Source organism: Paeniglutamicibacter psychrophenolicus (assembly GCF_030812255.1).
GTDB classification, from domain to species: Bacteria; Actinomycetota; Actinomycetes; order Actinomycetales; family Micrococcaceae; genus Paeniglutamicibacter; species Paeniglutamicibacter psychrophenolicus_A.
Genome location: NZ_JAUSSH010000005.1, coordinates 1 through 57,671, shown reverse-complemented (window position 1 = coordinate 57,671; position 57,671 = coordinate 1). Strand labels below are relative to the sequence as shown.

Sequence of the window (57,671 nt, the reverse complement as noted above, 5' to 3'; positions counted from 1 at the left end):
CTCCAATGCCACCATCCTGCCCGGGGTGGGCATCGGGGACGACGCCGTGGTGGCTGCCGCCTCCGTCGTCACCAGGGACGTGCCGGCCGGAGCCGTCGTGGTGGGTTCCCCCGCACGGGTGGTGCGCACCGTCACCGGGTAGCGGGCACCGGAGTCACCGGGGGCGTTGCTGTTCCCCGCGTGCTGCCGCGGCTTCGGTGTCCGGCGCCCCGGGGCCGGGCTCGGCCGCGTGCCCGCGCCGCAGCATGGCCAGCGCACAGGCGGCAACCACCACGCCGGCCACGAGCATCAGCCAGCGGTAGTCCACCACCGAGACCAGCAGTGCGCCCGCCGCGTTCGAGGAACCGAGATGTCCTTGGCCCGGATGAACAGGGCCAGGAACAAGGCGCTGTCGGCGAGGTTTAAGGCGGTCCAGAGGCCGGTGAACCTGCGGAAGACCGGGATGGACAGCAGCGCTTTCACGACTTCTCGCCCCTGCGGATGAGATCGTGGGCCAGGGCGGTGGCCATGAAGACGCGCACGGGGGCGGAAGTCGCGGGGCGCCGGGTCGGGTCGGTGATGCGATCCAGTAACGGGGCAATGAGTTCGTTGTACCGTTCGTTGAGGGTGTCGGCTTCCTTGGGGGTCGGGAACAGCGTGGCAACGGCCTCGAACAGGGGCCCCTTTCAGGTTTCGGGAACCGGAAGGTGCCGTCCGGCACGCATGCGTTCGAATTCCCAGTTCTGGAGCATGTCGCCAAGGGCCAGGGCCGCCGACAGGGAATCGGGGCCACCTTGTTCCGGTCCAGGTTCTGGGTGACGTCGGTGATCTGCCAGGGCCGGTTGCGACCGGTGGCTCCGGGTGCGCGCACGATGCAGCCGTGCTCGGCCAGGGTGCGCAGGTGGAACGAGCAGTTGTCCGGGCTTCGCCGACATACTCGCTGCAGCGGGCCGCGGTGATCGGGCCCTGGGTGCCGACAATCCCCAGGAGCCGGATGCGCAGGGGTGGGCCAGCGCCCGCATGGCCTTGGGATCGGTGATGTCCATGCGCGACACGTAACTATCGAAAGAACTCTTTCGCAAGAGTTCTTTCGATGTGGAATCTGCCTGAGGTGTGGTTCGCGGCGCGACGGCCAGGCCGTGCTCCGTGCACGGTCTCCCATCGGAGGTCGTCGCCCCCGGGCCCGGGGGCATATGCAAGGCGAATGCCCACAGCGGTGCGCGTTACTTGGGCATGTGACGTGGTTGGGGAGGATGGGAATATTTGTGAACTTCACTTGTCTCATTGGCCGGCTCGGGCCGGTGTCAGGAGTTGTTAAGCCCCGAATGACGGAAGGTTTACGCCAAATTCCAATCCCGCTTGTCAAGCGCGCCATTGCCCCCTGCTGTGTGAATATGATAACTTTTGTGAAACATTGTAAACAGCGGTGATGGCGCCGCGGCAGACGGGGAGTGAACATGGGTGTTCAGCTTGGTGTAATCGCCGATGACTTTACTGGTGGGACCGACATCGCGAGTTTTCTCGTGGCCAACGGGGTGAAGACCATCCAGCTATCGGGCATCCAACCGCTCGACTCCATTGCCGATGACGTGCAGGCAATCGTGGTTAGCCTCAAGAGCCGTTCGAATCCGGTGGATGAAGCCATTGAACAGTCGCTGCAGGCTCTCGAGCTGCTCAAGGCCGCCGGTGCCCGGCAGATCTTCTTCAAATATTGCTCGACGTTCGATAGCACTTCCCGGGGGAACATCGGTCCTGTCACCGATGCGCTCCTGGACGCCTTGGAGGAAAATTTCACCGTCGTCTGCCCGGCACTGCCGGTCAACGGGCGCACTACGTACCAGGGCTACCTCTTCGTCAACGGCGTGCCACTGGACGAATCGGGAATGCGCAACCACCCGGTCACCCCGATGACCGACTCAAGCCTTGTCCGCCTCATGGATGGCCAGTCCACGGGAACCAGCGGGCTGGTCCCCGTGGACACCATTGAACGTGGTCGCGAAGCAGTCGGTGAGGCACTGGCCGAACTGAAGGCCGAGGGAAACCGCTATGCGGTGCTCGATGCCCTCAGCGACCGGCATCTGGATGTTCTGGGCCAGGCCGTTGTCCAGATGCGCCTGGTCACTGGCGGCTCGGGACTTGGCGGAGCCATCGCCCGGGCGCTCCCGGAGGCAGCCAGGGGTGGACGCTCGTCCTTCACGTCAAAGACCGGGTCGGCCGTGATCTTGTCGGGTTCCTGCTCGGTCATGACCAACGACCAGGTCGCCGACTACAAGACCAAGGGCCCCTGTCTCGCCGTGGATGTCGACCGACTGCTGACCTCGCCAACTGGCTACGACGCGGAAGTGCTGGCGTGGTTCAGTGAACAGCCTTCCACCGGCCCTGCTCCGCTGATCTTCGCCACTGCCGGTCCTGAAGAAGTGCAGCGTCTGCAGCGGACCTACGGTTCGGCCGAAACCAGCCAGGCCATCGAGGGATTCTTCGCGCGCATCGCCATTCGGCTGGTGCAGGACGGAATCCAGCGCATGGTGGTGGCCGGCGGCGAAACCTCCGGTTCGGTCACCACGGCGTTGGGAATCACGGGATTCGAGGTGGGGGAACCGATCGCCCCGGGCGTTCCCTGGGTCCGGACACTTGATGGAAGGGTCGATCTGGCCCTGAAATCCGGAAACTTCGGGACCGTCGACTTCTTCAGCCAAGCCCAATAAGACCAGGAAAGCCGATCATGCCGAAATTTGCCGCGAACCTGTCCATGATGTTTACCGAATTGCCGTTCCTCGAGCGTTTCGAGGCAGCGGCGACCGCGGGCTTCAACGCCGTCGAGTACCTCTTCCCCTACGACTTCGAGAAATCCCTGATCGCTGAGAAGCTAGAGGCCCACTCTCTCGAACAAGCCCTTTTCAATGCCCACGCGGGGGACTGGGACGGCGGCGAGCGCGGGCTGGCCACGCTGGAAGGACGCCAACAGGACTTTCGGGATTCGATCACCCAGGCCCTGGACTATGCCCGGGCCCTCGAATGTCCCAAGATCCACATCATGGCAGGCATCAGCGATGTCACCGCGAAGACCGAGGCCCTGTATGTCGAGAACGTGCGGCGTGCGGCCGACCTGGCGGCCGCCTTTGACATCGAGGTGCTGGTCGAGCCGATCAACGCCCGCGACATGCCCGGATATTTCCTGGGCAGCGTAGCCCAGGCAATCGACCTGCTTAAGCGGATCGACCGGCCAAACGCCCGCTTGCAGTTCGACTACTACCACGCCCAAATCACCGAGGGCGATGTCACCATGCTGATGCGCGATTCCATCGATTCCATCGGCCACATCCAGATCGCCTCGGTGCCCGAGCGCAACGAGCCGGACACCGGGGAGCTGAGCTACCCATACGTGCTGGCCGAATTGGATGCTGCGGGATATCGCGGATGGGTGGGGTGTGAATACCGGCCGGCCGGGGAAACCACCGCGGGCCTGGGATGGCTCGCCGCCTACCGAAACGAAGCCAAGTGATTCCCCTCGAGCGCCAGCGCGCCATCCTCCAGATGCTTCAAGAACAAGGAAGTGTCAGCATCACCAGCCTTGTCGAGGCCCTGGGCGTATCCCACATGACGGTGCGCCGCGACATCCACCGGCTCGAGGAACTCGGCCGCGTCGTCTCTGTCCCCGGGGGTGTGAGCCGGCCCGAGCGACTGGCCCTGGACCAGTCGCACACGGTCAAGGAAGGACTGCAGCAAGCGCAGAAACTGGCCATTGCACAGGCTGCCGCCGAGCAGGTCCAGCCCGGAAACGTGGTGTTCCTCGACGCCGGCACCACCACGCTGGCCATCGCCCACTGCTTGGCTCCGATGCCGAACATGGTCTTCGTGACCAACGACCTGTCGATTGCCCTGGGCCTGTCCGAACGCTCGAGAAACGAACTCTACTTCGCCGGCGGTGCCCTGGACCGTGCCAACCTCGCGTCGGACGGTTCGCTGACCGCCCGGATGATTTCCCAGTTCAACGTCGATGTGGCGTTCATGTCCACCTCATCCTTCGATCTGCGTGGAACCTCCGTGCCCGCCGACGCCAAGCTGGCGGTCAAACGGGCCATCAAGGAGACCGCCGCACGCACCATCTTGGTGAGCGACAGCAGCAAGTACGGCCGGGTGGCCAGCCTGCAGGCAGTCAAGCTCACCGACATCGACGGAATCATCACCGATTCCGGACTTGCCGATTCGGCGGTCGAGAAGATCAGGGAACTGGGCATTCCCCTCACCCTGGTCGACCCCCAGCTCGAATTCCCCAACTAAAGAAAGTTTCAAAGATGAAAATCATAGTTACCGGCGGAGGCGGATTCCTCGGGAGCCGTGTCATCCAGCTGCTCCTTGAGCGCAAGGACGCGGGCACCGGCGCCGTGGAATTCGACCAGATCGTCTCCCTGGACCTGGCGGAATGCCCCGTCGATGATTCGCGCGTCACCTCGGTCAAGGGAAGCATCGGCGACATCGAATTGCTCCACGGTTTGGTCACGGAGGACACCGTGGGCATCTTCCACCTCGCCGCCGTGCTCAGCGGTGGCTCCGAGGAAGACTTCGACCTGGCAATGAATGTCAACGTCGACGGAACCCGGGCACTGCTTGAGGCGGCCCGGAACACCAAGGCCGCCCCGCGCTTCGTGTTCACCAGTTCCCTGGCCGTCTTCGGCGGGGAAATGCCGCAGATTGTGCCGGAGAACCTGGCCACACAGCCGGAATCGACCTATGGCATGGTCAAGTCCATCGGCGAACTGCTGGTCAACGAGTACACCCGCAAGGGCTACATCGACGGGCGCATCTGCCGCCTGCCGACCATTTCCGTGCGCCCCGGCAAGCCGAACTCCGCGGCATCGTCCTTTGCCAGCTCGATCATCCGCGAACCGATGAACGGCACCGGATCGGTGTGCCCGGTGCCGGTTGAAACGAAGATGTGGCTCTCCTCGCCCAACGCCGCGGTGGCCAACCTGGTCCACGCCTTTGAACTTGGCGCAGAGACGCTTGGCGGCTGGCGGGTGCTCAACGTCCCGGGACTGAGCGTCACCGCCGGTGAAATGCTCGAGAGCCTGGCCCGCGTCGGTGGCCAGCAGGCGCGTGACCTGGTGGAGATCGCATACGACGCGAAGATCGATGCGATAGTCGGCTCCTGGCCCGGTGCCTTCGACGTCGAACGCACCCGCAGCCTCGGTTTCGTCTCCGACACCGACTTCGACCAGGTCGTCCAGCAATACCGCGACGATTTCATCGCGAACTAACTTTCCCCGGATCCTAGGAACACCACCATGAATTTTGCGGTTGAAACAATCGCAACTGCCAGCCCGGCGGCCATCGTCGGGCTTGTGGTTGCCATCGCAGTGCTTATCTTCCTTGTGCTCAAGACCAAGGTGCATGCACTGCTGGCCTTGATCATCGCGGCTTCCATTGCCGCGCTGGCCGCCGGCATGACACCCGAGGCGGCGGTCGCCTCGATCACCGCCGGATTCGGCTCCACCCTTGCCACCATTGGCCTGGTCGTCGGCTTCGGCGTGATGATGGGCCGCATCCTGGAAGTTTCCGGGGCGGCCGAGAAATTGGCCATCTCCATGATCCGCTGGCTTGGCAGCAAGCGCGAAGACTGGGCGCTGTCGGTCGCGGGCTACATCATCTCCATCCCGATCTTCGTTGACAGCGCATTCGTGATCCTCACCCCGCTGGTCAAGGCGCTGTCCAGCAGCACCGGCCGCTCGAAGCTGACGCTGGGCATCGCCATGGCCGGCGGCATGGTGCTGACCCACCACGCGGTCCCGCCGACCCCGGGCCCGCTGGGTGCCGCAGGCATCTACGGGGTGTCGATCGGTGACATGATCCTCTACGGGTTGCTGCTGACCCTGCCCGCCCTGGTGACCGTCACGCTTTACGCCCGATTCGTTGGCCCCAAGATCGACGCCATGGCACCGGTTTCGGTGTCCGTGGCGGCCGGAGGCGGAGACAGCATCCTGCCCGTCGCCGATGAGAAGACCACCGCCAAGGAAGCCTTCAAGGAATTCAACGAGCTTGCCGATGAACGCCTGAAGGAACTCCCGTCCCTGTTCCTTTCCCTGCTTCCGGTTCTCGGGCCCATCGTCCTGATCTTCCTGAACACCGGCATCTCGGCCGCGGCCAAGGCCACCGATGGAGCCATCCCGGACATGGTTGTCCAGATCGCTTCATTCATCGGCAACCCGGTGATCGCCGTGGGTATCGGCGTGTTGCTGGCCATCTACGGGCTGGCCCGCCAGATGGACCGCAACTCAGTTCTTGCCGAGATGGAAAAGGGCGTTGAGTCGGCCGGCATCATCCTGCTGGTCACCGGTGGCGGTGGAGCCCTGGGCGCGGTGCTGCGCGACAGCGGTGTCGGCGATGCCATCGGCCAGTGGGTCTCGACCCTCCCGTTGCCGAGCATCCTGATCCCGTTCCTGATCGCCACCATGGTCCGCCTGGTGCAGGGCAGCGGAACCGTTGCCATCATCACCTCGGCATCCCTCTCTGCACCGATCCTGGCCCAGATCCCCGACGTCAACATGGTCTTGGCCGCACAGGCTGCCTGCTTGGGCGCCATGGTGTTCAGCTACTTCAACGACAGCCTGTTCTGGGTCGTCAACCGCATGCTTGGAGTCACCGACGTGAAACGGCAGATCCTGACCTGGTCCATTCCGACCACGGTTGCCTGGGCTACGGCCCTGGTCACGATCCTGGTCGCCGACATCTTCCTCTGATGGGTACCCACCCATCCACCAACATTCCAAGACAAAGGGCAGTAAGTGAAGTTTCTCGAGACTAGAGCAGAAATGGTGGAGTTGGCGGCAAGCCTTTTCCAGCGTGGATACTCGGTGGGCAGCGCCGGCAACATCAGTGTCCGCGTGGCCGATGGCTACCTGATGACACCCACGAACTCCTCGCTGGGGCGGTTGGACGCCGGGAGCTTGTCGCTCTTGGACCACGGGTGGAACCACATTTCGGGCGACGCCCCCTCCAAGGAAGTCGTTATGCACCGCGCCATGTACGAGGCGCGGCCGGATACCGGGGCCATCGTCCACCTGCACTCCACGCATGTGACAGCGCTCAGTTGCCTGGCACCGGGCACCGGTTCCTTGATCGAGCCGCACACCCCGTACCTGGTGATGCGCCTGGGCGAAGACATTCCGCTGGTTCCCTACTACAAGCCGGGGGACCCCGGCATGGAGCGCGACATCTTTGAAGCCGCCCGGGAGGCCAAAGCCATTATCCTGGGCAACCACGGCAGCATTGTCGCCGGGAAGAGCCTGGTTAATGCGGTGGATTCCGCCGAGGAACTGGAGGTCTCCGCGCAGCTGGCGCTCTTGCTTCGCGGGCGGGACACCCGTCCGCTGACAGGGTCGGAGATTGATGCCTTGATGAACAGGTAACACCGGTCATCTGTGACCGTCCTGTCTGGACGATGAAGGGCCCGTGTCTGGTGACTGTTATGCAGTCGCCGGCCACGGGTTTTTTCGTTGCCGGCGGTCCGAGGGGCTGCCGCGTCGAGTGGGGGTGCGCGCTGATAACCTCGATTCCATGAAGCAATCCGAGCTTGAAACGCTCACCGCCCTGCGCAGGGCCAAGGACATGATCGACCGCGAATACGCGAAACCCCTGGATGTGCCCACCATGGCGACCAAGGCCCTCATGTCCCCGGCGCATTTCTCCCGGCAGTTCAAGGCCGCCTACGGGCAGAGCCCCTACGCGTACCTGATGACCCGGCGCATCGAGCGTTCCATGGCGCTGCTGCGCGCCGGGGTCAGCGTCACCGACGCCTGCATGGAGGTGGGCTGTACCTCGCTGGGCTCCTTCAGCACCAGCTTCACCCAAATCACCGGGGAAAGCCCCAGCGGCTACCGCAACCGGGAACATGCAGCGGTGGAAGCCATGCCCGCCTGCATCGCCAAGTCCGTGACCCGCCCCAAAAGCACCAAGACGCCCCGGTATTAGGCCCCCAGGATCTTGCCCAGCGCATCGGCCGTCAGTTCCCCCGCGGGGGTGTGGTGCCCAGGGCGCGGTGGATGGAAAACCCCCTCGATGAGCGCATCAACCTGTTGCGTCGTTGCGGGCTCCATGTGGCGTTCCAATGCCCGGGCGCTGATCTCGAGCCAGCCTTGGGTGATCTTCCTGAATCGCGCATCGCGCGCCGCTAGGGTGTACAACTCCATGGTGAGAACCAGACAGCGGCGGAAATCCAGCACGTCGCCGTGGATCAGCTCCACCTGCGCCGCAACCAGCTTCGCGCCGGAAAGCTCACCGGCAAGCCGCGCGGCGAGGCGGTCGCCGACCCCGTGGGCAAAGCGCGTGAAGGCCGCCTCGAGCAGTTCGTCCGTGCCGGGGAAGGTAGGTCATCGAGCCCAGCGGCACGTCGGCGAGCGCCGCGACCTTGCGGTGCGAGGTTCCGGCCACGCCCTGGGACGCAACCAGCTCCAGTGCGCAGTCGATGACGCACTCGCGGCGGTCCGGATCGAGCCTTCGTCTGGACGCTGACTGGGGTCCTAAAGGGTCTTGATGACGCGGGCCGGATGGCCCACCGCCACCACGTTGGCCGGAACATCCCCGGTGACCACAGCACCGGCGCCGATCACGTTGTTGTCCCCGATGCTGATCGGGGCGGCGTCCAGGGTCGTGAGATTGTAGTTGATGAAGGTGCGCTCGCCGATCGACAGCTGGGTCCCGTAGTCCACGAACAGCGGGGGCTTGATCTCCACGTCCTCGCCCAGATGCCCCACGGGATCGACCAGGGCGTGCCGGGTGGCATGTTGGCATCGAGCAGGATTCAAGAAGCGTCCCCGGGGCACCCGGCCCTATGGTTGAGCCATGGATATTTCACTGCAGTACTCTCACATCACCGTCAACGACGTCGACGCGGCCATTCCCTTCTACCGCGACGGGCTGGGCCTGAAGGTGGAGAACGACGTGGCCTCCGGCGAGCACCGCTGGGTCACCCTGGGCTCCGACACCCAGCCGGGGCTGGGCATCGTGCTCTCGGACCCGCACGCGGGGCGCTCGGAGGCCGACGGCAACGCCATCCAGGAACTGCTCACCAAGGGGGTGCTGCCGATGACGGTCTTTTCCACCTCCGACCTTGACGGACTCTTCGAGCAGGTGCGGGCCACCGGGGCCGAGGTCCTCCAGGAGCCCATCGAACAGCCGTGGGGCCCGCGGGACTGCGCGTTCAGGGACCCCTCGGGCAACTTGATCCGGCTCTCGCAGCGCCAGTAGCCGAACCCTTCGGCGGACCAAGCGCAGCGGGCCCGCATCGTCGTCGTGGCGATGCGGGCCCGCTGTCGGTGGCCCCGGGCCTACCTGATCGGTGGCACCGGTCCGATCGGGTCCGGTTCAGCGGGCGGATACGGGTGTTGCGGATCGGGCCGGGGCGGCAATGGCCCCGGGTCCGGCGGCGGATCGTAGGGCGGTACGGGAGGCCCGGGCGGAATCGGTGGAGTCGGCGGAACACGGCCGGGCTCGGCCGGCCGGTCCGGGGGCTCGGGAGGCTGTGGGATGGTCATGGCCGCTCACTTCTGTCGATGGTGGTTGCAGGCCCAGTGTATGACGTGCCGACGTGCCGCGATACCCCCGCGCGCCGCACCTGCACTCACGCTTCCGGGCCTCTTTTTCCCGGAACCGGACGTAAAATTGGAGGGCCAGATTTCCACCCAAGGATGGTTCCCCATGTCACTTTCAACCAGCCCATTGACCACCATCATTCCCGTCACCGATGCCGAGCGGTCGCGGAAGTTCTACGAGGATGCCCTGGGCCTTCCCTTCCGGGGCAAGGCAGCGGACGGCAACCTCGTTTTCACCCTCGCCGGTGCCGGTTCCCTGGCCCTGCTCAGCGATCCGCAGGCAAGGCCCTCCACCCACACCGCAGCCAGCTTCGAGGTCAACGACATTGCCGACGCGATCGGCGACCTCGATGACCGCGGCGTGGTCTTCGAGGACTACGACCTGCCGGACCTGAAGACCGTCGACCACGTCTGTGTCCTTGGATCGGAGAAGGCCGCGTGGTTCAAGGACCCCGACGGCAACATCCTGTGCCTCCACGAGGACCACGCCCAGGCATAGACGCCCCGCCCGGCCCCTGCCCTGCAGGCAGGGACCGGGTGCCCCGTGCCCGGCGCAGGGGCGTTCGCGCCCCCGGACCATGCGATGCTTGAAGCATGGATCTGGAGATTTCACCGGTGCTTTCGATTCCGGCATCCGAGCTCGACTGGCGGTTCTCGCGTTCCTCGGGGCCGGGCGGGCAGCACGTGAACACCTCGGACAGCCGCGTCGAGCTTTCCTGGAACATCGACGGCTCCCGGGCGCTGACCGACGCGCAGCGCGAGCGCCTGGTCTCGCGCCTGGATTCGAAGCTCGTTTCCGGCGTGCTGACCGTCTCGGCCTCCGAACAGCGGTCCCAGCTGCGCAACCGCGAGATGGCGCTGCAGAAGCTCGCCGGGATGCTGGTCTCGGCGCTGGCACCGGATGGGCCGCGCAGGCGTGCCACCAAGCCAACCAAGGGCTCACAGCGCCGCCGGCTCGCCGCGAAGTCACAGCGCTCGGCCACGAAGCAGCAGCGGCAGCGGCCCTCGGCCGAGTAGCGGTCCTGCCGCGGTGCGTTGTGCCGGGCTCATGGCCAGCAGTGGAGGCGTGGATTGTGCCCGTCCGGTCGAGCCGCAGGCCCGGCCCGGGTCCTCTGCGCGGATGCTGCGTGGCCAGCCCGACGGAGTGGTTCTCGTTGCCGACTTCCATCAGCTGCCGAAAACCGGGCCTGCCGGCCCGCCAGGTGCGGCTGCGTTCCAGGCCCGTGACCGGAAGGTTCAGGTTGTTGACTCCGCCGAGTTCGGGGATGGGGGGGAAACGTATTGCGTCCGGCCCGAACAGTGGCAGGATGTCGTTATCGACACGCAGCTCCCCGAGTGGGCGCAGCCAAGGGGGACCCGCATGAAGAAGGAACTGAACGACGTTGCCAACGCCGCCGAGGATGCCTCGAATTCCCGGGCATTCGTGATTGCCGCCAGGGCCGGCTTTGCCGTCAGCGGCCTGTTGCACGTCCTGGTCGGGATCATTGCGGTCAGGCTGGCCTTCGGGGATTCCAAGGATGCCGAGCAGAGCGGCGCGATGGCACAGCTGGCGGCCCAACCTGCCGGGTATGCTCTGGTGTGGATCGGCAGCACCGCTTGCCTGGCCCTGGGGCTGTGGCAGATAAGCGAAGTCCTTTTTGGATACCGCCGCGCACCGGCAAGGACGAAGCTGGGCAAAAAGCTGTCCGCCGCCGGCCAGGGCATCGTGTTTCTCGCGCTCGCCGTGGGGTTCGGCTCCTTTGCCTTGGGCAACCGCAAGGACAGCGGCGAGTCCACCAGTGACGCCACGGCCGGCATCATGTCCATGCCCTTCGGCCCCGCGCTCTTGCTGCTCATCGGCGCGGGCGTCGCCGTGGCCGGAATCGTCTTTGTGGCCAGGGGCATCTTGAAGTCGTTTGCCAAGCAGCTGTCCCTGCCCGTCTCCAAGGCGCTGCAGCAAGGAACCCTGGTGCTGGGCGTCTTGGGCTACGTTGCCAAGGGCGTGGCACTGTTCCTGGTCGGGCTGCTGGTCATCGTTGCCACGGTGCAGGCGGACCCCGAGGAATCCACGGGGCTCGATGGTGCGCTCAAGGCGCTGCGCAGCCAACCCTTCGGCGTTTACGCGTTGGTCTTCATCGGCGTTGGCCTGGGGTGCTACGGGCTTTTCCAGATCGCCAAGTCCCGCTTGGCAAAGATGGACTGAATGCCTGCGCGGCTTCGTGCGGCGCGCGGAGGCCGACGGATGGCTGGCCTGCACTCCACGAAACAGCTAGCGTGGGCCTCATGAGTGATGAGAACCGGAACATGGCCGAAAACGAAGAGCCCGGAAACAATCTGACACCCAACACCGACGAACGCGAAGTCAGCGAGAAGCAGCTGTCCAAGTGGAAGAGCGAGGGCGGTGCCCTGCCCGAGGACTTCGACCCGGATGCGGCGCCATCCGGCTCCGGGCAGTAACCGCCGGGGGCTTGCCGGGTGTGCAGGGCCAGGTGCCCTGCACGCCTTTTTTATAGGTGGCGCAGGTAGCGTTCGGGCAGGTTCATGAAGGAGCGCCAGTTGGTCACCAGGTCCAACTCGTCCCAGGCGCTGTGCCGCAGCCCCCACGGGCCGACCTCGTAGATGTCGGCCCCGGGCAGGGAAGCGAGCAGCGGCGAGTGCGTGGACATGATGACCTGCGAATCGCCCTGCGCCATGAGGTCCTTCAGGATGCCCACCAGGGCCAGGCAACCGGAGAACGAGAGCGCGGACTCGGGCTCGTCAAGGACCCAAAGTCCGCCCTCGCGGAACCTGTCAAGGATGAGTTCGAGGAACGATTCGCCATGGCTCATGGTATGGAATTCCGGATCCTTGCGCCGCATGGAGGGATTGTCTTCGAGATAGGTGTACAGGCCGTGCATGGTTTCGGCGCGCAGGAAGTATCCGCGTCGGCTGGCACCGATGTTCCGCACCAGCTGCAGGTGATTCTCCAAACCGGACTCGGTGGCCCGGGTGCTGTGTTGCGCACCGGTGGAGCCGCCCTCCGGGGACAACCCGTAGCCCAGCGCGATGGCCTCGATAAGCGTGGATTTCCCCGAGCCGTTTTCGCCCACGAAGACCGTGGCTGCACCGAAGTCAAGGCCCTGGTCCAGCAGCTGGCACACCGGGGGGAGCGTCTGGGGCCACTGGTTGCGCGGTGCGGGGGAAAGCTCGTGTTCGGCGATCCGGCGGATCGGCAAGCTGGAGAGCCTCATCGGTGGAGGGAGTTCTCAGACACCGGTGACGGTTCCGTCGTCGTCGATGGCGAAGGACGGGTTGTGCACGAAGTCCCAGCGGAAGCCGTCCGGGTCTGCCACGCACGCGCTGGTGCCGCCCCATTCCCGGGTGGTTGGCGCGCCGATCGGGGTTGCGCCGGCGGCCAGGGCCCGGGCGTAGAGGTCGTTGACCTCGGCGACGCTGGTGGTGTTGTGGCCCAGTGAGACCGGAGGGGCCAGCGGGCCGTGCCCGACTTCCCCGTATTCGCCGGGCATCGATTCGACGTTCCACAGCGCGAGCAAGAGCCCGTGGCCGGCCTGGACGAACAGGATCTCGCCGGGGATGAAATTGATTTCGCGGAAACCCAGGCCCGTAACGTAGAAGTCGCGTGACCGCTGGACATCGCGCACCCCAAGGGTGAGCGCGGTGATTGCCGGGGGCGTGTCTGTGCTCATGCACCCAAGCATAGGCCCATGTGAAAGTGCTTCAAGGGAACCCTTCAACAACAAACCGTAGTACGCATGTTCTACTCTCATCTTGTCTAGAACAAAGTTTCTAATAAACTGGTGAATGCACGGGCGCAACCCGCAACCGCCTTTCATGCCCCTGGGGCAAGGAGGGCGTCGGGCCCGCCCGTGCAACGGGAAGGGTGGCGAGCGAATGGGAATCTTTACCCAGTCGATCGAGGTTGACTGCACACCGGCGGGGGTGCCGATCCGCATGCGCTGGCAGGGTCGCGAGTACCGGCTCGCGGCCGAGCCGGTGCGCTGGTTCGAGCGACGGAACTGGTGGACCGAGGAGCTGCGTGCCGAACGCGGCCGCGGCCCGGGGCTCGTGGACTACGAGGTCTGGCAATTGCAGGTCAAGCTCGCCGGCGTGGGCCCATTGCGCACCTTCGAGGTTTCCCGCCAGGCCGATACCGGCCGCTGGCGGATCATCCGCATGCCCGAGGCCTACCGGGAAAGCGCCTAGCGCAGGCCCGGCCGGGCCCGGGAACCCCGCCCGGCTGGGCCTGGAAACAGGTCGAACGCTGGTCGTGGGCCGCGCCAGGTGCAAGGCTGGGGGCAGGTGCCTGGACGGCGGCCGCGAGGAACACGAACACGGGAGCACTCCAATGGAAGAAGTATTCGATGCCGCGATCATCGGCATGGGACCCGGCGGCGAGGTCGCCGCCGACCGGCTGCTCACCGCCGGCAAGAAGGTCGTGGTCTTCGAATCCGAGCTCATTGGCGGGGAGTGCGCCTACTGGGCCTGCGTCCCCTCCAAGACCGTCCTGCGCGGGCCCGAGGTGAACATCGAGGCGGCAGGTGCGGCCGGAGCCGCCGAAAGCGCCCTGGACTGGGAAAAGGCCCGGGAGTACCGCGACTACATGGCCCGGCACCTCGACGACAGTGCCCAGGAGCAGGGGTATGCCAAGCGCGGGGCGACCGTGGTGCGCGGCAAGGCGACAATCACCGGACCGGGACACCTCAGCGCCAACGGGAACCAATACCTGGCTCACCACATCGTCATCGCCTCGGGAACCGTCCCCGTGATCCCCGAGTTCCCGGGGGTCGGGGAGATCACCGCCTGGACCAACCGCGAGCTCTACACCCTCAAGGTGCTGCCGAAATCCGTGGCCATCGTGGGCGGATCCGCGGTGGCGCTGGAGGCCGCCTTCTTCCTGGCCGGATTCGGGGTCCAGGTCACCGTGCTCAACCGCAGCGCCCGGCTGCTGCGGCGCGAGGAACCCGAGGTCTCCGCACTCGCCGAGGAACACCTGCGCCGGCTCGGGGTCAAGGTGCTGGCCGGCAGCACCGTGGCCAGCGGGCGGCGCGGGGAGGACGGGACCAGCATCCTGGAACTGCAGGCGGGCGGGGAGGTCGTGGTCGATGCGGTCTTCTTCGCCACCGGAAGGGCCCCCCGCGCCGAGGACCTGGATGTGGCACGCGCCGGTGCGACCCTTGACGGGAAGGGCGGCGTGCGGGTTGACGAGCACTGCTGGGCGGCCGAGGGGCTCTGGGCCATCGGAGACGTCACCGGGATCATGCCCTTTACCCATGTGGCCAAGTACCAGGGCCGCATCGTGGCCGACTGCATCCTGGGCAGGGAACGAAGTGCAAGCTACGACGGGATCCCGCGTGTGGTGTTCGCCAGCCCGGAGATCGCCGCCGCGGGCCTGACCCGGGAGACGGCCGAGGAGCGCGGAATCGACGCGGCGTCCATCCAGGTCAATCTGCCCGAGACCCTCGCCCGGCCCTGGACCTACGAGCAGGACCCGCGAGGGGACCTGGGCCTGCTGGTGGATCGGCACCGGAGGGTCGTCATCGGAGCCTGGGCCATCGCTCCGCAAGCCAGCGAATGGATCCACCTGGCATCCCTGGCGATCAGGGCGGAGATCCCGCTGGAGGTCCTGCGCGACATGGCCCCGCAATTCCCCAGCTACACCGAGGCCTACCTCGTGGCCCTGGACCGGCTGCGAAGCGACGAGGGAATCTAGGCCGCGCCAGTGGGCCTTCTCACCGCACAGCTTCCCGCCGCAGGTCAGCGTCGGGAAGGGTGCCCCGATGACCGGGAGTCCTCCGCGCGGGCCGGCCACGGGACTTGATTAGAACGCATGTTCTAATAGAATGAATTCGTCCCCTCCTCGCCCAGCCACACGAACCCCGGCAACGAGGACCACCAAGGCACGTGCCCGCAGGCGCAACCCGCCGGGGGACCGGGACGCGCCGCGGGACAAGGGGAGTGGCAGGCACCATGGGCTTCACCCACCTGCACGTCGCCTCCGCCTTCAGCGCACACTACGGGGTCTCCTGGCCCAAGGACCTGGTCGCCGCGGCGCTCGCCGACGGCGCGGACGCCCTGGCCATCACCGACCGCGACGGACTCTACGGAAGCGTCAAGCACCTCAAGGCCTGCATCACCAACGGCATCGACCCCATCCTCGGGGTGGATTTGGCCATCCTCGAACCCGCACCCCGCCCCGCCCCCCACGGCAAGCCACCGCCGATGCGCACCGCCGGACGCGTCGTCGCCCTGGCCAGGGGGCACAGCAACGGAGCCGGATACGCCGCCCTCTGCCACCTGGTCACCGCGGCACACCAACCCACCACACCCGCCGGGGTCGCCAAGCCCGCCGTGGGGATCACCCGCGAGGAACTGGCCACCCACGCACTGGGCCCCGACGGGGAAGCGCTGCTCACCATCCTGCTGGGACCGGGCTCAGACATCGGCCTGGCCACCGGACACCGCCACTACACCCAGGCCCGCACCCTGTTGCGCACCTGGCGCTCCCTGCTGGGGGCAAGCGCCCTGCGGGTGGAGATCACCACGCACCTGAACAGCCCGGGGGAGAAGCTCAGCACCGCACACGCCATCCGCATGCTGCGCTGCGCCACCGACACGGGCATCGTCCCCGTACTGACCAACGCCGTGCGCTACGCGGACCCCGACGGAGCGGCAACCGCCGACGTCCTGGACTCCGCACGAGCCCTGTCCTCCCTGGCAACCCTCAACGACATCCAGCCCAACGGACAGGGCTGGCTCAAACCCGCCGAACACATGCACCACCTCGCCACCGAAATCGCCCGCGCCGCCTCCGACACCTCCGTGGCCGCCACACTGCTGCGCAACACCGCAGCGCTCGCCGACTGGGCACGCCTTGACCCGGTCCCCGACACCGGATGGTCGATCCCCGTGGTCCCCGAGGCCCACATCATCGGCATCACCGGCAACCCCGAAAACGAACTCGCCTCCCGCGCCGAGGCAGGCATCACCCGCCTCATCCCCGCCCAGGCCAACGACCCCGCGATGCGCCACCGCCTGGAGGCCGAGCTGTCCACCATCGCCGACCTCGGCTTCGCCCCCTACTTCCTCACCGTTGCCGAAGTCAGCTCCATGATCACCCGCCTGGGGATACGCTCCGCCGCCCGGGGGTCCGGAGCCTCCTCACTGGTCAACTACCTCATCGGCATCAGCCAGGTAAACCCCCTGGCCCACGACCTGCTCTTCGAACGCTTCCTCTCCCGCGACCGCGCCACCCTGCCCGACATCGACATCGACGTCGAATCCGCCAGGCGCCACGAGATCTACCACAAGATCTTCGAGCGCTTCGGAGCCGACCGCGTCAGCCTCATGAGCATGCAAAACGGCTACCGCGCCCGGGGGGCGGTGCGCGACGCCGGAGCCGCCCTGGGCATGGAGGAAGAAGACATCGATACGATCGCCAAGCAACTCTGGCGCTTCTCCGCCTCCTCCTTCCGCGAAGCCCTGGCGGAAAAACCCGAACTCGCACCCTTCGCCGACCGCCTCGGCACCGAAAAACAACTCGACCTGCTCGTGGACCTCACCGAACGCCTCGACCGGCTGCCCCGCCACATCTCCATGCACCCCTGCGGCGTCATCCTCTCCGACGCACACCTGCGCGACCGCACCCCCGTCGAACCCAGCGGCATCTCCCTGCCCATGAGCCAATTCGACAAACACGACATGGACCCCATGGGCATGCTCAAGCTCGACGTCCTGGGGGTGCGCATGCAATCGGCCATCACCTACGCACTGGAGGAAATCCAGCGCCTGCACCCCGACGCACAGGCAGTCGCCAAGGCAGGCGGACACCGGGGAGCCAAGCCCGGGGAAATCCCCGGCTACATCCAGCCCAACGGAGCCATCGACCTCGCCCTGGTCCCGCTGGACGACGAACCCACCTTCGAACTCATCCGCTCCACCCACACCCTGGGCTGCTTCCAGATCGAATCACCCGGACAACGCGAACTCATCGGCAAACTCGCCCCGCGCGAATTCAACGACCTCATCATCGACATCTCCCTCTTCCGCCCCGGACCCATGAAATCCAACATGGTCAAGCCCTACCTGGAAAACCGCCACGGCTTCGCACCCGAAAAATACCCCCACCCAGACCTGGCGCCGGCGCTCGCCGAGACCCACGGGGTCACCGTCTTCCACGAACAGGTGCTGCGGATCTTCGACAAGATGACCGGCTGCGGGCTGGCCCAGGCCGATGTCTACCGCCGGCTGCTGGGAAACCCGCACGCCGAACCCGCGGTCGAGGCGCTCTTCCGCTCCCGGGCGCTGGGCCGCGGCTACTCGCTGGAAGTCATCGACGAGGTATGGCACACGCTGGCGGCCTTCGGCTCCTTCGGGTTCTGCAAGGCCCACGGGGCCGCCTTCGCCGTGCCCACCTACCACTCGGCCTGGCTCAAGGCCCACCACCCGGAGGCCTTCCTGGCCGGGATCTGGGAACACGACCCGGGCATGTACCCCAAGCGGCTGCTGGTCGCCGAGGCCCGGCGCATGGGCATCGCGATCCTGCCGCTGGACATCAACCGCTCCGCGCCCGGCTACAAGGTGGAAAGGCTTGACGGGCTGCTGCCCCCCGCACAGCTTCCGGTGGTCCCGCGGGCCGCGGGGGCGGCGCCGCCGGGGCGGTACGGGATCAGGCTCTCGCTGCGCGGGATCCGCTCGGTCTCCGAGCGCGAGATCGCCCGGGTGGCGGCCGGGCAGCCCTACGACTCGATCGCCGATGTGCGCGCCCGCTCCGGGCTGACCCGCACCTCGCTGAACCACTTCGCGGCACTGGGCGCCTTCGATTCGCTGCAGGCGCGCACCGGGCGCGGGAACCGGGCCGACCTCATCGAGCACCTGCGGGCACCGGCGGGCAGGGCGCTGCCGCAGCGCCATCGGCCGATCCCCGGGCAGCTGTCGTTGCCGCTGGGGGACCTGGACCTTGCCAACATGGCCATCGGGGCGGCGCCAACGCCGCTGGACGAGGTGGTGCGCACCGAACTGGACCTGATGAGCCTGGATGTCACCGCCCACCTGATGGAATCCCACGCCCCGCTGTTGCGGTCCCTGGGCGTGTCGCACTCCGCGGACCTGCTGGGCATGCGCAACGGCACCGAGGTCCTGGTGGCCGGGGTGCGCGTTGCCACCCAGACCCCGCCGATGCGCGGCGGGCGGCGGGTCGTGTTCATCTCGGTTGACGACGGCACCGGCTGCGTCGATGCCACGTTCTTCCACGAGGCCCAGCAGCGTTGCGGGCCGCTGCTCTTCTCCACCCGGCTGCTGCTGATCCACGGGCTCACCCGGCGCACCGGACCGCGCGGGATCAGCCTGCAGGCGCTGGACGCCTGGGACCTGTCGGACAAATCCGCGCTGCCGGACCCCGGCCACCTGGCCGACCCCGCACGCGCCCGCAACGAGAGCTTCGGTTCCCCCGCCGCCAGGCCGGTGCGGGAGGCGGAGAAATCCCTGGCCGCGCGCATGGCCGCCGAGGACCTGGACACCCGCGGCTACCTGGGTGCCTGAACGCACCGACGGGCAACCCCTGGATTGATGCGAAAAGCCGGTCGACCGGGGCGGACGGAAAAAGGCAACCCCGAGGCGGGCAAGGAACCGGCGGGAGTGCTTCCCCTTATGATCGTGCCCGCACCCATCACCCCCGCGGCCCGGGTCGAAGGCCACCCGCGCCGCGGCCTCCCGGTGCTCTCCGGGCGCGAAGCCAACCGCTTCGCCAGCATCTTGGCCAACGAGGCCGAAACCTCTCCCCGAAACCGGCTGGCCTCTTCGGGTGAAGGCAAAGACCGTGTTCAATTGGCGATTCCGGCCGGCACCGATCCCGGGAATGGGCACGGCGGCGGGGTGGTGCCACCGACGAACGGCCAAAGCGTGGGCTTTCAGGTCCTGGAACGTGTTGGGGAGCTGCCCATTGTGGTCCTTGTTGCCAGGGGCGGCCGCCGCCGCACTCGCCCGCCCAATCCTCGACGTCAGCTTCGTGCAGGCCTATGGTGGAAACAGGGTGCCGGCCAAGGTCCGGACCCGTGTTGGAGGTTGAACAATGGCTGCCCCACAGATGACCGATACGCTGCAGCGCCCGTTGCGGGACCTGCGGATATCCGTCACGGACCGCTGCAATTTCCGCTGCGTCTACTGCATGCCCAAGGAAATCTTCGGCCGCGACTTCGTGTTCATGCCACACGACCAGCTGCTCACCTTCGAGGAGATCACCACGCTGGCACGGATCTCCATGGACCACGGCGTGCGCAAGATCCGGCTGACCGGTGGCGAGCCGCTGCTGCGCCGCGGCATCGAGGACCTGGTCGCCATGCTCGCCGCACTGCGCACGCCCGGCGGCGAACCGCCCGACCTCGCCATGACCACCAACGGCTCCGTCCTTGCGCAGAAGGCGGAGGCACTCAAGGCCGCCGGCCTGGACCGGGTCACGGTGTCGCTGGATTCCCTGGACGAGGCCGTCTTCCAGGCCATGAACGACGTCGACTACCCCGTGGCGAAAGTCCTGCACGCAATCGACGCCGCCCAAGCCGCGGGTCTGGGCCCGGTGAAGGTCAACATGGTGGTCAAGAGGGGCCTGAACGATGACAGCATCGTTGACATGGCCCGGCACTTCCGGGGCACCGGATTCATCCTGCGCTTCATTGAATACATGGACGTGGGAACCTCCAACGGCTGGAAGATGGACCAGGTCGTGCCGAGCGCGGAGGTGGTTGAACGGATCGGCAGCGTGTTTCCGCTGGAGCCGCTGGAGGCAAACTACCCGGGCGAGACCGCCCAGCGCTGGCGGTATGTGGACGGCGCCGGGGAGATCGGCGCGATCTCCAGTGTTACCCGTGCCTTCTGCGGCGGATGCACCCGGGCGCGGCTCTCCGCCGACGGCAAGCTGTTTACCTGCCTGTTCGCCACCCGGGGCACCGACCTGCGGGCGCTGCTCCGCGCCGGTGCCACGGACGAAGACCTGGCCAATGCACTCGCGGTCCTGTGGGGCGCCCGGGCGGACAGGTACTCGGAACTGCGCAGTGCCAGAACGCCCGGCGTGAGCAAGCCGGGCATGAAAAAGATCGAGATGAACTACATCGGCGGCTGAGGACGGGATTCCTTCATCCGGGCCGGCAAGGGGTGCGCGGATGCACGGTTTCCCGAGGGGGATTGCCTGGCTGTTGCGACGGGAAGCCGCCCGTGTAAGGCACGTCAGGGGATGGTCATGTTGCCTTTGCCATGCAGCGATGTTAGAACGGTCATACCTGCCAGTGAGCGCCCAGCGTCGTGCGTGTGGGGGCAACGCACACGACACCGGGCGTGGAACCGGATTGACCGGACACACCCTTCATTCCGGAGAGTCGATTCTTCAAGCAAAGGTTGTGTGCCATGAGCAGCAAGCCCCCGGTCCAGGATGACTCGGACGCCGAGATGAAGGTCGGCCGGCCCGCCCGGGCGGCAGCCGGGCTTCATGGCCTCACCGAATCCCTTCCCCAGGCGCTTTCAGCCATGGGCCCCGTGCGATCCGCGAAAACCCTGCTGGCAATGAACCAGAAGGACGGCTTCGACTGCATGAGCTGTGCCTGGCCGGATCCGCCGCACCGCAAGACGGCCGAGTTCTGCGAAAACGGAGCCAAGGCGGTGACGTGGGAAGCGGGGCTGCTGACGGTGCCGCGGGAATTCTGGGAAGCCAATTCGGTTTCCTCCATGCGGGGGCGCAGCGAGTACTGGCTGGGCCAGCAGGGACGGCTGGTCGATCCGGTCTACAAGCCGGCTGGTTCGGACCATTACCAGCCCATCAGTTGGGACAACGCGTTCCGGCTGGTGGCCGGTGAGCTGAACGCCCTCGATTCCCCGAACGAGGCGGCGTTCTATACCAGCGGCCGCACCAGCAACGAGACGGCCTTCCAGTACCAGTTGTTTGCCCGAGCCTTCGGCACCAACAACCTGCCGGACTGCTCCAACATGTGCCACGAGTCAACGGGACTCGCCATGGGGGAGACCATCGGGGTGGGCAAGAGCGCGATCTCCTATGAAGACTTTGCAAAGTCGGACCTGATCATCATCATGGGGCAGAACCCTGGCACCTGCCATCCGCGGATGCTGACGGCGCTGGAGGAAGCCAAGCTCGCCGGTGCCCAGATCGTGGCCGTCAACCCGCTGCCCGAAGCCGGCCTGATCAACTTCAGGAACCCGCAGAAGCCCCGCGGGCTGGTCGGCAAGGGCATCGATCTGGCCGACCAGTTCCTGCAGATCCGGCTGGCCGGAGACATGGCCCTGATGCAGGCCCTGGCCAAGCGGGTCTTTGCCGCCGAAGACGCGGCACCCGGCGCCGTCCTGGACCACACGTTCCTGGAGGAATGCTGCCAGGGCCTGGACGAATACCGGACCCACATCGCCGAGCTCGACGATGCCGCCGTGTTGGCCGCCACCGGACTGCGGACGGCGGAAATCGACGAGCTCGCTGCCCGCTACCTGAAGGCGGACAAGGTCATTGTCACCTGGGCCATGGGCCTGACCCAGCACAAAAAGGCCGTGCCCACCATCAAGGAGATCATCAACCTGCTTCTGCTGCGCGGCAACATCGGAAAGCCCGGTGCCGGCCCGTCGCCCATCCGTGGACACAGCAATGTCCAGGGCGACCGGACCATGGGTATCTGGGAGCAGATGCCGCCTGCCTTCCTGGACGCACTGGGCAAGGAGTTCAATTTCGATCCGCCGCGGGAAAACGGGGTCGACGCGGTTCAGAGCATCCGCGCCATGCGGGATGGCAAGCTCAAGGTGCTCTTCGCCATGGGCGGGAACCTGGTCGGCGCAATCTCCGACACCTCCGTGGCCGAGGCCGCCCTGCAAAAGATGAAGCTCACGGTCCAGGTGTCCACCAAGCTGAACCGCTCCCACGCATTTACCGGGCAGAAGGCCCTGATCCTGCCCACCATGGGCCGGACCGAAATCGACCGGCAGGCATCCGGTGAACAGTTCGTCACCGTCGAGGACACCGTGTGTGCCGTGCACGCCTCGCACGGAAAGGTGGAGCCGGTCGGACCGAACCTGCTCTCCGAGATGGCCATCGTCAGCCGACTGGCCCGGGCCGTCCTGGGCCGGGACCACCCCATCAACTGGGCCGGATTCGAGGCCGACTACGACACCATCCGCGAACACATCGGCCGCGTCTGCGAGGACTGCGAGGACTACAATGCCAAGGTCCGCCGCCCGGGCGGCTTCGTCCTGCCGCACCCGCCGCGCGACAGCCGCACGTTCCCCACGCCCTCCGGCAAGGCCGTCTTCACGGTCAGCGAGCTGGAAACCGTGAAGGTCCCCAAGGGCCGGTTGCTGCTGCAGTCAGTCCGCGCCCACGACCAGTTCAACACCACCATGTACACCCTCAACGACAGGTACCGGGGCGTGAAGAAGGGCCGGCACGTCCTGTTCGTGAACCCGGGCGACCTGGCCGAACTCGGCATCGCCGACGGCAGCTACGTGGACATCCACAGCGAGTCGCCCGACGGCATCGACCGGGTCCTGCGCCAGCAGCGCATCATCGGCTACCCCACCGCGCGCGGCTGCGTGGCCGCGTACTTCCCCGAAGCCAACGTGCTTGTCTCCTTGGACGCCACGGCGGAAGGCTCCAATACCCCGGTGTCCAAGTCCGTTGTCGTTCGTCTGGAAAAGGCCTCCGTGCCCGCCTACGCCGGAGGCTCCTGAGCAAACCCGTCCGGGGAATGAGGAAGTGCATGCCTATGACCCAGCCTGGATTGTCAACGGCTTTTCAGTTTGCCAAGGAGTATGGCAATGGATTGAATTTTCGAGTCATCGGCGTTTGCGCCGCTGGCGCCGGGGTTGCCGGCTTCCGAGATGCCGCCTGCGATGTGGCCTTCGGTTAAGGTCGCAACCCGAGGGGGACAGGATCTGCGGATGGCGGGCTGGACAGCACTGCTCCTATTTTCCCGCGCCGATCAGGAAATGATTCGCATGAGCTGGACGGCCACCGAACGGGGCCCGGGTGGAACCATTCGACCACTCGACGTTTGATCGTGCCCAGGGGATGGGACGCCATCGGCACCGTCAGGGCAAGGCCCTTCGGCAGGGACAACATCGGTTGGGGCGCCACTCGAACCGATATGGCACTGTTCATTGCAGCGCAAGCCAGAGGCGACAAATTCCTCCAAGCTGCCCCGGCCATCGGCAACAGGTATCCGCACCGCCGGATCAGCCAGCGGCACTTTGGTCCGGCGGTCCGGCACTGCCGCGAATCCGCTGAACACCCGCGGAAAAACCGAGGGGCGACGATGAAAAATCGGGACCTTGGACCTATTGCCGAGCGCTATACACGCGAGTAGTCTCCTATACATGAGTACAGCCCGTGAGGATCTGACCGGACGGGCCCGGCTGCGCGACGCCGCCATCGAGTGCTTCGCGGCGCACGGGTTCGACGAATCCCTGCGCGCCATTGCGGCCCGCGCCCAGGTCAGCGCCGGCCTGGTCCGCCACCACTTCGGGTCCAAGGAAGCGCTGCGCGCCGAATGCGACGCCACGGTGCTTGCACGCTACCGCGCACTGAAGAACGAAAGCCTCAAGGCCTCGCCCCGGCAGCTCTTCGCCCAGTTCCCGTCCTCGCGCGAGGGCGGGATCCTGCTGGTATACATCCTGCGCTCGGTCCGCGAGGGAGGGGACGCGGGAAAGGACTTCATCGAGCACATGGTCGCCGAGGCCCTGGAATTCTCCCGTGACGCCGTGGAGCGGGGAATCATTGTTCCCAGCCGCGACGAGGAGGCGCGCGTGCGCTTCCTGGTCCAGCAATCGATCGGGGCCATGGTGGTCAGCTTCGCCATGTGTCCCGGGATGCCGCTGGACGACTTCGGCGCGGTGATGGAACGCTACTACGCCGAGGCAGTGCTGCCAACCCTCGAGCTGTACACCGAGGGGCTGTTCACCAGCCGGGAGTACCTCGATGAATACCTGGCCTTCCTGGCCGGAACCAAGAACCCGCCCGCGGGCCTCGCGGGAGAACCCGTGAATCGGTAAGGAGAAAACCATGTCCACCAACACCCCGGCCATCTCGGTGAGCGACCTGCACAAGCATTTCGGGCGCACCGTGGCCCTGGCTGGACTGGATCTGCACGTCGAGGCCGGAGAGGTCGCCGGATTCCTCGGGCCCAACGGGTCCGGCAAATCGACCACCATCCGCATCCTGCTCGGGTTGCTGCGAGCCGATTCGGGCAGCGTGAAGATGCTTGGCGGGGATCCGTGGGACGATGCCGTGGCCCTGCACCGGCGCATCGCCTACGTGCCCGGCGAGGTGGCCCTGTGGCCCAACCTCACCGGCGGCCAGGCCATCGGCATCCTGGCGGCCCTGCGCGGGGGAGTGGATGCCGCCAAGCGCGACGAGCTGCTCGAACGCTTCGACCTTGACCCCACCAAGAAGGCCCGCAGCTACTCCAAGGGCAACCGGCAGAAGGTCGCCCTGGTCGCGGCCCTGGCCTCGGATGCCGAGCTGCTGCTGCTGGACGAGCCGACATCCGGCCTTGACCCGCTGATGGAACAGGTCTTCACCGCCTGCATCCGCGAGGTGAAGGCCGAGGGCCGCAGCGTGCTGCTCTCCAGCCACATCTTCGCGGAGGTCGAGAAGCTCTGCGACACCGTCACCATCATCCGCGAGGGCCAGACGGTGGAGGCCGGGCGCCTCGAGGCGCTGCGCCACCTGCACCGCACCACCGTCTCGGTGCTGCTGGCCGGAAACACCTCCGCGCTTGCCACGGTCCCGGGCATCAGCGACCTGGTCCTCGACGGGCCCAAGGCCACCTTCACCGTCGGCGAGGAAGACCTGGGCGGCGTGCTCGAGGCGCTTTCCGGGTACTCGCCCCGCTCCCTGGTCTCGACCCCGCCGTCGCTCGAGGACCTGTTCCTGCGCCACTACGGAGGGCTTCCGCTCCAGCCGGCAGCCGCCAGGCCCGGGCGCCACGCCCACGCGGCAGCGGGCGGTGCGCGATGAGCAGCACAACGGTCCTGGGCCGCGCCGCACGGGGAACCTCCGTCTCCACCGGTTACCTGGCCGGGGTGGGCACGGCCGTGAAATTCATCCTGCGCCGCAACTGGCTGCGGCTGCTGATCTGGGCGGCGGTGCTGGCGGTGATGATCCCGATCGTCTACGGCTCCCAGCAGGAGGCCTTCCCGACCCAGGCGTCCCGCGACGCCTACGCCCAGGTGGCCAACACCCCGGCCGTGGCGGCCATGACCGGCCTGCCCTACGCGGCAGGTTCGCTCGGCGGCATCCTGGTCATCAAGATCTGGATGACCCTGGCCGTGGCATTGGGCTTCGCCTCGATCTTCCTGGTCACCCGCAACGGACGGGCCGACGAGGAAACCGGGCGCACCGAGCTGCTGCGTTCGGCCGCGCTGGGGCGGCACGCCTACTCGGTGGCGAACTACCTGGTGGCCGGGGCGCTGTCCGTCCTCACCGGCTTGCTGATCTCCCTGCTGTGCCTGGGCCTGAAGCTGCCGAGCGACGGATCATGGACCATGGGTGCCTCCATCGCCGGCACCGGGCTGGCTTTCGTGGCGATCTCGGCGATCTGCGGCCAGCTCTCGACCACCAGCCGCGGGGCAAACTCCCTGGCCGTGGCGCTGCTGGCGCTCTTCTACTTCATCCGCGCGGGTGCCGACCTGCAGGCCAACGGCACCGACCCGAGCGCACTGAGCTGGTTCTCGCCCATTGGCTGGGCGCAGAACATGCGCTCCTTCGGGGAGAACAACTGGTGGCCGCTGCTGGCCCTGCTGGGCCTGGCGGTGCTCGGCTGCGCGCTGGCGCTGCGCCTGGGCACCCGGCGCGACCTGGGCTCCGGCATCCTGCCCGAGCGGCCCGGCCCGGCAACCGCCTCGGCGCTGCTGGCCAACCCGCTGGGCCTGGCGCTGCGGCTGCAACGCAGCTCGCTGGTCGGCTGGTTCCTGGGCGCGGTGGTTGCGGGGCTCTTCTTCGGGTCGGTCGCCAGGGCCATGACCTCGGTGTTGGACCCCAGCAACCCGTTCGCCAAGTCCTTCGTGGGGGCCGGGAACGACATGCTTGACGGGGTGATGGGCATCTTCGTGCTCTTCAACGGGCTGCTGGCCGGGGCGTTCGCCGTCCAGGCGCTGGCCGGGGCACGCAGCGAGGAGGAAAGCGGGCGGCTGGAGAGCCAGCTGGCCGGATCGCTCTCACGCTTCGGCTGGCTGTGGGCGCACGTCCTGGTGGCAGGGATCGGCTCCGCGGTGATGCTGCTGGTCGGCGGCTACCTCACCGGCGTCTCGTCCCAGGGTGCGGCGACCGGCGGGGCCATGGCCGCCGCCTCGTTCGCCTACTGGCCTGCGGTGCTGCTGATGCTGGGGGTGCTGCTCTTCTGCCAGGGATTCATCCCGCGGCCCAGCACCGGCATCGCGTGGGCGGTCTACGGGCTCTCGGTCATGGCCGCGATGTTCGGCGGATTGCTTTCCCTGTCCGAGGACGTCATCAAGGCGACCCCGTTCGGGGCGGTCCCGCGGCTCGCGGCCGAGGACTTCGCCCTGCTGCCCCTGGTGGTCCTGGGTGTCGTCGCCCTGGTGCTGGCCACGATCGGGTTCTGGCGCTTCCGGGCCAGGGACCTGATGCCCGAATAGCGGACCGGGGCGTGTGCCTCCCTCCCCCTGTGCGGGGGTGCGCCCCGGGAGCGGGACGGCCCCCGCAACCCCTTTACGCGGGTCTTGCTGCGGCAGTAGCGTGGGCGGCATGGACTGGAAACTGGAACTGGTATTTGTCCCCGTGTCCGATGTGGACCGCGCCAAGGATTTCTATGTGAACAAGGTCGGGTTCAACGCCGACTACGACGAGCGGCCCACCGAGTCAATCCGCTTCGTCCAGCTGACCCCGCCGGGATCCGCCTGCTCCATCACCATCGGCGAGGGCCTGAACGACGCGGCCCCCGGGACGGCGCCGAGTCTGCAGATGGTGGTCAGCGACATCCACAAGGCCCACGACCAGCTCAAGGCCAACGGCGTGGACGTCAGCGACGTCGACATCCAGCCGTGGGGGCACTTCGTGTACTTCGCCGATCCGGACGGCAACAAGTGGGCGGTGCAGTACCTGCCGCAGCGCCCGAACGGGTAGCCACCGAACCGGCAACAAGTTGCCGACCAGCCGTCTTCCGGCGGGTGCATCCCATCCAGAAACCCGCTTTCGGCAAGATCTTGCCGAAAGCGGGTTTTCCATGGATCAAGGGATGATGAAGCATCAAGAACGGCATTATCTTGCCGGTGCAAGAAGTGTCATGGACACCGTATCTGCACTGGCGCTGGAGATCCGCCGGGCCCGCAAGGACGCCGGGTTGACCCAAGGGAAACTGGCCGACTTGGCCGAGGTCTCCGAACGGACCGTGCGCGCGCTGGAAACCGCCACCGGCAATCCGTCCCTGCGCGCCGTGGCCTCCGTCCTCAACGTGCTGGGGCTCAAGATTGGCGTCGGTCGATGACCCCGGACCTCCAACGGCTCAGGTTCATCGAGGGTGCCGACGTCTACAAGAACGGTGTCCACGCGGGGGAGCTGACCCGAACGGCTGCCGGGGGCATCCGCTTCGGCTACCTGGACAGCTACCTGGCCGGCGGCAAGGCGCCGGTGGCCTTTTCCCTTCCGCTGGAAAACGCCGCGGTCGAGACGCCCAATGGTGCCCGTCCCGCGTTCTTTGCGGGGCTGCTTCCCGAGGGACACCGGCTGACGGTGTTGAAGAATGCGACCAAGACCAGCTTCGACGACGAACTGACCTTGCTGCTCGCCGTGGGTGCCGATGTCCCGGGCGACGTACAGGTGGTTCCCGCGGGGGACGTTCCCGCCGAACCAGAGGCGCTGGCGGACACCTCGACGCCGGAAGACCTGGACTTCGCCGTCCTGGCGAACTCGGTGGACCTGCACGCACTTCCCGGGGTCCAGGACAAGGCGAGCGCCTCGATGCCCACCACGCCGTTGGCGACGCGGGGCCGACGCTATCTGCTCAAGCTCGATCCCGCGCAGGACCCCCATCTGGTGGCCAACGAGGCCGCGCACCTGGCCGGGGCAAGAAACCTGAACCTCCCGGTGGTGGGCAACCGGATCATCCATGACAAGCACGGACTGGCCGGCCTGCTGGTCGAGAGGTTCGACCGCCGTAAGGGAACCGACGGCCACTGGCACCGGATGGCCCTCGAGGACGGAACGCAGGTCATGGGCCTGCCCCCGGCCGCGAAGTACGGTGTGGCGGCCGAAGACCTTGCATTTGCCCTGGCCCGCTTGTGTATTGCCCCCGTGGTGGCCCGCCGAAACCTGTACCTGCAATTTGCCTTTGGCTGGCTGACCGGCAACGGTGACCTTCATGCCAAGAATCTGGCCGTGCTGGGAAGGCAGGGCGGCGGTTTCGAGATCTCGCCCATGCATGACCTGCCCTGCACCATGCTCTACGGCGATGAAACCACGGCACTTCCGATTGCGGGAAAACTGAAGAACCTCAAGGCCCGGCATTGGGCCCAATTCGCCGACTCCCTCGGATTGCCGACCAGGGCCGCAGCATCGGCAAACCGGCTCGCGCTCAAGGCTGCCGCCACCATCGACCTAGCCGCTCTGCCCTTCGAGGGTTCAGTGTTGCGCGGGGCCCAGCGGGAGCTGCGCCTCCGCCGGCATGAGCTGCAGGCATAGGATCGCCTCGGCGTCCACGGGGCATCTTCTGCACCATGGACGCCGAGGCGATCCGTGTTTGTGGTTTTCCCCTCAGCGGGTTGATCGAATCCTGGCCGCGGGCCCCAGATCCCATTGGTCGTTGGCCATGCGCAGGATTGCCACGCTGACAAAGGCGCTGGCAACTGTCGTCAGCCCCCAGCCGAGCGTCACATCCAGTAGCCTGCTGGGAACAATGACGGCCGCAATGAAATGGAACGGTTGGGAAACCATCAGGGCGCCGGCGACCCACCAATTGATGATCCCCGCCCGACCCAGGGCAATTCCTGTGAGTATCATGCCCAAAATGTGACCGATGAGCCAGATGATCCCACCCACGGCAGCGAAGGTGCTGTTTTGGAGCGCATCACCAATGAGCGTAATGGTCGATTGATCAAACCCGCTGGCTCCCATTTGGGAAACCAGATAGTCCATGTTCACCGTGGTCGCGCCCATGCTCCACCCGATAAAACCGAGCCCGCCGCCGATGGTCGCCAAAACGGGTGAATCCCGGCGGGCCACATACGCGATCGCCGCAACACTGAGCAGCAGCACCGGGGTGAAAAAGAGCCCGGACCACACCATGAAATCCAGCGTCGTCTGATGCGCCAGGGACTGGGAAACTATCGAAGCGGGGGAGTCGGTGGTCCAATAGGGCATGACGGCCCGGATCACCAGGATGCTCAAGGGGCCAAGGGTAATGACCAGGGCAGCGGCAATCCGCCACATGGTGCGCAGGTCCCGCACCGCAACGAGTGAGGGTGCCTCCCCGCGCAGCTCGTTCATCCGTGTCATGGCGTTTCCTTTCATCGGCAGGCGGCGATGGTTTCGTCCGCCTGGCCACCAGCATGGGCTGTTTCCTTCGACTGCAAATCGTGGAGGACACCCGAAAAACCTCGGTGCTGGCACGGAGGGCTCCGGACAGACTCCGGGCTTATGCTGGGCGCATGGGATTGGCCCGTGCGGTGTCTATTGCGGTGCTTCCGCTGGCGGCAATGTCGCTGGCGACGGCCGCATGGGCGCTGACGGCGGGCGTGGATGCGTCGGCCGCCGGCTGGCTGGGAATGTGCATCGTCATGTCCCTGCCCTCGCTCATCCTCGGATACCTGATCACCGTGCGGTTCCCGAAACAAGGAGTAGGTGCGCTGTTAAGCGGTGCAGGGCTGGTGATACTTGCCGTGGGATGCAGCGACACCTATCTCGCGGCCGCGCAGGAAACCGGCAAACTCCCGGTCAATGGACTATGGATCTCATCGACACAGGGCGGATGGATGCTCCTCTACCTGCCGTGGGCCCTGATGCTCCTGGTGTTTCCCTCCGGCCGCCTCGAGGACAAAGGTGCCCGGAAGCTGGCGATCGGGCTGGGCGCCGTGGTCGTGAGTTTCGGTTTTTTTGCGGCCTTGAGCACCGAACCCTATGGGGATGCGTTCCAGGACATGCACCGCGGGCTGGCTCCGATGCCCGGTGCCGACCTGGCCGCCGTGGGGCTGCTCCCGGTCTTCCTTGCGTTGTTGGCGCTCAGTGTGGCTCATCTGGCCAAGCGGTTCAAGCACGCCGATGGCGTCGGCCGGAACCAGATCCGTTGGTTGGCGGTGGCAGGTGCCAGCGTGCCCTCGACGCTGCTGCTGTGCTGGGTCGGCTACCTCGTGAACGGCAACGAATCGATTGTGATGATCGGGCTGGCGGCCATGTACCTGTTCATCCCCGCGGCCATTGCCGTGGCAATCCTTCGCGAGGACCTCTTTGATGCCGGTCGCATGCTCGTCTCGGCACTGGGCCTACTTGCGGTGCTGGGCGCTGTCGTGATGCTGGCAGTGTTGCTCGCGCTTTGGCCGGGGATCGAATCCAGGACTTCCACTGCACTGCTCGTGGCAGGTGCCGCAGCCGGAACGCTGGCCCTGGCGGCATTGCGGCCACGCATCCAGCACCTGATCGGTCGCATCGTCTACGCCGAACACGAGCGACTCATCGACGCGCTGAAAGATTTCGAAAACCAGGTCTTCACCCATGCGGCGCTGCCTGCGGACCTCGAAAAAACGTTGCGTGCCTCGACATCCGACCCCGCCTTGCGGGTTGGGTATGCGGTGTCCACGGGGAACGGTTTTCGAGACGCGCAGGGCCGCCCGGTGAGGTCCGAGACCGGGATCCCCGTTGCCTTGGCCGGCCGGATCGCGGGGGTGGTTGTTCCCGGACCGGGACGTGGGAGGGTGTTCAACACGGAGACCATGAAGGCGCTGGCGTTGATGGTTGAGATGGGCAGGCAACAAATGGAGCTCTCTACGGCGTTGGCCGAGGTGGAAGCCAGCCGCATCCGGATCCTGCTGGCCGCCCACCACGAACGCAAGCGCCTCGAGCGAGACCTGCACGACGGCGCCCAGCAACGGTTGGTGGCCCTGGGCATGGCGCTTCGCCTGATCCAGCGGCAGCTGCCGCCACGCGAGCAGGCCCTGCGCGGGATGCTCGACGAATCGGTGGCCGAGCTAGGCACAGCCGTGGCCGAATTGCGGCAGATCGCCCACGGCATCAGGCCCAGTGCCCTGGACGAAGGCCTAGAAGCTGCGCTGCGGCAACTCAGCGGCCGCTCCCCGACGCCTGTGCAGCTGCGGATCGGGGATTCCCTGGGCATTGTCCCGGAGCTCGTGGGAGCCACCGCCTACTTCGTGGCCGCCGAGGCGGTGCACAACGCCGTCAAGCATGCCGGGGCCCGGCGCATCACCGTCAGGCTTGGACGGGAAGGCGAATCGGTCCGCCTGAGCGTGAGCGACGACGGCCGCGGCGGGGCCACGCGCACCCCGGGCGGGGGACTGGCGGGTCTGGCCGACAGGGTCGGGGCGTTGGGCGGATCAATAAACGTGCGCAGCCAAGACGGCCGCGGCACCGTCATCGAGGCGGTGCTGCCATGCGCATAGTGATCGCCGAGGACTCCGCGCTCTTTCGCCAGGGGCTCTCGAACCTTTTGGAGGATGCGGGACACGAGGTGGTTGCCGCGGTCGGGAATGCCGCGGCCGCATTGGCGCGGACTCGGGCCCTGGAACCGGACGTGCTGGTCTGCGACGTGCGCATGCCCCCGGACCTCACCGACGACGGGGCGCGCGCGGCGGTGCTGCTGCGCGGCGAGTTCCCCCGGATGGGCATCGTGCTGTTGTCCCAGCACATGGAAACCACGCACACCGCGCGGCTGGTCCCCGGCGGGTACTTCGCCTACCTGCTCAAGGACCGGGTCCTGGATGTGAACGAATTCCTCGAAACCCTGCGCCGGGTGCGCCAGGGCGCCACGGCACTGGACCCGGAAATGGTTGTTGAACTCATCGGAGCCGCACGCACCAACCGCCGCGTCGAGGCACTGACCGCGCGTGAGCGCGAGGTGTTGGCGCTGATGGCCGAGGGGCGCACCAACCTGGGCATTGCCCAGCGGCTCTGGCTGACCGAACGCACCGTGGAGACGCACGTGGGAAACATCCTGGCCAAGCTCGAGCTGCCCGTGGCCCCGCAGGACCACCGCCGGGTCATGGCGGTGGTCACCTACCTGCAGACGCAGGGAAGCAACTAGGGCTTGACCGGGTAACGGGAAGTGATCGCGACCCGGTTGAACATGTTGATCGCCGCGCTCAGCCAGGCGACGGCCGAGATCTGCTCGTCGGACAGCACCGCCCGGGCCATGGTGTACACCCCATGCGGGACGTGGTCCACCGAGATCATCGTGATGGATTCGCACAACGCAAGGGCCGCGCGTTCCACAGCGGTGAAGTACTCGGAATCGGCCCACGCCGAGACCACTGCCAGCCGGTCGGTGCTTTCCCCGAGCTCAAGGGCATCGCGGGTATGCATGCGCAGGCAATAGGTGCAGCCATTGATTTGCGAGGCCCGCACCTTGAGCAGCTCGCGAAGCTTGGGATCAATTCCTGCGGCGTCGGCGGAGTCGCTGGCGGCCTTGTTCATGGCCAACAGCGCCGCATACGCAGCAGGATCGGACTTGCTGAGATTCACTCTGGGTTCCATGACTAGATGCTAGCCCGGCTTGCCGACAAGTAGCTAGGGGGTTGACAACGGGCTTCAGGAGCCCAGCAGGCCGCGTTTGGACAGATGGGCTAGCACATTTGGCGTCAACAGGTCCTCGCGGTGTTCGCCGATGCTCCGGGCAGGGGGCTTCTACGCATATCGTGTCGCTGTTTTGCACCCCCAGGCTTGATGGTGGTTCCGACGTGCCCTGGGATTCGTACGGTCTCAACCTTGGATAAGGGCGGCGCCAACCAAGGTTAAGGCTCTAACCTTGGTTGGCGCCCGCGCAGCCGACGGTTCAGGACCGGTTCTTTTCCGTGCCCCTGGGTTCGGCGAAGTCGTGCGTCCGGCGTGGACAAACGTGAAAAACGGGGGATATCCCCCCATGCGAAAGGGTGGGATGCCCCATGTCGCCAACCCATTTTCCGTAGAATGCTGGAGAGCATGAACAGGAATGCGCTTGCATCGCCCCTGGACGGATATTCCATGAGCTCCATGAGGCCAACATTTCCAGAAACCGAGTCACCCCGCTCCATGCTTGAAAAGGACCAGAAGTTCGTGCCCGCATTCTTCAAGAAAAAAACCTGGCGAGCCTTTGCCTACCACTGGGCCATGCTGTTCCTTGCTCCCTTTGGATTCACCTATGCCATCCTGACGATATCGCTGGGTGCATCCCTCCTGGTGACAGTGATCGGGCTAAGCGTTGCCGCGGCCATGCTCATGGGTGCCCGATCCTGGGGCCGGCTGCAGAGGGCCCTCACCGGGTCGTTGCTGGACCGGCACATCGACGCTCCGCCAAGGTTGGTGAGGCGCCCGGGATTCATGGGCTTCATCCGCTCCGGGTTGGGCGACGCGAGCGGTTGGCGCGCCCTGGCGCATATGCTGGCCGGCTTCGCGACAACACTGGTTGCCTCGCTGCTGAGCATCACCTTTCTTGTTGCGGGCCTGGGCTGCCTGACCTACTGGTACTGGGTGCAGTGGCTTCCCCTGATGCAGGCGAAGGGCGGGAGCTGGCAACGTGGAACGAGCATCGGTTCCGACATCTACGCCGAGGGCCCGACCTGGAACCTGGTGTACGCGGCCGTCGGTGTGTTGTTCACTTTTCTGTTGTGGCCCGCGATCAACAACGGCCTGGCGCGCCTGCAGGGTAGTCTGGCCGCCGGATTGCTGGGTCCCACCGAGGCGCAGTTGCGGGTGAAAAGCCTTGAGGAAAGACGCAGCCATACGGTGCAGGACGCCGACGCCCGGCTGGCGCAGATCGAACGCGACCTGCATGACGGAACCCAGGCCCAGCTCGTGGCCATTGCCATGAAATTGGGGGATGCCAGGGACCGTTTGGCCGGTGAAGACATCCCGGAAAACATCAAGGCGCTGCTGGCGGGCGCGCAGGGAACGGCAACCGATGCGTTGAACGACCTGCGCGGCCTGGCCAGCGGCATCCGGCCCGCCGTCATCAACGATGGCCTGGACACGGCGTTGGAATCGCTGGTTGCGGCGGCCCCGATGCCCGTGTCCCTGACCTATTCGCTGGCTTCCCGCCCCAGCCCGGCGATCGAGGCCATCGCGTACTTCTGCGCCGCGGAACTGCTGAACAACGCGGCCAAGCACTCCTCAGGCACGCGCGTCACCCTGAAGGTCGCCACCGCCGGCCACGGGAAGCAGCTGGTGCTCAGCGTGCTTGACGACGGTGTCGGGGGAGTGGACCCGGCAGCCGGAAGCGGCATCGAGGGACTCAGGGCCCGCGCCGCGAACGTTGACGGGACGCTGGAGATTTCCTCGCCCCGGGGAGGGCCCACCGAGATCACTCTCAGGCTGCCGCTTTCTTAAACGGGAAGGCGCCGGGGGAAACTGGGGCATGAGGATTTCCATTGCCGAGGATTCGGCCCTGCTGCGCGCCGGGCTCACCGAGTTGCTGACCGGCCGCGGGCACCAGGTCGTTGCCGCGGTGGACAACGCCGAGGACCTGCTCGCCTCCATGGCGACCGACGTTCCCGATGTGGTGATCCTGGACAACCGGATGCCGCCGACCCCCACCAACGAGGGCATCCGCGCGGCCCTGGCCCTGCGCACCACCCACCCCGGCGTCGGGGTGCTGGTGCTCTCCCAATACGTGGAGACGCGCTACGCCTCCCAGCTCTTTGCCGGACAGCCCTCGGGCACCGGATACCTGCTCAAGGACCGGGTGGCGGACGTGGGCTCGTTCATCGAGGCGCTGGCGCGGATTGCCGCCGGGGAAACCGTGCTCGACCCGGAGGTCGTCCGCCAGCTCATGAGCGTCTCGAACCGGCCCGCGGGGCTTCAGATGCTGACTCCGCGGGAGCAGTCGGTGCTCGAACTCATGGCACAGGGGCGCACCAACGCGGGGATCTGCGCGGAGCTTTTCCTCTCCGCCGGGGCCGTTGAGAAGAACATCACCGCGATCTTCTCCAAGCTGGGCCTGGAACCATCCGGGGGCGACCATCGGCGGGTGCTGGCGGTGCTCAAGTACCTTGAACACGCCTGATCGCAGCGCCGCCCCCGAGAGCGCGGGCCGCTCGAGCGTGACATGCGTGGTTTTCGATTGGTTGGCACCGGCGGGCGTCGGTTAAGCTGGTGGTTGGCTGGCTGTGGCCACCGTACGCCACAAGCCATGAAGCCGAACCACGAAACGAGGAGCCGTAGTGCTTGAGCAAATCACACTGACCGTCGATGGCGAACAACGCGAGGTGAATGCCGGCACTACCGGGGCCGAGCTGTACTTCGACGACCGCGAGGTCGTCGTCATGCACGTCGATGGCGTGCTGCGCGATTTGGCCCGCCCGCTGGAGGCCGGAACCGCCGTCGAACGCGTCACCATCGATTCCCCCGCCGGGCTCGAGGTCCTTCGCCACTCCACCGCACACGTCATGGCCCAGGCCGTGCAGCAGCTGCGTCCCGATGCCAAGCTTGGCATCGGCCCGTACATCACCGACGGCTTCTACTTCGACTTCGATGTCGCCGAGCCGTTCACTCCCGAGGACCTGAAGACCCTCGAGAAGATGATGCTCAAGATCGTGAACCAGAACCAGAAATTCGCCCGCCGCGTCGTCACCGAGGACGAGGCGCGCAAGGCCATGGCCCACGAGCCCTACAAGCTCGAGCTGCTGAAGAAGGCCAACGAGGCCGACTCGGCCGGCGAGGGCGTCAACGTCGAGGTCGGCGCCGGCGAAATCACCATCTACGACAACGTCGACCGCAAGTCCGGCGAAACCGTCTGGTGCGATCTGTGCCGCGGCCCGCACCTGCCCAACACCAAGCTGATCTCCAACGCCTTCGCGCTGACCCGCACCTCGGCCGCCTACTGGCTGGGCAACCAGGAAAACCAGCAGCTGCAGCGCATCTACGGCACCGCCTGGCCCACCAAGGAAGCCCTGAAGGCCTATCAGGAGCGCATCGCCGAGGCCGAGCGCCGCGACCACCGCAAGCTCGGCGTCGAGCTGGATCTCTTCTCCTTCCCCGACGAGCTGGGTTCCGGCCTGCCGGTGTTCCACCCGCGCGGCGGGATCATCCGCAAGGAGATGGAAGACTACTCGCGCGCACGCCACGTGGAGGCCGGCTACGAGTTCGTCTACACCCCGCACATCACCAAGGGCCACCTCTACGAGGTCTCCGGCCACCTTGACTGGTACCGCGACGGGATGTTCCCCCCGATGCACGTGGACGCCGAGCTGAACGAGGACGGCACGGTGCGCAAGCCCGGCCAGGACTACTACCTCAAGCCGATGAACTGCCCGATGCACAACCTGATCTTCCGCTCGCGCGGACGGTCCTACCGCGAACTGCCGCTGCGCTTGTTCGAATTCGGTTCGGTCTACCGCTACGAGAAGTCCGGCGTGGTCCACGGGCTCACCCGCGTGCGCGGCATGACCCAGGACGACGCCCACATCTACTGCACCAAGGAGCAGATGAAGGACGAGCTCACCGAAACGCTGAACTTCGTGCTGGGTCTGCTCAAGGACTACGGGCTGGATGACTTCTACCTGGAGCTCTCCACCAAGAACCCGGAGAAGTTCGTTGGCGATGACGCCATCTGGGACGAAGCCACCCGCACCCTCGCCGAGGTCGCCGAGGCCTCGGGCCTGGAACTGGTCCCGGACCCGGGCGGAGCCGCGTTCTACGGACCGAAGATCTCCGTCCAGGCCAAGGACGCGCTGGGCCGCACCTGGCAGATGTCCACCATCCAGCTGGACTTCAACCTGCCCGAGCGCTTCGAGCTCGAGTACCAGGCCGCTGACGGCACCCGCCAGCGCCCGGTGATGATCCACCGCGCCCTGTTCGGTTCCGTGGAACGCTTCATGGGCGTGCTCACCGAGCACTACGCCGGCGCCTTCCCGGCCTGGCTCTCCCCGGTCCAGGTCGTGGGCATCCCCGTGGCCGAGGCCTTCAACGAGTACATGTTCGACGTGATCGACAAGCTCAAGGCCGCCGGCATCCGCGCCGAGGCGGACATCTCCTCGGACCGCTTCCCGAAGAAGATCCGCACCGCGTCGAAGGAAAAGGTCCCGTTCGTGCTCATCGCCGGCGGCGAGGACGCCGAGGCCGGGGCGGTCTCCTTCCGCTTCCGCGACGGCAGCACCGACAACGGGGTGCCCGTCGACGAGGCGGTAGCCCGCATCGTCGCGGCCGTGAAGAACCGGGAAGCCTAGATCCATGGGGGAGTCCACGAACGTCTACGCATCCACCCATCCGGGTGGCGCGTCCCAGGAAGCAGCCGATGCCGCCATCACCGACGACTTCGAACTCGCCGGGGTGCCCGATTCGTTCCAGCGCCTGTGGACTCCCTACCGGATGGCCTACATCAAGGCCGGCCAGGACCAGGTCAAGGACGAGGAGTCCTGCCCCTTCTGTGCCGGGCCGACCCGCAGCGACGAGGATTCGCTGATCATCCACCGCGGCAAGACCGCCTACGTGATCCTGAACCTCTTCCCGTACAACCCGGGCCACCTGCTGATCTGCCCGTACCGCCACGTGCCGGACTACACCGACATCACCGCCGAGGAAACCGCCGAGATGGCAGCGCTGGCCCAAAAGTCCATGCGCGTGCTGCGCCACGTCTCGCGCCCCACCGGTTTCAACCTGGGCATGAACCAGGGCGTCACCGGGGGAGCGGGGATTGCCGCGCACCTGCACCAGCACGTGGTGCCGCGCTGGGCGGGGGACGGGAACTTCTTCCCGATCATTGCCGAGACCAAGGCCATTCCGGCAACGCTCGGCGACATCCGCTTGGACCTTGCCGCCGGCTGGGCGGAACTGGACTAAGGCGACCAGGCACTTCATGGATTGGCCGTCGGGGAGGACCCCCGGCGGCCGATCCGTTTAATGCGCGTTTCGCCGTTGCCGCCGTTGCGCCGGCCTGTGCGGCTCTTTTGCGTTCGTCGTCTTCCCGCATTCCCGAGGGCCCGGGGTGATCTGGCGTGTGCGGGTGCCTTCAACCGAGAGGCAGGCAATCCTGGGCGAGCATGGAAGGGCCCGGTGCCCGGGCGCCCGGAGCGGGGGCGCAGGGGCCAGGGCGGCATTTGATTTTCCGCATTTACCGCCCTCGAGATCCGGGGGCGGCCGGAATCCGGTGCCTAGTCATAAATAGGCGATCCCACTAGGATGTTTATCTATGGCCGCCGAGTAGTCGCATCATTTTCACCGCCGCTTTACGCGGTGGACATTGGGTGTGTTTGCACCTAGTTTTGAATTGTGACGACACACCCGCGGCCTTTGTGACGCGGCGGACCTACGATGATTCGCGTACTGCTCACCTTATTGAAAGGAACCCCCAAGGTGTCTGAAAACCAAGGCGTCCCCACCCCCGCAACCACCGTAGGTAGCGATCGCGTCAAGCGGGGCATGGCCGACATGCTCAAGGGCGGCGTCATCATGGATGTTGTCACGGCGGACCAGGCCCGCATCGCCGAGGATGCCGGCGCCGTTGCCGTCATGGCCCTCGAGCGCGTCCCTGCCGATATCCGTGCCCAGGGCGGCGTCTCGCGCGCCAGCGACCCGGACATGATCGACAGCATCATCGCCGCGGTTTCCATCCCGGTGATGGCCAAGGCCCGCATCGGGCACTTCGTCGAGGCACAGATCCTGCAGTCCCTCGGTGTCGACTACGTCGACGAGTCCGAGGTCCTCTCCCCGGCCGACTACGAGCACCACATCGACAAGTGGAACTTCAAGGTCCCCTTCGTCTGCGGCGCCACCAACCTCGGCGAGGCCCTGCGCCGCATCAACGAGGGTGCCGCGATGATCCGCTCCAAGGGCGAGGCCGGCACCGGAGATGTTTCCAACGCCACCGGCCACATGCGCAAGATCCGCTCCGAGATCGCCAAGCTCGCGGCCCTGCCGAAGGACGAGCTGTACGTGGCAGCCAAGGAGCTGCAGGCCCCGTACGAGCTGGTCAAGGAAGTTGCCGCCACCGGCAAGCTGCCGGTCGTGCTCTTCACCGCCGGCGGCATCGCCACGCCGGCCGACGCCGCCATGATGATGCAGCTGGGTGCCGACGGCGTGTTCGTGGGCTCGGGCATCTTCAAGTCCGGCAACCCGGCACAGCGTGCCGCAGCCGTCGTGAAGGCCACCACCTTCTTCAACGATCCGGACGAACTGGCCAAGATCTCCCGCGGCCTGGGCGAAGCCATGGTCGGCATCAACGTCGCCGACATCCCGGCACCGCACCGCTTGGCCGAGCGCGGCTGGTAGGTTCCGGGCGATAGCCTGACAAGCAGCGGGCCGGGTGCACCGGATTCAGGAATCCCCTTCATTGGAAGGGGGGAAGCCGGATCCGGAAAGCACCCGGCCCGTTTGCCGTGGCCTGCCGGCGGGAGTGTTGTTGCTCTCCGGAATCACGGGGTCAGTGCCGGGGCTTGCCCGTGGCCCGGGTGATCAGCGCCTCGAAGAGGCGGTCGCCAAGACCGCGGCGCGCCAGGACCAGCGGCCTGGCACCGAAGCCGACGGCGTACCGGGTCTTGGACCTGGAGGCGCGCACGGCCCTTCCGACCGCGTCGGCCACCACCCCCGGAGGTGAGTTGCGTCCGCCGGTGGTTTCCCCGCGCAACAACTTCACGACAGCAGCGGCCTGCCTGCCGTAGGGACCGTGCCCGGAGGCCTGCTCGACGAGATCCCCGGCGATCGGCCCCCACTCGGTGGCAATGCCTCCGGGTTCGATCACGACGACGTCGATGCCGAACGGCGTGACTTCCATGCGCAGGCAATCGCTCAGTGCCTCAAGGGCAAATTTCGTGCCGTGGTACCAACCGCCCAGCGGAGTGTATATCTTCCCACCCATCGAGGAGATGTTCACGATGGTGCCCGCGCCGCGGGCGCGCATGTGGGGGAGCACCAGTTGCGCGAGCCTGATCGCACCGAACACGTTGACCTCGAACTGCCGTCGGCCCTCGTCGATTTCAACGTCTTCCAGGGCGCCGTATGAACCGTAGCCGGCGTTGTTGACCAGCACGTCGATGCGACCGGTCTCGGTGATGATCCGCTCGATGCCGGCCCGCATGGACGCATCGTCGGTGACATCCATCGCCAGCACGGCAATGCCGTCCTCTTCGCGGCGCTGCATCCGCTCGACGCGTCGGGCCGCCGCGTAGACGGTGAGACCCATGGCCTGCAGCTTCCGGGCAGTGGCTTCCCCGATCCCCGAGGACGTCCCGGTGACCAGTGCGGACCTGCCTGCCCTGGGTGGCCTCCCGGTAAAAGCGGCTGCGGTCCATCAACAGCGTGGAGAACGGCACGCCTCGGGGCAAGAGCGCGGGAAGCGGCCGCGAACCCGGCGTGCCGGGCGGCACGGCACCGGGCGGCTACTGGCGCAGCACCAGGTGGCGGCCGCGACCCAGCAAACGCATCCCGTTGGCCTCGAAGAACGGTGCCGAACTCGGGGAAGCGGCGGCAATCAGTTCGATGGGTGTGTCTTCCTCCAGCCCCAGCGGATTGACCATGCCGCGGGCCAGCCCGTTGAGCAGGGCCGAGCCCACGCCCCTCCGGCGCTGCGCCGGGGTCACGGCCAGGCCGTGGATGGCCAGCTGGCCGCCGAAGGCCTGCTGGGCAAAGGCGCGGCCCACCAACTCGCCCTCGAGGGTGCGCGCGGTGGCCTGCTCGATGCGGCGCAACGCCGGGTGCCCGGCGCTTAGTCCGGCAGCGGCCGGATCGCGCCAGAGGTTGGCGACCTGCAATTCCTTCGCGTCGGCGCCACTGGCCTCGGGGATCTCCGTGCCCAGGCGCACGCGTCCGTCCCACGGTTCCTCCGGTCCGACCAGCTCGCCGGCATGCCAGGAAATCTGTGCGGCATCGGAGAACCCTGCGGCCTCCAGCGGGCCGGAGGGCGCACCGGAATTAACCCAGGCCTCGACCCGGCGCGCACCCAGGCGCGTGCCTTCGGCCAGGCCCGGGCGCAGCCCGGCCTCCTGCGCGTGGGCGGGGAAGAGCAGCACCAGCCGGCCGCGGGCCGGCTGCCAGGCCCACGAGCAGCCGTGGGTCGTGAAGAGCTTGCCGCCGGTGGCGATCGCCATGGCCTGGTGCCAGTGCGAGAGCGCGTCCTGCGCAAAACCAATTGTTGTCACGCGTTCGTGCTCCTTGCCAGTCCGCGGCGCACCAGCAGCGGTTCGATCCGGGCTTCGCGGCCGCGGAAGATTCCATAGGATTCAAGCGGGTCGCGGGTGTTGCCGCGCGAGAGCAGCTCGGTGCGGAACCGTTCGCCGTTTTCCCGCTTCAGCCCGCCGTTTTCTGTGAACCACTCGACGGTGTCGGCGTCCAGCACCTCCGACCAGATGTAGGAGTAGTAGCCGGCCGAGTACCCGCCGTCGAAAATGTGCTTGAAGTAGCCGGTGCGGTAGCGCGAGGGCACCAGCTCCGGGATCAGCCCGGCCTCTGAAAGTACCCGCTGCTCGAAGGCCAGCGGATCGGAAACCAGTTCCCCGTCGGTCAGCGAGTGCCAGGCCAAATCCAGGACGGCTGCGGTGAGGTACTCGGTGGTGGCGAATCCCTCGCCCCACAGCGCCGCGGCCTCCAGGGCCTGGACCGTGCCCTCCGGCAGCGGTTCCCCGGTGCGCGTGTGCGCGGCATAGCCGGGCAGCACCTCGCCGTGCAGGGCCCACATCTCGTTGACCTGCGAGGGGTACTCGACGAAGTCGCGCGGCACACTGGTGCCGGCCAGCGACGGGTAGAGTCCGGCGGAAAACAGCCCGTGCAGCGCGTGGCCGAACTCGTGGAACAGCGTGTTGACCTCGTCGAGGGACACCAGTGCCGGTTCGCCTGCCGCTGGCTTGGGGATGTTCAGGGTGTTGGTGACCACGGGACGCTCGCCCAGCAGGGACGCGGACTCGCGGATGGAGTTCATCCACGCACCCCCGGCCTTGGTGGGACGGGCAAAGAAGTCGCCCACGAACAGGCCCAGCGTGGAGCCGTCCTCGTTGAAGACCTCCCAGGTGCGCACGTCGGGGTGGTAGGGCGGGAAGTCGAAACGCTCGGTGAAGCCCAACCCGTAGAGGCGGGAGGCTGCGGCAAAGACGCCGCGCTCGAGCACCGCATCGAGCTCGAAGTATTCGCGCAACGCCCCGCGGTCCAGCGCGTGGCGTTCGCGCGCCACGGCGGCGGAGTAGTAAGCCCAGTCCCACGGCTGGATGGGGGAACCGGAAATCTTCTCCAGTTCCCCGGCCTCGGCCCGGGCGTTGGCCACGGCAGCCGGGATGAGCTCGGCCAGGCGGCCGCGCACCGCAGCCAGGTCCGGGGCGGTGGCCTCCTGCAGCACCACGTCGGCGTGCGTCGCAAAGCCCAGCAGAGCCGCACGCTTCGAGCGCAGCGACGCCATCCGCGCAGCCAGGTCCAGGGTCCGGTTTTCGCCCTCCTGGCCGCGGTTCACCGAGGCCTCGAAGAGCCGTCGTCGCGAAGCGGAAAGTTCGAGTCGCTCGAGCAGCGGCTGCCCGGTGGGCAGGACCAGGGTCAGCAGGTAGCCGTCGGGGTACCCTGCGTCGCGCGCCGCATCCGCGGCGGAGCCCAGTTCCCCGTCGCTGAGCCCGGCCAGTTCCCCCGGATCGGCAAAGTGTACGGCGGCCTCGTTCATGGCGCCCAGGAGCCTGCGTGAGTATTCGCTGGACAGGTCCGTGATCTCGCTGTTCAGTGCGCGCAACTGCTCCTTGCGCTCCGCATCGAGTTCGGCGCCGGCGGCACGGAAGGTGCGCAGCGTCTCTGCGACCAGCCGCTTGTCCTCGCCGCCGAGCGGATCGGCGTCCAGGGAGGCCAGGCGCGCAAAAAGCTCCCCGTCAAGGTGGATGGCATCCTGGTGGCCGGAAACCAGCGACTGGATCTGCGGGTCGATCTCGCGCAGTTCGTCGGTGCCATGGGCGGAGAAGACCGTCCAGTACGCCATCACGGCGCGCCGCAGCAGCGCGCCGCTGCGTTCCATGGCCACAAAGGTGTTCTCAAAGGTCGGGGCCTGCGTGTTTTGCGCGATGGCCCGAAGTTCTTCCAGGTGCCCAGCGACACCCTGCTGGACGGCATCCAGGTAGTGGGCTGCCTCCAGGGCTGAATAATCTGGGAATTCAAACGGCAAGGTGCTTCGCTCAAGCAACGGATTATGCATGGTGTTAACCCTGTCATAAGCCCGCGGCGCTGTGGGTATCCCGCGCCGGAATGCACGCGGCAAAGGTTAGGCTCGGAGCATGTTTGATCGAATCGTGCATGGGCCCGGGGCCCGAAAACGCGCAGCCATTGGCACCGCACTGCTGCTGGCTGCATCCCTGGCTGCCTGCACACCCGCCCCGCCGCAGGTTCCCGCCGCGGCCAGCGGTCCGGTGACCTCCACTCCGGCGGCCTCCAGCCCCGAAACCCCGGCGGCCCCGGCCACCCCGTCCCCAAGCGCCACCAAGGCCGTCGCGGAACCCGCGGACCCATCGTGCCCGGGGGACGAGTGCATCGAGGTCGCGGTGGCCGGGGACATCCTGCTGCACCCGGCCTTGTGGGCCCAAGCCAAGCAGGACGGGAATGGGAAATACGACTTCGGCCCCCTGCTTGCGGGCATCGCCCCCTACCTGGACCAAAGCGACCTGGCCCTGTGCAACCTGGAAACCCCGGTTGCGGCGCCGAACGGGCCGTTCGGCGGGTACCCGATGTTCAACGTTCCGCCACAGATCATCCCGGCCTTGAAGGACGTCGGCTATGACGGCTGCAGCACCGCCAGCAACCATTCCATGGACGCCGGCGTTGCCGGGGTCAAACGGACCCTGGACGCGCTGGAGGCGGCCGGGATGGTTTCCACCGGCTCCTACCGTAGCAAGGCCGAGGCCCAAAGGCCGCTGCTGGTTCCGGCGGGCAGCGCCAAGGTCGCGGTCATCGCCGGCACCTATTCACTGAACGGGATGAAGGAAGACGTGCCGTGGCGGGTCGACGACATCGAGCAGGCCTCGTTGGTGGCCCGGGCCAAGGCGGCACGCGCGGCCGGGGCGGACATCGTGCTTGCCGCGATCCACGACGGCGCCGAATACACCAGCGCACCCACCGCCTCCCAGCTGGCACTGTACCGCTCGCTGGCGGCCAGCGGCGAGTTCGACTTCATCTACTCCCACCACACCCACTCGGTGCTGCCGATCGAAAAGCACCAGGGCACCTGGATTGTGTACGGGTTGGGCAACTCCGTGGCCAAGCACGCGACCAAGACCCCGCTGAACAAGGAGGGGCTCACGGTGAAGATGCAGTTCGTGCGCACCGGAGACACCTGGAAGCCCGGGAGCCTGCTGTGGGCACCGCACATCATGAAACCATCCCCGTTGCGCTGGTGCGCACTGCCCGCCAGGGCTTCGGCCCCGTGCACCACCGAGGCCCAGGATGCCGCCTCGCTCAAGCGCACCACCGACACCGTGAACTCCATGGACGCCAAGGCCAACGGCGCAAAGATGTGGTCCTTGGGCGGCCGCTGACCGGCCGCCGGGCACCCGGGCGTGTCACGAAAATATTCCCACGGGGTTCGGCGGGTTTATCCTGAGCTGTCCACGTACTTCATCTCGGTGCGCGCGGCATGCATGATCCATTCCACGAGACCAGAAAGCGATCCACCTTGGCGCCACGAATCGGAGTCCTTGCCCTGCAAGGGGATGTACGCGAACACCTGCAAGCACTCGAATCACTCGGTGCCCTTGCGCTGCCGGTGAAGACACCGGGCGCCCTGGCGGACCTGGACGGCTTGGTCATCCCCGGCGGGGAGTCAACGGTGATCGACAAGCTCGCCCGCATGTACGGGGTGGCCGAGGCGCTCAGGGCCAGGATCGCCGACGGGTTCCCGGTCTATGGATCGTGCGCCGGAATGATCCTCCTGGCGGACACAATTGCCGATCCCACCACCAACATGAAGGGCGAGCCCCAGCAAAGCTTCGGGGGAATCGATATGGTGGTCAGGCGCAATGCCTTCGGGCGACAGGTCGACTCGTTCGAGGTCGACCTTGAGATCAAGGGACTGAACGCCCTTCCCAGCCAGGACCCGGACCGTGCCACCGCGCCGGTCCGCGCGGCATTCATCCGCGCACCCTGGGTGGAAAGCGCGGGGGAGTCCGTAGAGGTGCTGGCCACCATTCCCGCGGAAAACACGCCCCTGGGCGTGGACGGGACAAGGGTGGCTAGAATTGTTGCAGTACGTTCTGGAAAATTATTGGCGACTTCCTTCCACCCCGAGGTGGCCGGGGAGCGCCGGATCCATGAACTTTTCATTCAAATGATCAGAGGAGACGCGTAAGCATGTCCGGCCACTCCAAATGGGCAACCACGAAACACAAGAAGGCAATCCTCGACAGCAGGCGCGCCAAGGCGTTCGCCAAGCTGATCAAGAACATCGAGGTTGCTGCGCGCGCAGGCGGCGCCGACCTGGCCGGAAACCCGGCCCTCGAGGTCGCTGTCTCCAAGGCCAAGAAGACCTCGGTGCCCAACGACAACATCGACCGCGCGGTCAAGCGCGGCGCCGGCCTGACCGGCGAGGTCATCGACTACACCGAGATCATCTACGAGGCACGCGGACCGCAGGGCTCGGCCCTGCTGATCGAATGCCTGACCGACAACAAGAACCGTGCGGCCTCCGAGGTGCGCCTGGGCATCACCCGCAACGGCGGCACCGTCGCGGACCCCGGCTCGGTCGCATACCTGTTCTCCCGCCGGGGAGTCGTCGGCCTGCCGAAGAAGGACCTCACCGAGGACGACCTGCTCATGGCGGTGCTGGACGCCGGGGCCGACGAGGTCAAGGAATCCGGGGACCACTTCGAGATCCATTCGGAGCCGACCGACCTGCGTGCGGTTGTTTCCGCGCTCGAGGAGGCCGGAATCGAATACGAAACCGACGAAGTCGAATTCGTGCCCTCGATGCAGGTCCAGCTTGATGCGGCAGCGGCCCGCAAGTTCCTGAAGCTTGCCGACGCGCTCGAGGAGCTGGACGACGTGCAGAACGTCTACTCCAACGCGGACATCAGTGCCGAGGTCATGGCAGAACTCGAAGAGGACTAGCCACCACATGGCCCTGCGAGTGGTGGGCGTCGACCCGGGCCTGACCCGTTGCGGCCTGGCCGTGGTCGACGTTGAACCCAACCGCCGGGCCACGCTCATCGATGTCTCGGTGGTGGGGACCCCTCCGGGGACCCCGTTGGACCAGCGATTGCTGGCCATCGCCGACGGCATCGATGCGTGGCTCGATGAGCACAAGCCCGACGTTGTTGCCCTGGAGCGGGTCTTCAGCCAACTGAACGTCAGCACGGTGATGGGCACCGCGCAGGCCTCGGGCGTGGTGATCGTTGCCGCTGCCCGGCGGAACATCCCGGTGGCGCTGCACACCCCCACCGAGGTCAAGGCAGCGGTGACGGGCTCCGGCTCGGCCAACAAGTTGGCGGTGGGCAAGATGGTCGCCAAGATCCTGCGCCTGGACGCCCCGCCGTCCCCGGCCGATGCCGCCGACGCCGCGGCGCTGGCCATCACCCACGGCTGGCGCGGCGCCGCATTCGGTGCCGCCGGTGCCGCAGCCTCGGCCTCCGCCCCGCGGCCCTCCGGCGGATCCTCGGGCTTGACGCCCGCCCAGCGCGCCTGGATCGCCGCCGAAGCCAAGGCCCGAGCGGTCAAGGCACGCTAGGGACCGCAGGGAACCAGCCCCTGACGTCCTGCGCTGCGTGCGTCCGCGGGTGCGCGCCAAGGAACCTGTAAGCTGTTCGTAGATATATTCGTATGGCTTGCGTGTTTCGGGTACCACCGGCGCGGCCCGGCACCACGGAGGAACACCCCCATGATCAGTACGCTGCGAGGAGTGCCCCAACAGGTCAACCTGAACAACGCGGTCATCGAGGTCGGCGGCTTCGGCATGCTGATCCAGGCAACCCCGCAGACGCTGGCCACCTTGCAGGTGGGCCGGGAAGCATTCGTGCACACCTCCATGGTGGTGCGCGAGGACTCCATGACGCTCTTCGGCTTCGCCTCCGGTGACGAACGCGAGGTCTTCGAGGTCCTTACCGGGGTCTCGGGCATCGGGCCGCGCACCGGCCTGGCAATCCTTTCGGTGCATACCCCGGAGGAAGTCCGCATCGCCGCCAGCACCAAGGACACCAAGGCCTTCACCAAGGTCTCGGGCATCGGGCCCAAGGGCGCCCAGCGCATCGTGCTCGAGCTCAACGGAAAGCTGGTGCCCACCGGCGCACCGGTTCCGGCCGGAAGCCCGGCGGCACCCACCTGGGAGCCCCAGGTCCTCGAGGCACTCACCGGCCTGGGCTGGACCGAGAAGGACGCCAACAAGGCGCTGGAAGCACTGGCCAAGAACGACCCGGAAATCGTTGCCACCGGCAGCGTGCCGGAAATCCTGCGGGCGGTGCTGCGTTCCCTGGGGCGCGGGAACCGGCCCGGAAACTAGGAGTACGACATGACAGAAACCGGCGAGCTGACCAATGCCGGCCCCGAGCCCGAGGAACGGGTGCTCGAGGCGGCCCTGCGGCCCAAGAACCTGGACGATTTCGTCGGACAGCACCGGGTGCGCCAACAGCTCTCCCTGGTGCTCGAGGCCTCCAAGATCCGCGAGCGGACCGCCGACCACGTCCTGCTCTCGGGCCCTCCCGGCCTGGGCAAGACCACGCTGTCGATGATCATCGCCGCCGAAATGAACGCGCCGCTGCGCATCAGCTCCGGCCCGGCCATCCAGCACGCCGGGGACCTGGCAGCGATCCTCTCTTCCCTCACCGAGGGCGAGGTGCTTTTCCTGGACGAGATCCACCGGATGAGCCGCCCCGCCGAGGAAATGCTCTACATGGCCATGGAGGACTTCCGCGTCGACATCATCGTCGGCAAGGGAGCCGGCGCCACCGCCATCCCGCTGGAACTTCCGCCCTTCACGCTGGTCGGTGCCACCACCCGCGCCGGACTGCTGCCGGGCCCGCTGCGCGACAGGTTCGGATTCACCGGGCACCTGGAGTTCTACAGCGTCGAGGAACTCGAGCTGGTGCTGCGCCGTTCGGCCATGATGCTTTCGCTGAAGGTCAACTCCGCGGCCTTCAGCGAGATCGCCTCGCGTTCGCGCGGCACCCCCCGCATTGCCAACCGGCTGCTGCGCCGCGTGCGCGACTGGGCGCTGGTGAACCGGCTCGAAAGCATTGACGCACGCGCCGCCTCCGCGGCCCTGGACATGTACGAGGTCGACGTCCGCGGATTGGACCGGCTGGACCGCGCGGTGCTCCATGCCCTGTGCACCAAGTTCGGCGGGGGGCCGGTGGGCCTGTCCACCCTGGCCATTGCGGTGGGGGAGGAGCCCGAGACCGTGGAGACGGTCGCCGAACCGTTCCTGGTTCGCGAGGGCCTGCTGGGACGCACCCCGCGCGGCCGGATCGCCACCGCGGAGACCTGGAACCACCTGGGGCTTCGCATGCCGGCCGATGCCATCTTCGCAGGCCGGTCCGGTCTTGGGCTTGACGACGAAGAAGCCGAGTAGCCGGCAGGGCTCTCACCTTGGGGCGCGACGGCGCATTCCAAGGACATTCGCAGGCCAAAACTGCGTTGTGGTCGGGGTTTGGTCAGGAACTCCCTATAGTATGGATAGGCCCACCGGCTGCGCAATTGCGATTGTGCGCGCCGCTGACAATGACTTAGGAACAGGTATCCACACGTGACCGAATACGTTTTGGCCCAAGCCGCTTCCGGCGAAAAGGCCCCATTCGACCCGACCATGCTGATCATGCTCGCCGCCTTCGGCCTGCTGATCTTCATGATGATGCGTGGCCGCAAGAAGGCCGCCAAGGCCCAGGAAGAGATCCGCTCCAACCTTGCCGTGGGCGCCGAGGTGATGACCCAGTTCGGTCTCTTTGGCACCATTGCGAGCATCGACACCGACGAAAACAAGATCGTCCTGGAGGTTTCCCCGGGCAGCTTCGTCACCGTCCACTCCCAGGTTGTCGCCAAGGTCGTCGCCTCGGAAGAGGCTGGCGCATCGGTTGAGGTCCCCAACGACGCCTCGTCGCTGACCTCGGCCTCGGTCGAGAGCGCCGATGAGGCCCCGGGAGCGGAAAACGAAACCCCCGAAGAGACCTTGCGCCGCCTGAACAACGACGACAAGGGCCCCAAGGCCTAGTCCGCTTGGCGCCTTCGGGCACACCAACCCAGCAGTGAACGGCAGCCGGATTTCCGCGGGCCACACAGACCCGCCGGTGAGCGATCCGGCTTTCGATTGACCTTCACCATGCGGCCCGGAGCAGCCCCAACCCCCACCCCGCAGGGGCGGGGCGCAGGCAGGCTCCGGGTTTTCCGCGGAATCTCCATCCCCCAGGGGCGGTGGAACAACCAGAAAGCCTCACGATGTCATCTACTGGTCCGATCAAGCAGGCGCGCAAATCCCTGCTGTGGCTCGGCGTTATCTTCCTCATTTCGGCCGCCATCCTGATTACCGGCGTGCTGAGCGGGAAAGCAGCTTTTGCCCCCAAGCTTGCCCTCGACCTCGAGGGTGGCACCCAAATGATCTTGGCACCACGGGTGGCGGGCGGTGCTGCGGCAACGCAGGAACAGCTGGACCAGGCCGTGGAAATCATCCGCCAGCGCGTGGACGGCACCGGCGTCTCGGAAGCCGAGATCACCACGCAGTCCGGCCGAAACGTCGTCGTGTCCATGCCGGGCATCCCCGATACCCGCACCCGCGAGCTGATCCAGGCCTCGGCGAACATGGAGTTCCGCCCGGTCATCCTGGCCGGCTCGTTCACCGCCGTTCCCGAGGAACAGCGACTGGCCAAGGCGGATCTGCCCAAGCCGAGCGCCAAGCCCGAGAACGCCTCGGACATGAACTGGATCGACGCGGCCCTGTACCAGAAGTTCGAGGCGTACGACTGCCCGACGGAACTCGGACAGGGTGCAGAAGAGGTCCACGACCCGGCCAAGCCGATGATCTCCTGCGAACCGGATACGGGCTCCAAATACATCCTGGGCCCGGTCGAGGTCCCCGGCGCCGACATCACCGATGCCTCCTTCGGCATGTCCCGCGGCCAGCAGGGCGCGGTCACCGGGCAGTGGGGCGTGACCCTCGAATTCAACGCCGAGGGCAAGGAGAAGTTCGCCGAGGTCACCAAGCGCATCACCCCCATGCAAGGTTCGCAGAACCAGTTCGCGATCGTGCTTGACGGCACCGTGATCTCCGCCCCGCGGTCCAACGCGGTGATCGCCGATGGCCGCGCCGAAATCACCGGCAACTTCACCGAACAGAGCTCCAAGGCCCTGGCCGACCAGCTGAAGTTCGGCGCCTTGCCGATCAGCTTCGAGATCCAGTCCGAGCAACAGATCTCCGCGACCCTGGGTACGGACCAGCTGCGCAGCGGATTGATCGCCGGGCTCATCGGCATGGGGCTGGTGGCGATCTACTCGATCTTCCAGTACCGCCTGCTGGGCATGGTCACCATCGTCTCGCTGCTGGTTTCCGGCGTGCTGACCTACCTCGCGCTGGTGCTGCTGGGCTGGTCGATGAACTACCGGCTCTCGCTGGCAGGTGTTGCGGGCCTGATTGTGTCCATCGGCCTGATCGCCGACTCCTTCATCGTGTACTTCGAACGCATCCGTGACGAACTGCGTGACGGACGCCCGCTGCATTCGGCCGTGGAAATCGGCTGGAAGCGCGCCAAGCGCACCATCCTTGCCTCCAAGGCCGTGAACATCCTGGCCGCCATCGTGCTGTACATCGTGGCCGTGGGCAACGTGCGCGGCTTCGCCTTCACGCTGGGCCTGACCGCCGTGGTGGACATCGTGGTGGTCTTCCTGCTCACCCACCCGACGCTGCAGCTGCTGGGCAAGACCAAGTTCTTCGGCGAGGGGCACCGGTTCTCCGGGCTCGATCCCTCCCTGCTCGGAGCCGTGCCGCTGTACCTGGGCGCGGGCAAGATCCGCAGCTTCAGCACCGAGGCGGAAGTCGCCCGCGGCAAGAAGAACGCCAAGGCGGCTTCCGAAGCCGAACGCCGGCAGACCATCGCCGAGCGACGCAAGGCCGCGGCCACCACCGCGGCGCCCACCAAGTCGGACGAACGTGCGGATAAGGATTCATCAAATGGCTAGTCTCGCAACCTGGGGCAACGAGCTCTACACCGGCAAGCGTTCCTACCCGTTCACGGGCAAGCGCAAGCTGTGGCTGTCCGTTTCCGCGGTCCTGGTCCTGCTCGCCATCCTGGTCCCCGTTGTCAAGGGCGGGTTCAACCTCGGCATCGAGTTCCGCGGCGGATCCGAGTTCACCATCTCCAAGGTCGAGCACACCGACGTTCCCACCGGCGAAAATGCCGTGGTGGCGATCGCGCCGGACCACCACCCCCGGGTCACCAACATCGCCCCGAACACCATGCGCGTGCAGACCGACAAGCTCACCGACGACCAGACGCTGTCGCTGGCCGAGGCCCTGGCCACCGCGTACGGGGTGACCAAGTCGGAGGTCACCTCGACCTTCGTCGGCCCGACCTGGGGCGCGGACATCTCCAAGCAGGCAATCATCGGCCTGGTCGTCTTCGTGGTGCTGGTGGCGCTGCTCATGGCCGCGTACTTCCGCACCTGGAAGATGTCCCTGGCCGCGATCATCGGACTGCTCCAGGTGGTCGTGATCACCGCCGGGATCTATTCGCTCTCCGGATTCGAGGTCACCCCCTCGGCGATCATCGGCTTCCTGACGATCCTGAGCTACTCGCTATATGACACGGTGGTGGTCTTCGACAAGGTCCGGGAGAACACCGCCGGTTTCGAGTCACAGACCAAGCGCAACTTCGAGGAACTGGTGAACCTGGGCATCAACCAAACCCTGGTGCGTTCGATCAACACCTCGGTGGTGGCCGTGCTTCCGGTGGCCTCGATCCTGTTCATCGGCTCCTACCTGCTGGGTGCCGGGACGCTCAAGGACCTGTCGTTGGCATTGTTCATCGGCATCATCGTCTCGGCGCTGTCCACGCTCTTTGTCCAGGCCCCGCTGTACTCGCTGCTGCGTGACGGCGAGCCGGAGATCGAGCGCCACAACAAGAAGATCGCGGCGCACCGCCTGGCCAACGCCTAGGCACGCGCCCGGGCCAGCGTTTTGCGGGCACGGCGACGGCGGGACCCCGGAGGTGGACTCCGGGGCCCCGCCGTCCGCCTTTGGGCGCGAAGTGCTATAACCTAGCAAGAGGAACCTGGGCGTGGTGAAAGTGCCGCGGTGCCGGGCCCCCTTCCCGGGGCCGGTGCCGCAAGCCACGGCCGGGCCACACGGCGCGCCACGCGCCCACGCGACGGATCCCGATCGATAGGAGGCACCCCATGGCCGAGAACCACGGTGTCATGATGCCCGGGGCCCCGAATCCCGCACCCAAGCGCGGGACCATCTCCCGCCTGGTCCGCCTGGCCGGACGCGGCTCCACCGCCCAGCCCCCGACCCTGGAACCCCTGCTGCGCACCGTGCGCGCGCAGAACCCCAAGGCCGACATCGACCTGCTGGCCCGCGCGTATGCGGTCGCCGAGCACCACCACGAGGGCCAGAAGCGCAAGAGCGGGGACCCGTACATCACCCACCCGGTCGCGGTGGCCACCATCCTGGCCGAGATGGGCATGACCGGGGCGATCCTTGCCGCCGCGCTGCTGCACGACACCGTCGAGGACACCGAATACTCCCTGGAGCAGCTGACCCGCGAGTTCGGCGAGGAGATCGCGAAGCTGGTCGACGGGGTCACCAAGCTGGACAAGGTCCAGTTCGGGGAGGCCGCGCAGGCCGAGACCGTGCGCAAGATGGTCATCGCGATGTCCAAGGACATCCGGGTGCTGCTGATCAAGCTGGCCGACCGCCTGCACAACGCGCGCACCTGGCGCTACGTCTCCCCGGAATCCAGCGCCAAGAAGGCCCGCGAGACCCTGGAGATCTTCGCCCCGCTGGCCCACCGCCTGGGCATGAACACCGTCAAGTGGGAGCTCGAGGACCTCTCCTTCGCCGCGCTGCACCCCAAGGTGTACGAGGAAATCGTGCGCATGGTGGGGGAGCGGACCCCGGAACGGGAGAAATACCTGGCCACGGTGCGCTCCGCCATCACCGAGGACATCACCGCCGCCAGGCTCAAGGCCACCGTCAGCGGCCGGCCGAAGCACTACTACTCGATCTACCAGAAGATGATCGTGCGCGGCAAGGACTTCGACGACATCCACGACCTGATGGGCGTGCGGGTCCTGGTTGACACCGTCAAGGACTGCTACGCGGTGCTGGGGCTGATGCATGCGCGCTGGACCCCGTTGCCGGGGCGCTTCAAGGACTACATCGCGCTGCCCAAGTTCAACCTGTACCAGTCGCTGCACACCACCGTGATCGGCCCCGACGGCAAGCCGGTGGAGATCCAGATCCGCACCCACGACATGCACCAGCGCGCCGAGTACGGCGTGGCGGCGCACTTCAAATACAAGCACGGCAACGGCGGGGACTCCCGCTCGGTCGAGGAACAGGACATGGACTGGCTGCGCAGCCTCATGGACTGGCAGAAGGAAACTTCCGACTCCAACGAGTTCCTGGATTCCCTGCGCTACGAGATCAACACCGCCGAGGTCTTCGTCTTCACCCCCAAGGGCCAGATCATGTCCCTGCCGGTGGGCTCCACCCCGGTGGACTTCGCCTACGCGGTGCACACCGACGTGGGGCACCGCACCATCGGTGCCCGGGTGAACGGCAAGCTGGTCCCGCTGAACTCGGAGCTGCACCACGGCGACATGGTGGAGGTCTTCACCTCCAAGGCGGAGAACGCCGGCCCGTCCCAGGACTGGGCGGGCTTCGTGAAGTCCGCGCGCGCCCGGAACAAGATCCGGCAGTGGTTCACCAAGGAACGCCGCGAGGAAGCCATTGAGAAGGGCAAGGAGCAGCTGACCAAGGCGCTGCGGAAGAACAACCTTCCGCTGCAAAAGCTCATGACCCACGACGTGCTCTCCGCCGTCGCGCAGGAGCTGCGCCACCACGACATCTCCGCGCTCTACGCCGCAGTTGGCGACGGGCACACCAGTGCGCAGAACGTCATCGAACACCTCACCGCGCTGGTCGGCGGGGAAAACGGATCCGTCGCGGAGGTGCTGGAGGAAACCCCCATCTACGCGGTGCCCGGGAGGGCCGCCGAATCCGATGCCGGTGTCGTTGTTCCGGGCGCCGGCGAGGTGCTGGCGAAGCTGGCACGCTGCTGCACCCCGGTGCCGCCGGATCCGATCCGCGGTTTCGTCACGCGCGGCTCCGGGGTCTCGGTGCACCGCACCGACTGCGTGAACCTCAAGCAGCTCGAACAGCAGCCCGACCGCCTGGTCGAGGTCCAGTGGGCCCCGACCAAGTCCAGCGTCTTCCTGGTGGAGATCCTGGTTGAGGCGCTTGACCGCAAGTCGCTGCTCTCGGACGTGACGCGGGTGCTCTCGGAGAACCACGTGAACATCCTGGCCGCGAGCGTATCCACCTCCCGGGACCGGGTGGCCTTCTCCCGCTTTGCCTTCGAAATGGGCGACCCGAAGTACCTCAGCCACGTGCTGAACGCGGTGCGGCGCATCGACGGGGTGTACGACGTGTACCGCACCTCCGGTGGCAACCGCCGCTCCTAGCGCGTTTTCCACCCCGGCGGGGAGGACCCGCGGGGGTTCTCAGGCCGCCGCGGGCAGGGTTTCGTCCATCAGCCGGGTGACCGCGCCCAGCGCGCGGCGCCGTCCGGGCCGGCGCACCTGCTCATTGATCGAGTCCAGCATCTGCCGGTACCCGCAGCGCAGGCGCGGCGAGGCATCGATGGCCGCGAGCACCGGCAGGGATTCACGCCACTCGGAATTGAAGGCGATGTCCATCGCGGTGCGCAGCGGCGAGGTCACCGCCACGCCTCCCACGGTGCAGATCTGCTCCTCGTCCAGCACGCCCTCGCTCAACCGCAGCAGCATCCGGGCCGTCGGGGCGCAAGGCCGGTGGTAGCGCGGGACCACGATGTCCAGTTCGCGCGGCATGGGCGCGCAGCCGTACACCCACGCGGCGGTGCCCTTGCACAGGGCCCTGCCGGGCAACAGTTGCTCCCCGGCCACCGCGGCGGCCACCTGCGCCCGGGTCACCGGGTTTTCCGGATGCACCGCGGCGATATACGCCCCGGGCAAGACTTCCCGCAACGACCCGCGCAGCCGCAGTGCCTGCAGCTCGTTGAGCGTGAACGGCTCGTCGACCAGGACCACCTGCGGGCCCCCGCGCGCCCGGGACGGAAACCGTGGTGGTGCGGCCGGCGCTGCGGGTCCCGGGACCCGGTTGCGGGCGGTGTTTGTGCTTTCCATTCCCCCACTCTCACAGCCGCGGTGCCCCGGCGGCAGGGGAGAAGCCGAAATTGTGGATAACTGCGCCCGCGCGCACCGCCCGGGTCAGCAAAAAGCGCCGGGCGGGTGCGGTTCCTGCGAACCACACCCGCCCGGCGCCGTGCTGCCGTGAGGCTGCTACTGGAAGTCGGCCGAGGACTTCTGCAGCGTCTCGAGCCACAGGCGGCGGGCGTCCAGGGCTTCCTGGGCGGCCTTGATCTTGGACTCCACGCCCTTGGCCTTCGCCTTGGCCAGGTCGTCCTCGAGCCCGGCAATGGCGTCCTCGAGCTGGGTCAGCATCGAGTTCGACCGTGCCTTGGTCTCCGGGTTGGAGCGGCGCCACTGGTCGTCCTCCGCCGAACGAACGGCGTCCTCGACCTGGCGCAGTGAGGATTCCACGCGCTGCATGTCGGCGCGCGGGACCTTGCCCGCGGATTCCCAGCGGTCGCGGATCGAATCGAGCAGGCGCTTGGCGGTGGCCAGGTCCTTGATCGGCAGCAGCGCCTTGGCCTCGACCAACAACGCCTCCTTGACGATGAGGTTCGCCCCGAACTCCTCGTCGATGGCGGCGTTCGCGGACTGGCGTGCCTCGAAGAACACGTCCTGGGCGGCGCGGAAGCGTGCCCACAGGGCGTCGTCGTCCTTGCGCGAGGCGCGCTTGGAGGCCTTCCACTCGTCCATCAGGCGGCGGTATTCCCCGGCCGTTGCCCCCCAGTCGGTGGAGTGCGAGAGTTCCTCGGCACGGGCGATCAACGCTTCCTTGGCGGCCTTGGCCTCGGCGTTGGTGGCATCCAGCTGCGAGAAGTAGGCCCTGCGGTGGCGGTCAAAAGTGGTCCGGGCCCCGCGGAAACGCTTCCAGAGCGAATCCTCGGTGGAACGGCCCAGGCGCACGCCCGACTTCTGCGCGGTCTTCCAGGCATCGAACAGCTCGTTCATCCGGTTGGAGCCCTGCTTCCACTGCACGGTGCTCGGGTCCAGCGCTGCCAAGGCCTCGGCCTCGGCGACGATGGCCTCGCGGGCGGCGAGCTCGGTGGCTCGCAGCTCCTCGTTGGCCTTGCGTTCAACGGCAACCAGTTCGGCGACGGCCGCGCGGGCGGTCTCGATGCGTGCCTCAAGCGCCGGGATGTCCCCGACCATGGCGCGTTCGGCCACGGTGGCGGCCAGGTGGTCCAGGGTCTTGTTCATGTCCGAGCTCGGCGCCTTGGCCGCCACACGCTGCTCGAGCAGCATCAGGGAGGATACGACCTCGTCGTGCTTGCGCACGAAGTAGGCCAGGGCCTCCTCGGCGGTGGCATCGGGGTACTGGCCCACCGGGTGCTCGGTGCCGTCGATGATGACAAACACGTGGCCGCCCTCGGAAACGCGGCTGATCTTCGCGGCTTCCTCCAGCGGGGTGGTGAAGCTTGGGGGAGCTGCAACCGGCGCGGCGGCCTTGGCGGCGTGCTTGCCCATCGGGCGCGGTGCGCCGGGCGACGGGGCCATGGCGGCCGGGGTCGGCACTGCTGCGGGGGTCGGCGCCGGGGCGGGAGCTGCTTCCTCGGCCGTGGCCTCGGTTGCCGCTGCCGGTGCTTCCTCGGCCATGGGGGCTTCGGCTGCCGGTGCTTCCTCGGCCACGGGGGCTTCGGCTGCCGGTGCTTCCTCGGCCACGGGGGCTTCGGCTGCCGGTGCTTCCTCGG

At 66.8% G+C, this 57,671-nt stretch carries 53 protein-coding genes (1 of these 53 running past the window's edge); 41 read left to right on the top strand and 12 right to left on the bottom strand.

Going from position 1 to position 57,671, the window contains the following annotated elements; genetic code table 11:
• Positions 1–142: the 3' portion of a DapH/DapD/GlmU-related protein gene (locus J2T21_RS08955; RefSeq protein WP_307580587.1), read on the top strand. The gene continues 428 nt to the left of window position 1, outside the view; the window shows 142 of its 570 coding nt (coding positions 429–570); its start codon lies beyond the left edge, outside the window; its stop codon occupies positions 140–142.
• Positions 143–154: 12 nt separating this feature from the next.
• On the opposite strand, the gene J2T21_RS08950 is transcribed toward J2T21_RS08955, so the two are convergent.
• Entirely contained in the window at positions 155–310 is a 156-nt protein-coding gene (locus tag J2T21_RS08950; protein ID WP_307580585.1) for a hypothetical protein, read from the bottom strand.
• 1,126 nt (positions 311–1,436) lie between these two features.
• Here J2T21_RS08950 and otnK point away from each other — a divergent pair.
• The 7 genes from otnK (at position 1,437) to J2T21_RS08915 (ending at position 7,947) form a co-directional block, all read left to right on the top strand.
• A complete protein-coding gene (otnK, locus tag J2T21_RS08945) occupies positions 1,437–2,684 on the top strand; it encodes a 3-oxo-tetronate kinase (RefSeq protein ID WP_307580584.1) in 1,248 nt (415 codons plus the stop codon).
• A gap of 17 nt (positions 2,685–2,701) precedes the next feature.
• A complete protein-coding gene (otnI, locus tag J2T21_RS08940; RefSeq protein WP_307580583.1) occupies positions 2,702–3,481 on the top strand; it encodes a 2-oxo-tetronate isomerase in 780 nt (259 codons plus the stop codon).
• Complete coding sequence (locus tag J2T21_RS08935; RefSeq protein ID WP_307580582.1) at positions 3,478–4,260, top strand: DeoR/GlpR family DNA-binding transcription regulator; 783 nt, start codon at positions 3,478–3,480, stop codon at positions 4,258–4,260. The genes otnI and J2T21_RS08935 overlap by 4 nt, the downstream gene beginning before the upstream one ends.
• A gap of 14 nt (positions 4,261–4,274) precedes the next feature.
• Positions 4,275–5,237, top strand: a complete 963-nt coding sequence (denD, locus tag J2T21_RS08930) for a D-erythronate dehydrogenase (RefSeq protein WP_307580580.1) — start codon at positions 4,275–4,277, stop codon at positions 5,235–5,237.
• Between the two features lie 27 nt (positions 5,238–5,264).
• A complete protein-coding gene (locus J2T21_RS08925) occupies positions 5,265–6,716 on the top strand; it encodes a GntP family permease (protein ID WP_307580578.1) in 1,452 nt (483 codons plus the stop codon).
• Positions 6,717–6,761: 45 nt separating this feature from the next.
• A complete protein-coding gene (gene otnC, locus J2T21_RS08920) occupies positions 6,762–7,385 on the top strand; it encodes a 3-oxo-tetronate 4-phosphate decarboxylase (protein WP_307580576.1) in 624 nt (207 codons plus the stop codon).
• Between the two features lie 148 nt (positions 7,386–7,533).
• The gene (locus tag J2T21_RS08915; RefSeq protein WP_307580574.1) at positions 7,534–7,947 is read left to right on the top strand and encodes a helix-turn-helix domain-containing protein; all 414 of its coding nucleotides are present in this window, start codon (positions 7,534–7,536) and stop codon (positions 7,945–7,947) included.
• On the opposite strand, the gene J2T21_RS08910 is transcribed toward J2T21_RS08915, so the two are convergent.
• Positions 7,944–8,219, bottom strand: coding sequence for a hypothetical protein (locus J2T21_RS08910; RefSeq protein WP_307580572.1), 276 nt, complete (start codon positions 8,217–8,219; stop codon positions 7,944–7,946). The two genes, J2T21_RS08915 and J2T21_RS08910, sit on opposite strands and share 4 nt — an antisense overlap.
• A 276-nt stretch (positions 8,220–8,495) precedes the next feature.
• The gene (locus J2T21_RS08905) at positions 8,496–8,780 is read right to left on the bottom strand and encodes a hypothetical protein (RefSeq protein ID WP_307580570.1); all 285 of its coding nucleotides are present in this window, start codon (positions 8,778–8,780) and stop codon (positions 8,496–8,498) included.
• A 37-nt stretch (positions 8,781–8,817) separates the two neighbouring features.
• Here J2T21_RS08905 and J2T21_RS08900 point away from each other — a divergent pair, with 37 nt between their 5' ends.
• From J2T21_RS08900 to J2T21_RS08880, 5 genes are all read left to right on the top strand, one after another.
• Entirely contained in the window at positions 8,818–9,222 is a 405-nt protein-coding gene (locus J2T21_RS08900; RefSeq protein WP_071215149.1) for a VOC family protein, read from the top strand.
• Between the two features lie 450 nt (positions 9,223–9,672).
• On the top strand, positions 9,673–10,065 hold the full coding sequence (locus J2T21_RS08895) for a VOC family protein (RefSeq protein WP_307580568.1): 393 nt from the start codon (positions 9,673–9,675) through the stop codon (positions 10,063–10,065).
• A gap of 95 nt (positions 10,066–10,160) precedes the next feature.
• Complete coding sequence (arfB, locus tag J2T21_RS08890) at positions 10,161–10,583, top strand: alternative ribosome rescue aminoacyl-tRNA hydrolase ArfB (protein ID WP_307580566.1); 423 nt, start codon at positions 10,161–10,163, stop codon at positions 10,581–10,583.
• A 343-nt stretch (positions 10,584–10,926) separates the two neighbouring features.
• Positions 10,927–11,748 carry a DUF1206 domain-containing protein gene (locus tag J2T21_RS08885; protein WP_307580564.1) on the top strand — a complete coding sequence of 274 codons (822 nt, stop codon included), beginning with the start codon at positions 10,927–10,929 and terminating at the stop codon, positions 11,746–11,748.
• An 80-nt stretch (positions 11,749–11,828) separates the two neighbouring features.
• On the top strand, positions 11,829–12,002 hold the full coding sequence (locus tag J2T21_RS08880; protein ID WP_307580562.1) for a hypothetical protein: 174 nt from the start codon (positions 11,829–11,831) through the stop codon (positions 12,000–12,002).
• 50 nt (positions 12,003–12,052) lie between these two features.
• Here the strand turns inward: J2T21_RS08880 and J2T21_RS08875 are convergent, their stop codons facing one another.
• Entirely contained in the window at positions 12,053–12,775 is a 723-nt protein-coding gene (locus J2T21_RS08875; protein WP_307580560.1) for an AAA family ATPase, read from the bottom strand.
• Between the two features lie 15 nt (positions 12,776–12,790).
• Positions 12,791–13,231 (bottom strand): VOC family protein, encoded by a 441-nt coding sequence (locus tag J2T21_RS08870; protein ID WP_307580558.1) that lies wholly within the window; start codon positions 13,229–13,231, stop codon positions 12,791–12,793.
• A gap of 205 nt (positions 13,232–13,436) precedes the next feature.
• On the opposite strand from J2T21_RS08870, the gene J2T21_RS08865 reads away from it, so the two are divergent.
• The 11 genes from J2T21_RS08865 (at position 13,437) to J2T21_RS08815 (ending at position 29,217) form a co-directional block, all read left to right on the top strand.
• Positions 13,437–13,748 (top strand): hypothetical protein, encoded by a 312-nt coding sequence (locus J2T21_RS08865; RefSeq protein WP_071215143.1) that lies wholly within the window; start codon positions 13,437–13,439, stop codon positions 13,746–13,748.
• A gap of 142 nt (positions 13,749–13,890) precedes the next feature.
• A complete protein-coding gene (locus tag J2T21_RS08860) occupies positions 13,891–15,255 on the top strand; it encodes a dihydrolipoyl dehydrogenase family protein (RefSeq protein WP_307580556.1) in 1,365 nt (454 codons plus the stop codon).
• 257 nt (positions 15,256–15,512) lie between these two features.
• Positions 15,513–19,082, top strand: a complete 3,570-nt coding sequence (locus tag J2T21_RS08855) for a DNA polymerase III subunit alpha (RefSeq protein ID WP_307580948.1) — start codon at positions 15,513–15,515, stop codon at positions 19,080–19,082.
• 529 nt (positions 19,083–19,611) lie between these two features.
• Positions 19,612–20,655, top strand: coding sequence for a GTP 3',8-cyclase MoaA (gene moaA, locus J2T21_RS08850; protein ID WP_307580554.1), 1,044 nt, complete (start codon positions 19,612–19,614; stop codon positions 20,653–20,655).
• Positions 20,656–20,936: 281 nt separating this feature from the next.
• Positions 20,937–23,252, top strand: coding sequence for an FdhF/YdeP family oxidoreductase (locus J2T21_RS08845; protein WP_307580552.1), 2,316 nt, complete (start codon positions 20,937–20,939; stop codon positions 23,250–23,252).
• Between the two features lie 645 nt (positions 23,253–23,897).
• On the top strand, positions 23,898–24,572 hold the full coding sequence (locus J2T21_RS08840) for a TetR/AcrR family transcriptional regulator (protein ID WP_307580550.1): 675 nt from the start codon (positions 23,898–23,900) through the stop codon (positions 24,570–24,572).
• 10 nt (positions 24,573–24,582) lie between these two features.
• Positions 24,583–25,539, top strand: coding sequence for an ABC transporter ATP-binding protein (locus tag J2T21_RS08835; RefSeq protein WP_307580548.1), 957 nt, complete (start codon positions 24,583–24,585; stop codon positions 25,537–25,539).
• Complete coding sequence (locus J2T21_RS08830) at positions 25,536–27,176, top strand: ABC transporter permease (protein WP_307580546.1); 1,641 nt, start codon at positions 25,536–25,538, stop codon at positions 27,174–27,176. Before J2T21_RS08835 ends, J2T21_RS08830 begins: the two co-directional genes overlap by 4 nt.
• Before the next feature lie 109 nt (positions 27,177–27,285).
• Positions 27,286–27,663: a glyoxalase superfamily protein gene (locus tag J2T21_RS08825; protein ID WP_209908062.1), complete on the top strand. Its 378-nt coding sequence runs from the start codon at positions 27,286–27,288 to the stop codon at positions 27,661–27,663.
• Between the two features lie 160 nt (positions 27,664–27,823).
• Positions 27,824–28,024 (top strand): helix-turn-helix transcriptional regulator, encoded by a 201-nt coding sequence (locus J2T21_RS08820; protein ID WP_307580544.1) that lies wholly within the window; start codon positions 27,824–27,826, stop codon positions 28,022–28,024.
• Positions 28,021–29,217 (top strand): type II toxin-antitoxin system HipA family toxin, encoded by a 1,197-nt coding sequence (locus J2T21_RS08815; protein ID WP_307580542.1) that lies wholly within the window; start codon positions 28,021–28,023, stop codon positions 29,215–29,217. Before J2T21_RS08820 ends, J2T21_RS08815 begins: the two co-directional genes overlap by 4 nt.
• Positions 29,218–29,289: 72 nt before the next feature.
• On the opposite strand, the gene J2T21_RS08810 is transcribed toward J2T21_RS08815, so the two are convergent.
• Positions 29,290–30,030, bottom strand: coding sequence for a hypothetical protein (locus J2T21_RS08810; RefSeq protein ID WP_307580540.1), 741 nt, complete (start codon positions 30,028–30,030; stop codon positions 29,290–29,292).
• A gap of 152 nt (positions 30,031–30,182) precedes the next feature.
• Here J2T21_RS08810 and J2T21_RS08805 point away from each other — a divergent pair, with 152 nt between their 5' ends.
• Positions 30,183–32,144: a sensor histidine kinase gene (locus J2T21_RS08805; protein WP_307580538.1), complete on the top strand. Its 1,962-nt coding sequence runs from the start codon at positions 30,183–30,185 to the stop codon at positions 32,142–32,144.
• Positions 32,135–32,785 (top strand): response regulator, encoded by a 651-nt coding sequence (locus J2T21_RS08800; protein ID WP_209908054.1) that lies wholly within the window; start codon positions 32,135–32,137, stop codon positions 32,783–32,785. The genes J2T21_RS08805 and J2T21_RS08800 overlap by 10 nt, the downstream gene beginning before the upstream one ends.
• Here J2T21_RS08800 and J2T21_RS08795 read toward each other — a convergent pair.
• Entirely contained in the window at positions 32,782–33,234 is a 453-nt protein-coding gene (locus tag J2T21_RS08795; RefSeq protein WP_307580536.1) for a carboxymuconolactone decarboxylase family protein, read from the bottom strand. The genes J2T21_RS08800 and J2T21_RS08795 overlap by 4 nt on opposite strands.
• A gap of 444 nt (positions 33,235–33,678) precedes the next feature.
• Here J2T21_RS08795 and J2T21_RS08790 point away from each other — a divergent pair, with 444 nt between their 5' ends.
• The 5 genes from J2T21_RS08790 (at position 33,679) to pdxS (ending at position 39,939) form a co-directional block, all read left to right on the top strand.
• Positions 33,679–35,061: a sensor histidine kinase gene (locus tag J2T21_RS08790; protein ID WP_307580534.1), complete on the top strand. Its 1,383-nt coding sequence runs from the start codon at positions 33,679–33,681 to the stop codon at positions 35,059–35,061.
• 28 nt (positions 35,062–35,089) lie between these two features.
• Positions 35,090–35,737, top strand: coding sequence for a response regulator transcription factor (locus J2T21_RS08785; RefSeq protein WP_307580532.1), 648 nt, complete (start codon positions 35,090–35,092; stop codon positions 35,735–35,737).
• Positions 35,738–35,894: 157 nt separating this feature from the next.
• Positions 35,895–37,898, top strand: coding sequence for a threonine--tRNA ligase (gene thrS / locus J2T21_RS08780; protein WP_307580530.1), 2,004 nt, complete (start codon positions 35,895–35,897; stop codon positions 37,896–37,898).
• Positions 37,899–37,902: 4 nt separating this feature from the next.
• Positions 37,903–38,511 carry an HIT family protein gene (locus J2T21_RS08775; RefSeq protein WP_307580528.1) on the top strand — a complete coding sequence of 203 codons (609 nt, stop codon included), beginning with the start codon at positions 37,903–37,905 and terminating at the stop codon, positions 38,509–38,511.
• Positions 38,512–38,982: 471 nt separating this feature from the next.
• A complete protein-coding gene (pdxS, locus tag J2T21_RS08770; protein ID WP_373457910.1) occupies positions 38,983–39,939 on the top strand; it encodes a pyridoxal 5'-phosphate synthase lyase subunit PdxS in 957 nt (318 codons plus the stop codon).
• Positions 39,940–40,090: 151 nt separating this feature from the next.
• On the opposite strand, the gene J2T21_RS08765 is transcribed toward pdxS, so the two are convergent.
• The 3 genes from J2T21_RS08765 to J2T21_RS08755 form a co-directional block, all read right to left on the bottom strand.
• Entirely contained in the window at positions 40,091–40,906 is an 816-nt protein-coding gene (locus tag J2T21_RS08765; protein WP_307580946.1) for an oxidoreductase, read from the bottom strand.
• Positions 40,907–41,045: 139 nt separating this feature from the next.
• The gene (locus J2T21_RS08760; protein WP_307580526.1) at positions 41,046–41,804 is read right to left on the bottom strand and encodes a GNAT family N-acetyltransferase; all 759 of its coding nucleotides are present in this window, start codon (positions 41,802–41,804) and stop codon (positions 41,046–41,048) included.
• A complete protein-coding gene (locus J2T21_RS08755; RefSeq protein WP_307580524.1) occupies positions 41,801–43,822 on the bottom strand; it encodes a M3 family metallopeptidase in 2,022 nt (673 codons plus the stop codon). The genes J2T21_RS08760 and J2T21_RS08755 overlap by 4 nt, the downstream gene beginning before the upstream one ends.
• A gap of 79 nt (positions 43,823–43,901) precedes the next feature.
• Between J2T21_RS08755 and J2T21_RS08750 the strand changes: the two genes are divergently transcribed.
• From J2T21_RS08750 to J2T21_RS08705, 10 genes are all read left to right on the top strand, one after another.
• Complete coding sequence (locus J2T21_RS08750; protein ID WP_307580522.1) at positions 43,902–45,155, top strand: CapA family protein; 1,254 nt, start codon at positions 43,902–43,904, stop codon at positions 45,153–45,155.
• Positions 45,156–45,253: 98 nt separating this feature from the next.
• A complete protein-coding gene (gene pdxT, locus J2T21_RS08745; protein WP_373457909.1) occupies positions 45,254–45,964 on the top strand; it encodes a pyridoxal 5'-phosphate synthase glutaminase subunit PdxT in 711 nt (236 codons plus the stop codon).
• 2 nt (positions 45,965–45,966) lie between these two features.
• Positions 45,967–46,722 (top strand): YebC/PmpR family DNA-binding transcriptional regulator, encoded by a 756-nt coding sequence (locus J2T21_RS08740; protein ID WP_307580518.1) that lies wholly within the window; start codon positions 45,967–45,969, stop codon positions 46,720–46,722.
• A 7-nt stretch (positions 46,723–46,729) separates the two neighbouring features.
• Positions 46,730–47,338, top strand: a complete 609-nt coding sequence (ruvC, locus tag J2T21_RS08735) for a crossover junction endodeoxyribonuclease RuvC (protein WP_307580516.1) — start codon at positions 46,730–46,732, stop codon at positions 47,336–47,338.
• 150 nt (positions 47,339–47,488) lie between these two features.
• A complete protein-coding gene (gene ruvA, locus J2T21_RS08730) occupies positions 47,489–48,106 on the top strand; it encodes a Holliday junction branch migration protein RuvA (RefSeq protein ID WP_071215115.1) in 618 nt (205 codons plus the stop codon).
• A 9-nt stretch (positions 48,107–48,115) separates the two neighbouring features.
• A complete protein-coding gene (gene ruvB, locus J2T21_RS08725; RefSeq protein WP_307580514.1) occupies positions 48,116–49,174 on the top strand; it encodes a Holliday junction branch migration DNA helicase RuvB in 1,059 nt (352 codons plus the stop codon).
• A 174-nt stretch (positions 49,175–49,348) separates the two neighbouring features.
• A complete protein-coding gene (gene yajC, locus J2T21_RS08720; RefSeq protein WP_307580512.1) occupies positions 49,349–49,810 on the top strand; it encodes a preprotein translocase subunit YajC in 462 nt (153 codons plus the stop codon).
• A 224-nt stretch (positions 49,811–50,034) separates the two neighbouring features.
• Positions 50,035–51,768 (top strand): protein translocase subunit SecD, encoded by a 1,734-nt coding sequence (gene secD / locus J2T21_RS08715; RefSeq protein ID WP_307580510.1) that lies wholly within the window; start codon positions 50,035–50,037, stop codon positions 51,766–51,768.
• Positions 51,761–52,744, top strand: a complete 984-nt coding sequence (gene secF, locus J2T21_RS08710) for a protein translocase subunit SecF (RefSeq protein ID WP_307580508.1) — start codon at positions 51,761–51,763, stop codon at positions 52,742–52,744. The genes secD and secF overlap by 8 nt, the downstream gene beginning before the upstream one ends.
• Before the next feature lie 239 nt (positions 52,745–52,983).
• Positions 52,984–55,275, top strand: coding sequence for a RelA/SpoT family protein (locus tag J2T21_RS08705; RefSeq protein ID WP_307580506.1), 2,292 nt, complete (start codon positions 52,984–52,986; stop codon positions 55,273–55,275).
• A gap of 39 nt (positions 55,276–55,314) precedes the next feature.
• On the opposite strand, the gene J2T21_RS08700 is transcribed toward J2T21_RS08705, so the two are convergent.
• On the bottom strand, positions 55,315–55,977 hold the full coding sequence (locus J2T21_RS08700; RefSeq protein WP_307580505.1) for a type IV toxin-antitoxin system AbiEi family antitoxin: 663 nt from the start codon (positions 55,975–55,977) through the stop codon (positions 55,315–55,317).
• Positions 55,978–56,133: 156 nt separating this feature from the next.
• A partial coding sequence (locus J2T21_RS08695) for a DUF349 domain-containing protein (RefSeq protein WP_373457908.1) occupies positions 56,134–57,671 on the bottom strand: 1,538 nt, incomplete at its 5' end.

Bases quoted from the DNA above. Each gene is read 5' to 3' on its own strand.
- J2T21_RS08790 (WP_307580534.1), top strand. From the start codon at position 33,679: ATGAACAGGAATGCGCTTGCATCGCCCCTGGACGGATATTCCATGAGC.
- J2T21_RS08805 (WP_307580538.1), top strand. From the start codon at position 30,183: ATGGGATTGGCCCGTGCGGTGTCTATTGCGGTGCTTCCGCTGGCGGCA.
- J2T21_RS08925 (WP_307580578.1), top strand. From the start codon at position 5,265: ATGAATTTTGCGGTTGAAACAATCGCAACTGCCAGCCCGGCGGCCATC.
- J2T21_RS08825 (WP_209908062.1), top strand. From the start codon at position 27,286: ATGGACTGGAAACTGGAACTGGTATTTGTCCCCGTGTCCGATGTGGAC.
- J2T21_RS08885 (WP_307580564.1), top strand. From the start codon at position 10,927: ATGAAGAAGGAACTGAACGACGTTGCCAACGCCGCCGAGGATGCCTCG.
- J2T21_RS08810 (WP_307580540.1), bottom strand. From the start codon at position 30,030: ATGACACGGATGAACGAGCTGCGCGGGGAGGCACCCTCACTCGTTGCG.
- J2T21_RS08865 (WP_071215143.1), top strand. From the start codon at position 13,437: ATGGGAATCTTTACCCAGTCGATCGAGGTTGACTGCACACCGGCGGGG.
- J2T21_RS08860 (WP_307580556.1), top strand. From the start codon at position 13,891: ATGGAAGAAGTATTCGATGCCGCGATCATCGGCATGGGACCCGGCGGC.
- moaA (WP_307580554.1), top strand. From the start codon at position 19,612: ATGGCTGCCCCACAGATGACCGATACGCTGCAGCGCCCGTTGCGGGAC.
- pdxT (WP_373457909.1), top strand. From the start codon at position 45,254: ATGCATGATCCATTCCACGAGACCAGAAAGCGATCCACCTTGGCGCCA.
- J2T21_RS08820 (WP_307580544.1), top strand. From the start codon at position 27,824: ATGGACACCGTATCTGCACTGGCGCTGGAGATCCGCCGGGCCCGCAAG.
- J2T21_RS08795 (WP_307580536.1), bottom strand. From the start codon at position 33,234: ATGGAACCCAGAGTGAATCTCAGCAAGTCCGATCCTGCTGCGTATGCG.
- J2T21_RS08740 (WP_307580518.1), top strand. From the start codon at position 45,967: ATGTCCGGCCACTCCAAATGGGCAACCACGAAACACAAGAAGGCAATC.
- ruvA (WP_071215115.1), top strand. From the start codon at position 47,489: ATGATCAGTACGCTGCGAGGAGTGCCCCAACAGGTCAACCTGAACAAC.
- secF (WP_307580508.1), top strand. From the start codon at position 51,761: ATGGCTAGTCTCGCAACCTGGGGCAACGAGCTCTACACCGGCAAGCGT.
- J2T21_RS08750 (WP_307580522.1), top strand. From the start codon at position 43,902: ATGTTTGATCGAATCGTGCATGGGCCCGGGGCCCGAAAACGCGCAGCC.
- ruvB (WP_307580514.1), top strand. From the start codon at position 48,116: ATGACAGAAACCGGCGAGCTGACCAATGCCGGCCCCGAGCCCGAGGAA.
- J2T21_RS08915 (WP_307580574.1), top strand. From the start codon at position 7,534: ATGAAGCAATCCGAGCTTGAAACGCTCACCGCCCTGCGCAGGGCCAAG.
- J2T21_RS08840 (WP_307580550.1), top strand. From the start codon at position 23,898: ATGAGTACAGCCCGTGAGGATCTGACCGGACGGGCCCGGCTGCGCGAC.
- J2T21_RS08700 (WP_307580505.1), bottom strand. From the start codon at position 55,977: ATGGAAAGCACAAACACCGCCCGCAACCGGGTCCCGGGACCCGCAGCG.
- J2T21_RS08900 (WP_071215149.1), top strand. From the start codon at position 8,818: ATGGATATTTCACTGCAGTACTCTCACATCACCGTCAACGACGTCGAC.
- J2T21_RS08705 (WP_307580506.1), top strand. From the start codon at position 52,984: ATGGCCGAGAACCACGGTGTCATGATGCCCGGGGCCCCGAATCCCGCA.
- J2T21_RS08875 (WP_307580560.1), bottom strand. From the start codon at position 12,775: ATGAGGCTCTCCAGCTTGCCGATCCGCCGGATCGCCGAACACGAGCTT.
- J2T21_RS08870 (WP_307580558.1), bottom strand. From the start codon at position 13,231: ATGAGCACAGACACGCCCCCGGCAATCACCGCGCTCACCCTTGGGGTG.
- J2T21_RS08815 (WP_307580542.1), top strand. From the start codon at position 28,021: ATGACCCCGGACCTCCAACGGCTCAGGTTCATCGAGGGTGCCGACGTC.
- J2T21_RS08755 (WP_307580524.1), bottom strand. From the start codon at position 43,822: ATGCATAATCCGTTGCTTGAGCGAAGCACCTTGCCGTTTGAATTCCCA.
- otnI (WP_307580583.1), top strand. From the start codon at position 2,702: ATGCCGAAATTTGCCGCGAACCTGTCCATGATGTTTACCGAATTGCCG.
- J2T21_RS08785 (WP_307580532.1), top strand. From the start codon at position 35,090: ATGAGGATTTCCATTGCCGAGGATTCGGCCCTGCTGCGCGCCGGGCTC.
- J2T21_RS08855 (WP_307580948.1), top strand. From the start codon at position 15,513: ATGGGCTTCACCCACCTGCACGTCGCCTCCGCCTTCAGCGCACACTAC.
- J2T21_RS08880 (WP_307580562.1), top strand. From the start codon at position 11,829: ATGAGTGATGAGAACCGGAACATGGCCGAAAACGAAGAGCCCGGAAAC.
- J2T21_RS08775 (WP_307580528.1), top strand. From the start codon at position 37,903: ATGGGGGAGTCCACGAACGTCTACGCATCCACCCATCCGGGTGGCGCG.
- J2T21_RS08830 (WP_307580546.1), top strand. From the start codon at position 25,536: ATGAGCAGCACAACGGTCCTGGGCCGCGCCGCACGGGGAACCTCCGTC.
- J2T21_RS08800 (WP_209908054.1), top strand. From the start codon at position 32,135: ATGCGCATAGTGATCGCCGAGGACTCCGCGCTCTTTCGCCAGGGGCTC.
- ruvC (WP_307580516.1), top strand. From the start codon at position 46,730: ATGGCCCTGCGAGTGGTGGGCGTCGACCCGGGCCTGACCCGTTGCGGC.
- secD (WP_307580510.1), top strand. From the start codon at position 50,035: ATGTCATCTACTGGTCCGATCAAGCAGGCGCGCAAATCCCTGCTGTGG.
- J2T21_RS08845 (WP_307580552.1), top strand. From the start codon at position 20,937: ATGAGCAGCAAGCCCCCGGTCCAGGATGACTCGGACGCCGAGATGAAG.
- otnK (WP_307580584.1), top strand. From the start codon at position 1,437: ATGGGTGTTCAGCTTGGTGTAATCGCCGATGACTTTACTGGTGGGACC.
- arfB (WP_307580566.1), top strand. From the start codon at position 10,161: ATGGATCTGGAGATTTCACCGGTGCTTTCGATTCCGGCATCCGAGCTC.
- pdxS (WP_373457910.1), top strand. From the start codon at position 38,983: ATGATTCGCGTACTGCTCACCTTATTGAAAGGAACCCCCAAGGTGTCT.
- J2T21_RS08895 (WP_307580568.1), top strand. From the start codon at position 9,673: ATGTCACTTTCAACCAGCCCATTGACCACCATCATTCCCGTCACCGAT.
- J2T21_RS08835 (WP_307580548.1), top strand. From the start codon at position 24,583: ATGTCCACCAACACCCCGGCCATCTCGGTGAGCGACCTGCACAAGCAT.
- denD (WP_307580580.1), top strand. From the start codon at position 4,275: ATGAAAATCATAGTTACCGGCGGAGGCGGATTCCTCGGGAGCCGTGTC.